This window comes from Microbacterium sp. 71-36 (genome assembly GCF_001898305.1).
GTDB lineage: Bacteria > Actinomycetota > Actinomycetes > Actinomycetales > Microbacteriaceae > Microbacterium.
On the sequence record NZ_MKTP01000008.1, the window covers coordinates 1390 to 58002 of the forward strand.

Sequence of the window (56613 nt, forward strand, 5' to 3'; positions counted from 1 at the left end):
CGGGCGGAGGCCCGCGCCCTGTCCGATCGGTACGCCCGCCCGGCGGATGACGACGTCCGGCTCTACACGCGGGCCCGGACGATCCTCGAGTCCGAGGCCGCCCGCGCGGACCTGTCGGTCCTCGATGTCGCCACGCGCATCGGCGTCGGCCGCCGTCGGCTGGAACGCCTGTTCCAGCGGCGCGGCGAGAGCCCGGCGGCGGTGCTCAGGGGCCACCGGCTCCGCCTCGCGCGCGACCTCCTGGCCGCCGACGGCGCCGCGGATCTGGCCGAGATCGCGGCCCGCTCCGGCTTCCCGTCGGCCCGGGCGCTGAAAGACGCCCTCGTGGCCGCGGGGGAGCGGCATCCCGGACCCTCCGGAGGAGTACGCTCGCAACGTCGCCGGGACTGATCCGGCGCGTCGTCGCGTCGCAGAGTCCGGGAGGAGACCGATGTCACTGACCCCTGTGCGCGGTGCCGCCACCATCGAAGAAGTCGCCGCCCGGGCGGGGGTCTCCCGCTCCACCGTGTCACGCGTCGTCAACGGCTCGACCTCCGTCTCGCCCTCGGCGCTCGAAGCGGTCCGCCGCGCGATCGAAGAGCTGCAGTACGTCCCCAACCGCGCCGCCCGCTCCCTCGCCAGCCGTCAGACGCGCGCGATCGCGCTCGTCATCCCCGAAGACACCGACCGGTTCTTCGGCGACCCGTTCTTCGGTTCGATCGTCGCCGGGATCTCGCAGGTCATCGGCGAGTCCGACTACGTGATGAACATGCTCATCGCGAGCGACGACGCCAGCGCCAAGGCCCTCGGATACCTCCGCGGAGGCAGTGTCGACGGCGCCATCGTCGCCTCGCACCACACCAGCGACACGTTCGTCGACCGCCTGGCCGACACCGTGCCCGTGGTCTTCGGCGGACGCCCCGCACGCGTGCGCCCCGCCGACCACTACGTCGACGTCGACAACGTGCGGGGCGCGCGGGATGCCACCCGCTACCTCCTCGAACGGGGCCACCGCCGCATCGCGACGGTCGCCGGTCCCGCCGACATGCCCGCGGGCATCGACCGGCTGCAGGGCTTCCGCGATGTGCTCGCCGAGGCGGACCTCGCGCCCGCGGCCGTCGAGGACGGCGAGTTCACCGAGGCCGGTGGCGCCGCCGCGATGCGGAGGATCCTGGCATCCGGGGATCTTCCCGAGGCGCTGTTCGTCGCGAGCGACCTCATGGCCCGGGGCGCCTACACCGCCTTGCGCGAGCAGGGGCACGAGCCGGGGCGCGACATCGCGATCATCGGGTTCGACGACTCGGCCGTCGCGACCTCGCTCGTTCCGGCACTGACCACCGTGCGGCAGCCCTCGCGCGACCAGGGGCGCCAGATGGCGACGATGCTGCTCGACGTGCTCGCGGGTCGGGCGACGGCGAACACCGCGATCCTGCCGACGGAGATCATCGAGCGCGCTTCCGCCTGACCCCGCCGATCCGATCAGGACCGGTCGGGCGAACGCCGCCGTCAGCCGATACTGTGAGCGCTATCGAGCGCGCGGGTACCCGAACCCGCGCCGGTGTCGAGAGGATCGACGATGCGTCGATGGAGAAGCGTTGCCGCCGCGGCCGCCCTGGTGGCCATCGCAGCCCTGGCCGGCTGCGTACCCGAACAGGCGACCCCCGTCGCGTCGGAATCCGCGACACCCACGGTCACCGTCGCGACCCCGACGCCGACCCCGACCCCCACCCCGTCAGAGACCCCGGCGAGCGCCGCAGCCAACATCCCGGCGTCCTGCGACGACCTGGGCACGGCGAGCAGCCGGGCCGAGACCGTCGGCGGGCTCACGGCGCAGCACGCCGACGGATTCGTCCGGCCCTCGCCTCCGAACGCCACCACGAAGCTGTCGTGCAACTGGATCCAAGAGGAAGCGGCAGCGGTCCTCATCATCGTCAGCACCGCCACCGACGCCGACGTCTCGACGGGCCTCCAGCAGCTGGCATCCGAGGGGTACCAGTGCCAGGCGGCGCAGGACTTCGGCGCGCAGTACTGCATGCGCCCCGGTGACGCGGCGACCAGCGAAGACGTCGTCGTCGCGCGCGACGACGTCTGGATCTACCTCGAGACCGTGAACGTCAACGCGCGGGCCTGGCTGTCCGACATCGCCGCGCAGATCTACGGCTGACGCTCACCGTCTCAGCGGTCGCGGGGGAGCGGCTGCTGGTACACGTCGGGGACGTCGTCGCCGTCGGCATCCACTTCTTCCTCCGCCGCGAGGTGCTTGTAGCGACGGTTGCGGACGAGCAGGACGCTGGCCGCCAGCACGGATGCCAGCAGCGACGCGACCATGATCGCGATCTTCGCGTCGTCGGTGTGCTCCGAACCCGCGGGGAAGCTGAGCTCCGCGATGAGCAGCGACACCGTGAAGCCGATGCCCGCGAGAAGGCCCACGCCCGCGAGGTCGATCCACTTCAGCGCCGGGTCGAGACGTATCTTCGTCACGAGCGTGAGGATGCGGACCCCGAGCAGGATGCCGAGCGGCTTGCCCAGCACGAGACCCGCGACGACGCCGATCGTGACGGGGTCCATGATGGCGCGGGCCAGGCCCTCGCCGCCGCCCACCGCGACTCCCGCGGCGAAGAACGCGAAGATCGGCACCGCGATACCTGCCGAGAGCGGACGGAACCGGTGTTCGAACTGCTCGGCGAGGTCCATGCCCCGGATCTCGGGCTTGCGCTTCGACGGGGCGACCGGGATCGTGAAGGCCAGGGCGACGCCGGCGATCGTCGCGTGTACGCCCGAGGCGTGCAGGAACGCCCAGGCCGCGAAGCCGATCGGCAGCAGCACCACCCACGCGGCCCACGCGTGCCGTGCGAACCACGCACGACCGAGATGCGCGATGGTGCCGTAGATCACGACGAGGACCGCGAAGACCGCCAGCGGGAGCAGTGAGATGTCGCTGGTGTAGAACAGCGCGATGATCGCGATCGCGATGAGGTCGTCGACCACCGCGAGGGTCAGAAGGAAGATCCGCAGGGGGCCGGGCAGGTGCGAACCGACGAGGGCGAGCACGGCGACGGCGAACGCGATGTCGGTCGCCGCGGGGATCGCCCAGCCGGCGAGCAGGCTCGGCTGCGACGACACCACGAGCACGTAGATCAGCGCGGGCATCGCGACGCCGGCTGCGGCAGCAGTGATCGGCACGATCGCCGTGCTGAAGCGCCGAAGGCTCCCCGCGACGATCTCGCGCTTGAGCTCGAGGCCCACCATGAAGAAGAAGATCGCGAGCAGCCCATCGGCGGCCCACGCGCCGACGCTCAGCTCGAGGTGCCACGGCTCGTACCCGAAGCGCAGGTCGCGCAGCGCGAAGTACGCGTCCGCGGCGGGGGAGTTCGCCCAGATGATCGCCGCGATCGCGGCGACGACGAGCAGCATCCCGCCGACCGACTCGCGGCGCAGCAGGGTGGTGACGCGGTGGACCTCGCGATAGCCCGGCCAGCTCGGTGCGCGCAGGGAAGTTTCGTTCATGGCATCCATTCGGGGTCGTCGACACGGTCGTCGACCAGACTTCCCGACACGCCTGTTCCAGTTTACCCGGGCTGCGCGAACGCCCGGTGCCGGGGTGTGCGGCGCCGGATCACGTGAAGTGGTCGAGCGCACCCGTGGTGGTCGACCACGACGGGTACGTTCGGCCAGATCACGTGAAGTGGCGGGACAGGGATGCCGCGGGGCGGGTCGCGGTGCGGCGGCGGCACGCTTGACGCGCGCGGATGCCACCCGCCCGGGGCGTCAGGACGGGTCGCCGCCCAGCGGGCCCACCGCGGGGATCGGACCGCCGTCGTCGGCGCCGGTCTTGCGTGCGCGGGCGATCGCGTTGCCGAGGTGGTAGATCACGAGCGCGGCGACCGCGCCGAGCACGATCGCGCCGAGCTGGAAGTCGCCCCACTGCATCGTGAACCCGGCGATCGCGAGCACCAGTGCGACCGCACCCGTGTACTGGTTGACGGGGCGCGAGAAGTCGACGCGGTTGTCGACCCAGATCTTGATGCCGATGATCCCGATGAGGCCGTACAGCGCGGTGGTGACACCGCCGAGCACGCCCGCGGGGATCGTGTTGAACACCGCCCCGACCTTCGGCGACAGGCTCAGCACGATCGCGGTGAGACCCGCGACCCAGTACACCGCCGTCGAGTACACGCGGGTCGCCGCCATGACGCCGATGTTCTCGCCGTACGTCGTCGTGCCCGAGCCGCCGAACGTTCCCGCGAGCGTCGTGGCGACGCCGTCCGCGATGAGCGCGCGTCCGGTGGAGCGGTTGGCCGTGGCATCCGTCATCGCCGCCACGCCCCGCACGTGCCCGACGTTCTCGGCCACGAGCACCAGCACGACGGGGAGGAACATCGCGATCACCGACCAGGTCTGCGGTGTCGTGAAATCGGCGAGGTGGAACTCCGGCAGGCCGATCCACGGCGCGGCCTCGACGGGCGCGAAGTCGATGAGCGTCTCGCCCGATGCGGCCTGGATCAGGACCGTCGCGACGTAGCCGACGATGACGCCGAGGAAGATCGAGATGCGCCCGAGGAATCCGCGGAACAGCACGCTGAACAGGATCACCGCGACGAGCGTGATCGTGCCGGGGAGCGGCTGCTTCTGGAAGTTCGACCACGCGACCGGCGCGAGGTTGAAGCCGATCAGCGCGACGATCGCGCCGGCGACCACCGGCGGCATGACCTTGTCGACCCAGCCGAGACCGGCGAACTGCACGACCACGCCGATGAGCGCGAGCAGGATGCCGACGGCGACGATGCCGGCGAGGGCGGAACCGGTGCCGCCGATCGCGGTCGCCGCGGTGACGGGCGCGATGAACGCGAACGACGACCCGAGGTAGCTGGGGAGCCGGTTGCGGGTGACGAGGAGGAACAGCAGCGTCCCGACGCCCGAGAACAGCAGCGTCGTCGACACCGGGAATCCGGTGAGCACCGGCACCAGGAACGTCGCGCCGAACATCGCGATGACGTGCTGCAGCCCGATCGCGATCGTCGCGCCCCAGTTGAGTCGTTCGCCCGGCGCGACGACCGCGCCCGGCGCGACGGTGCGTCCGTTCCCGTGCAGCTTCCAGCGGAACATGTGGTCTCCTCGCGGTGGGGATGGGGGATGGGTGCCGAAAACGTAGGCCTTTGTCGAGAACGCAACGTGTGGTCGTCTATCCGGTGCGGTTTCGGCGAACGGGTGCGGTCTCGCGGGCGGGTGCACCGCCGGGCGCGACGCGGGACGACGCCGGCGTCAGGACGTCAGGCGCGACAGCAGCTCGGCATAGCGGGCGCGGGTGCGCGTCACGATGTCGTCGGGCAGCGCGGGCGGCTCGCCCTGCTTGTCCCAGTTCGCGGCGAGCCAGTCGCGCACGATCTGCTTGTCGAAGCTCGCCATGCGCTCGGCGGGGGTCGAGCCGGCGCGCCAGGCCTCGGCATCCCAGTACCGCGACGAGTCCGACGTCAGCACTTCGTCGGCGAGCGTGAGAACGCCCTCGGCGTCGTAGCCGAACTCGAACTTCGTGTCGGCGAGGATCAGTCCGTGCCGCTCGGCGACCGCGGCGGCGCGGCGGTAGATCTCCAGCGACAGGTCGCGGAGCGCAGCCGCGGTCTCTTCGCCGACGAGTTCGACGGAGCGCTCGTACGTGATGTTCTCGTCGTGCTCGCCCATCGGCGCCTTGTACGCCGGGGTGTAGAGCGGCTCGGGAAGACGGTCGCCGTCCGTGAGACCGTCGGGGAGCGGGATGCCGCACACCGTGCGCGACGCCTGGTACTCGGCCCAGCCCGACCCGGTCAGGTAGCCGCGCACCACGCACTCGATCGGCTGCATGTCGAGCGACCGGACGAGCATGGCGCGTCCGCGGACGGCATCCGGGATCAGCTCGACGCTGTCGTCGCCCCGGAGCACGTGGTCGGCGGCGAGATGATTCGGGATGCCACGCCCCCCGTCGGAGCCGGCGAGAAGGTCGAACCACCACAGGCTCAGCGTCGTCAGCAGCACACCCTTGTCGGGGATGCCGGGGCTGAGCACGTGATCGAAGGCGCTGACCCGGTCGCTCGCGACGACGAGGAGATGCGCGGGGGAGGCCCCCTCGACGGTGTCGGCGGGGACGTACAGGTCGCGGACCTTGCCCGAATAGACGTGGCGCCAGCCGTCGAGGGCGAGGGGGGAAGCGGGGATCACCCGCTCATTATCGCGGGTCAGCTCGCCCGGCGACGGCCCGGAGGGCGCGGATTTTGTCACATCGAGGCGGTCCGCGCCCGCCCCCCTGCGTCGCGGGGCCACCCCGCTACGGTCGGAGGATGACCGAGGCGACCGACACCGAGGCATCCATCGATCCCCCCGCGGACCGCTCCCCGCGCACGTTGCAGAGGTGGGTGTTCTGGCCCGCGGCCGCCATCGCGCTGGTGTTCATCGCGTTCGCCCTGTTCTTCCCCGCCGCCGCCGAGGTCACGTTCGGCGCGGTGCAGACGGCGATCGTCTCGGCCTTCAACTGGTACTACGTGCTGATCGCGGCGTTCTTCGTCGTCTTCGCCCTGACGATGGGCTTCAGCCGGTTCGGCCGTATCAAGCTCGGGCGCGACGACGACGAACCGGAGTTCTCGACGCTGTCGTGGTTCTCGCTGCTCTTCGCCGCGGGCATGGGCATCGGGTTGGTGTTCTACGGCGTGAGCGAACCCCTCAGCCACTTCACCTCCCCGCGTCCGGGGGTGGAGGGGACGCCCACGCAGCTCGCGCAACAGGCGATGTCGCAGACGTTCCTGCACTGGGGCGTGCACGCCTGGTCGATCTACGTCGTGATCGGCCTCGCGCTCGCCTATGCCTTCCATCGTCGCCAGCGTCCGCGCACGATCCGGTGGGCGCTCGAACCGATCCTCGGCGCCCGGCTCGTGCAGGGCGGATGGGGCAACGCGGTCGACGTCGCGGCGCTCGTCGGCACTCTGTTCGGTGTGGCGACGTCGCTCGGTCTCGGCGTGATCCAGATCAGCGCGGGCCTGGAGTTCCTCGGCGTGGTATCCCCGTCGATCCTCAGCCAGGCGATCCTCATCGGCGTCATCACGACTTTCGTCCTGTTCTCGGTGCTCTCGGGCGTCGGTCGCGGGATGAAGTGGCTGTCGAACTTCAACCTGGTCCTCGCGGGCGTGCTGATGCTCTACCTGCTGTTCGCCGGTCCGACGGAGTTCTTGCTGCGCGACGCCGTGCAGTCCATCGGCAACTACATCCAGAACTTCGTGGGCCTGTCGTTCACCACGAGCGCCTACGCGGGCGACGCGGGCGTCGCGTGGCAGGGCGCGTGGACTGCCTTCTACTGGGGCTGGTGGATCTCGTGGGCGCCGTTCGTCGGCATCTTCATCGCCCGCATCTCGCGCGGACGGACCGTGCGCGAGTTCGTCACCGGCGTGATCCTGGTGCCCACGCTCGTCGGCATCCTGTGGTTCACCGTCCTCGGGGGCTCGGCGATCTACGCGGAACTCACCGATTCGGCGTCCTTCGTCGGGCCGGACGGCACGGTAGACGTCTCGACGGCGCTGTTCCAGATGCTCGAGACCGTGCCGGGGTCGGTGTTCCTCGTCGTCGGGTTCCTGCTTCTGATCGGCATCTTCTTCATCACGTCCGCCGACTCCGGCGCTCTCGTCATGAGCATGATCGCCACGGGTGGCGAGGAAGAGCCCCCGCGGTGGACCCGCGTGTTCTTCACCCTCGCGACCTCGGTGATCGCCTTCGCGCTGCTCATCGCGGGCGGACTCACCGCCCTGCAGGCGGCGGCCATCAGTATCGCGCTGCCGTTCAGTCTCGTGCTGCTCGCGATCTGCTGGGCCACCGTGGTCGCCTTCCGGCGCGAGCTGAAGGCGTACGACAGAGCGGAGCGAGCCCGGTTGCGCGATCAGATCGCCGAGCACTACGGGTTGGAGGTCGAGGAGGCCAATCGCCGCGGCATCTTCGGCCTCCCCGCCCGGTGGCGACGTCACCGCGCGGAGCACGACGCCCCGGTCGGCTGACGCCCCGATTCCTGGCATCCCGCGTCCCAGGCCCCGCTCCGGTTCGAGTCGCCAAGACACGCGGATACCGGGCGAACGCATCCGCGTGTCCTGGACACCGAACGTTCATTCATCTCGCGCGCCCTCTCGTGCCGTTCGTGCGATATAGTCCATGTGGACTAGTCGACACGGACCATGGAGGGTGGATGCCGGACATCACGCGACTCACCCCGCTCGCGGTCATGCTCCTCGCGACCCTGCGGGAGGGCGACATGCACCCGTACGAGCTGCTGCGTCTGCTGCGCGAGCGCAAGGACGACCGTCTCGTGCCGCTGCAGAAGGGCACGATCTACCACACGGTCGCGCGCCTCGAACGGGATGGTCTGCTCGCCGAGGTCGGCGTCGACCGCGACGGGAACCGCCCCGAACGCACCACCTACACGCTGCTCGAGGCGGGACGCCTCGCGGTCGAGGAGTGGGTGCGGGCCGAGCTGCCCCAGATCGAACGGCCGAGCGACTTCCGTGTCGCCCTGTCGGAGGCGCACAACCTCGAGCGCGACGAGGTCATCGCCCTGCTCGATCAGCGTCGCGCTCTGCTCGTCGCCTCCGTCGACGAGCACCACGCCGGCCTCGCGGACTCCGCGGAGCGCGGCACCCCCGAGCAATTCCTCGTCGAGCTGCAGCGGCAGTCCGCTCTGCTCGACGCCGAACTCGCATGGCAGGACGCCCTGCATGCGCGTCTCGCCGATCGCTCCCTCGCCTGGGGCGTCGCCGAGATCCCCGAACACATCACGTCGAAGCACCGCCTCGCGAAAGAAGCCCACGCATGACCGACTCCCGCGCCGCCTCCGCGGCATCCCCCCGAACCGGGGCGCACGGCACTCCCGCGCGCAGCCCGTGGCCCGCCCTCTGGGCGCTGGTCATCGGCTTCTTCATGATCCTCGTCGACACCACGATCGTCTCGGTCGCGAACCCCGCCATCAAAGCGGCCCTCGACCCGAGCACCAACAACCTCGACAACGTCGTATGGGTCACCAGCGCCTACCTGCTCACCTACGCGGTGCCGCTGCTGATCACCGGGCGCCTGGGCGACCGCTTCGGGCCGAAGAACGTCTACCTCACGGGTCTCGCGATCTTCACCCTCGCCTCGCTCGCCTGCGGCCTGGCTCCGACCCTCGAGGTGCTCATCATCGCCCGGGCGGTGCAGGGCCTGGGCGCAGCGCTCATGACCCCGCAGACGATGGCCGTGATCACCCGCACCTTCCCGCCGCAGAACCGCGGCGCGGCGATGGGTCTCTGGGGTGCCACGGCCGGCGTCGCCACCCTCGTCGGCCCGCTCGCCGGCGGACTGCTCGTCGACGGGCTGGGCTGGGAGTGGATCTTCTTCATCAACATCCCGGTCGGCGTGATCGGCTTCATCGCCGCGCTCATCCTCGTGCCGCAGCTGCCGCGCACCGCGCACAAGTTCGACATCCTCGGGGTCGTCCTCAGCGCCGTCGGTCTGTTCCTCATCGTGTTCGGCCTGCAGGAGGGCGAGCACTTCGACTGGGCTGCCTGGATCTGGGCGATGGTCGCCGCCGGCGTCGTCGTCATGGCGTTGTTCGTGTGGACGCAGGCCCGCAGCAAGGGCGAGCCCCTCGTGCCGCTCGACCTGTTCCGCGACCGCAACTTCTCGATCGCGAACATCGCCATCGCCGCCGTCGGCTTCACCGTCACGAGCATGGCGCTGCCGCAGATGTTCTACCTGCAGCTCGCGCGCGGTCTGACTCCCACCGAATCGGCGCTCCTGCTGGTCCCGCTCGCGATCCTGTCGGGCGTGCTCGCCCCGTTCGCCGGCAAGCTGCTCGACCGCACCGACCCGCGCTTCCTTCTCGTCCCGGGTCTGGTGCTGGTCGGCGGATCGCTCGGCATCTACACCGCGCTCATCCTGAACGACGCCCCGATCTGGGCCTTCCTCATCCCCTCGGCCCTCATGGGCATCGGAAACGCCGGTATGTGGGGTCCTCTCGCCACGACCGCGACGCGCAACCTGCCGCCACGGCAGGCGGGGGCCGGTGCCGGCATCTACAACACCACCCGCACCGTCGGGTCGGTGATCGGCTCGGCATCCATCGCGGCCTTCATGCAGGCCCGTCTCGAGGCGAACCTGCCCGGCGCCGCGGATGCCGGTGCGAGCTTCGGCTCCGGGGCGCTCCCGCCGCAGGTCGTCGGCCCGTTCTCGCAGGCGATGGGGCAGTCGCTGCTGCTGCCGATCATCGTCATCGCGGTGGGCCTGGTGGCCGTGCTGTTCATGCAGCGTCCGTCGATGATCCGCCCCCACGGCGCCCCGCGCGACGCGGCGCCCGCCGCGGGTGCGTCCGCGCAGGGTGCGTCCGCGCAGGGTGCCCCGGCCGTGCAGGGTGCCCCGGCCGCGCAGGGTGCGGCCGCGCAGGGGGCCCCGGCCGCGGCCGGCGAGTAGCCGCGCGGCGTTCACCTCGGCGATCTTGCGGGGCGCCCCGCGCGGCGTCAGGGCGTGATCGAGTCGACGAAGCGATGCGCCTCGTCGATGACCGCGGCCCACGTCTCCCCGGCGTCGGGCGAGATCTCGGCCCATTCCCGGAGCGGGCGCCCCCGCATGACCATCGGGGCCCCGACCCCGTCGGCGGTGAGTTCGCCGATGCGCTGCTCGGGAAGCTTCACGACCAGCGCCCCCTCGTGGGCGACGAACGCGAACACCTTCCCGCGGACGCGGACGCCCTCGGTGCCGAACATCCGACCCATGTCGACGTCGGGCAACGCGCACAGGCGCTCCGCGATCGGGTCGAAGATCGCGTGCGCCCGCGTCATGGCATCCCGGTCCACCATGCGCACACGGTAGTCGGATCCGGATGCCGGGGCGAGAGGCCGCGGAAGGTTCCGGGTCAGTCCTCGACCACGCGGGCGGCGATGTCGGTGCGGTACTGGCCGCCCTCGAGCCCGATCATGCCCAGTGCCTCGTAGGCCGCGGAGCGGGCCTCGCGGAACGTCGTGCCGAGGGCCACGACGTTGAGAACGCGGCCCCCGGTGGCGTGCAGCCGACCGTCGCGCAGGGCCGTGGCGGCGTGGGCGACGTGCACACCGTCGACCTCATCCGCCTCGTCGAGTCCGGTGAGCACGCGACCGGTGATCGGCGCCTCGGGGTAGCCCTCGCTCGCGAGCACGACCGTCACGGCGGTCGCCTCCGCGAACGCGGGGCGCGGCTGATCTTCCAGGGTGCCGGACGCGGCGGCCATGAGCAGCGTCGACAGCGGGTCGAGGAGGCGCGGAAGCACGACCTGCGTCTCGGGGTCGCCGAAGCGCGCGTTGAACTCGATGACCTTCACGCCCGCCTCGGTGAGGATGAGCCCGGCGTACAGCAGCCCGATGAACGGCGTGCCCTCGGCGTCCATCTGCCGGATCACGGGCTCGGCCACCTCGCGCGTGACCTGATCGACGAACTCCTCCTCGCCGCCGAAGCGTTCGAGCAGCCACGGGAGGGGGGAGTACGCCCCCATCCCGCCGGTGTTGGGCCCCTCGTCACCGTCGCGGAGGCGCTTGAAGTCCTGGGCGGGGCTGAGGGGGAGCACCCGGTCGCCGTCGCTGAGGAAGAAGAGCGAGACCTCGGGGCCGGCGAGGAACTCCTCGATGAGCACGGGACCGGTGGGCAGATACGCCTCGGCGTGGGCCAGGGCGGCGGCGCGGTCGGACGTGACGATGACGCCCTTGCCCGCGGCCAGGCCGTCGGCCTTGACCACGTGGGGGGCGCCCAGCTCGTCGAGGGCCGCCTCGACCCCCGCGAGATCACGGGCTCGCACGGCTCGCCCGGTCGGCACGCCCGCGGCATCCATGATCCGCTTCGCGTAGGTCTTCGACCCCTCCAGCTGTGCCGCGGCCTTGCCCGGACCGAACACCGGGATGCCGCGCTCGCGGAGCGCGTCGGCGACGCCCGCGACGAGCGGAGCCTCGGGGCCGATCACGACGAGGTCGATCGCTTCGGTGTTGGCGAACTCGGTGACGGCGACCGGATCGTTCGCATCGAGGTCGACGACGTGGGCGTCGCGGGCGATACCGGCGTTGCCCGGGGCGGCGTAGATCGCGTGCGAGACCTCCTCGGAGCGCAGGGCGAGGATGATGGCGTGCTCGCGCGCGCCCGAACCGAGGACCAGGATTCTCACGCCGCCAGCCTAGCGAGCGCCCCGGACACCGCCCGCCCGGCGTCCGGCCCCTCTCGTCGAGTGTCCGAGACACGCGGACACCGCGCCGCCCCATCGGCGTGTCTTGGACACTCAACCGACGCCCTCGCCGATCCGCCCCGCGGGTACCGTGGATGCCATGCCTCCCCGCCGTATCGAGACCGGAGACGGCCGCGCCGCGCTCGCCGCCGTCGCCGCGGGCGGTGCGCCCCGAACGGCGACCGCCACCGCGGTCCGATACCTGCTGCAGCTGCTGGTCGAGAAGGCGCCGGGCAATTCGGTGGAGATGCGCGTGCCGCCGTTCGGCGCCGTCCAGGTCATCGAAGGACCCCGGCACACGCGGGGCACACCGCCCAACGTCGTCGAGACCGACGCCGCCACCTGGATCGCCGTCGCCACGGGCGCCGAGAGCTGGGCGGATGCCGCGGCCGCGGGCCGGATCGTCGCCTCCGGCGTCCGCGCCGACCTCAGCGCGCTGCTGCCGCTGCGGCCGTGATCCGGCGGTGCCGCCGCAGTCCGCGCCGCCGGTGATCTCGACATCGCACCATCGGCGACCCGTCGGCTCCGCGGCGGTGGGACAATGTGAGCATGGCTGAGCAGCCCGCCCCCGAACGCAAGCCCCTCGTGCACGAGGAGATCGTCACGCTGCGTGTGCGGCGAGCCCCGAAGTACGGCGTGTTCTTGGCCGCCGGTGCGGTGCTCGGCATCCTGGCCGCCCTCATCCTCACGTTCGCGATCGACGGCTCCGATCTGAGCCCGTATACGAACGTCGTCTACTCGCAGCTGCAGGTCTTCGGATTCACCGCGCTCATCTGCATCGTCATCGGAGCGACCCTCGGGGCGATCGCGGCGCTCATCTTCGAGCGGGTCGTGGGCCGGAAGGTCCGCGACGTCGCCGTCGACCACGAACGCTACCGCTACTGACGGCGGTCGGTCACGCCAATTCGGCGATGATCGGGTGGATGGCGGCGTCGAAGGCGACGACGTCGCTGCGCAGGCCGTCGGTCACCGCGACGGTGAGCGAGCCGATCCACCACACGCCCCGCTGCGCGAGCGGAAGCACCTGCACGTTCAGCTCGAACGAGTGCGCACGTCGGCCGACCCGGCGTTCGTGCACCGCGATCGCACTGGCGTACGCGCGGTACGAGACGCCCGGTCGCGCCGCTCCCTCGGCCCCGTAGCGCGCGTGCGCCAGCCGGGCGAACTCCCGCGCGTCGGCGGCGTACGGGGCGATCGCCGCGCGCAGCGCCTCGGCCCGACCGACCGGGAGGGCGAGCAGGTCGTCGAACCCGTCGACCAGCTCGAGCGGGACGGGCGAGGGGTGCGCCAGCGGCTCGACGCTCATCGCCCAGTACTCCCGCCACTCCCGCTCGAGGAGCGCCTGCTCGGGGTCGGGACGTGCGGCGCCGTCGTACCCCGGAACCCGGCGCAGCGCGGGCAGTTCCTCCGGGGAACGGATGCCGCACACCTGACGGAGGTAGAGCGCGATGAGCACCGGGATCGCCGCGTCTTCGCGGATCACCCACTCCGGCTGGCCGCCCGTCATGGCGCCATTGTAGGGACGGGGGCGACCCGCCGGGGCGGGCCTTGCGTCCGGCGTCGCCCCCGCAGAGGAGGAGATTCGGCGAGGGGAGGACAGCAACCGGATGCGGCATCCTCCGCTCCCCGAATCTCCTCCCGTCACGCAACGCCCACCCCTCCTCCCCAGCGCTGCCATCCACAGGTTTCGGACGCGGCGCGCCCCGGGACGCGATCGGTCGGGCACTCTGGCGCCGTGAACCCCCGCATCTCCCTCCGCATCGACGAACTCGTCGTCCGCGTGCGCAGTCGGGGCGGTGTCGTCGCCTCTGCCGTACTCCACCGAGACGGAGTGTCTGCGGGCACGATCGCCGCGGCGGTGTCGGCGGGTGCCCTGGTCCGCCTTCGCCGGAGATGGGTCGCCGTTCCCGACGCGGATCCCTTCCTCGCCGCCGCCGCGCGAGCGGGAGTGACGTTGGCGTGCTCGACGGCGGCCGTCCGGCACGGCCTCTGGGTCTTGTCCACGGGCGCGATCCACGTCGCGGCGCCCCCGCACGCGGGCCGCATCTCCGTCGCGTCGGAGACTCGGGTCCACCGGTGTCGGCCCCTCGTCCCTCGGCATCCGGAGCATCTGGTGGACGACGTGGTCAACGTGCTCGGTGTCGTGAGCGGCTGCCTCCCCGACGAACAAGCGCTCGCGGTCTGGAACTCGGCGTTGAACAAGAAGCTGGTCACCCTCGAAGAGATGCGACGGTACCCGCTCACGAGCCGTGGACTCGACCTTGCGGCGCGGGCCACTCCGCTCGCGGATTCGGGGCTCGAGACTTTCCTCATCGAGCGTCTCCGGTGGCTCGGCGTGCGGCTGACCGCCCAGGCCTGGATACTCGAGCACCGCGTCGACCTCCTGATCGGCGAGAGGCTCGTCGTCCAAGCCGACGGGGGTCACCACGTCGGATCCCAGCGCGAGGCCGACGTCCGGCACGACACCCTTCTGGCGCTGAACGGCTACCACATGATCCGGGTGGGGTACCACCAGCTCATCGGCGATTGGCCGTCGGTGCAGCAGGCCATCATGTCCGCCATCGCCCAGGGTCTCCATCGAGCCCGCTGAGGCTCGCGGAGGAGGAGATTCGGGGAGGGGAGGATGCCGGATGTCGATGCCGTCCTCCCTTCGCCGAATCTCCTCCCCCGGGACCCAGGCGCCCCACCCCGCGATCGAGCGGCGACGCGGGGAGCGTGTCGGATCCTGCGGGTAGTCTGTTGCCGTGGCCTCCGCTCCCCACGAAAACCCCTATTCCGCTGCCGGCGTCGACACCGCCGCGGGCGACCTCGCCGTCGAACTGATGAAGTCGGCCGTGAAGCGCACGCACGGCCCCGAGGTGCTGGGCGGAGTGGGCGGCTTCGCCGGCCTCTTCGACGCCTCGGCGCTCCGCGACTACGCCCGCCCGCTGCTGGCGACCAGCACCGACGGCGTCGGCACGAAGGTCGCGATCGCGCAGGCCATCGACAAGCACGACACCATCGGCGAAGACCTCGTCGGCATGGTCGTCGACGACATCGTCGTGGTGGGGGCGCGTCCGCTCTTCATGACCGACTACATCGCGTGCGGCAAGGTCGTGCCGACGCGCATCGCCGACATCGTCGCCGGGATCGCGCGCGGCTGCGCGGCCACGGGCACCGCTCTGGTGGGCGGCGAGACCGCCGAGCACCCCGGTCTCCTCGGCATCGACGACTACGACGTCGCGGGGGCGGCGACGGGCGTCGTCGAGGCCGACCGCGTGCTCGGCGCCGATCGGGTGCGGGGCGGCGACGTCGTCCTGGCCCTCGCCTCGAGCGGCTTGCACTCCAACGGGTACTCGCTCGTCCGTCACATCGTCGCCGGCCGTGGCATCACGTACGGCTCCGCCTCCGCCGAGCTCGGCGGTACGTGGGGCGAGGCGCTGCTCGAACCCACGCGTCTGTACACCTCGCCGCTGCTGCGTCTGCTCGGCGATGCGGCGGTGGGCTCCGGCATCCACTCGCTCAGCCACGTCACGGGCGGAGGCATCGCCGCGAACCTCGCGCGCGTGCTGCCGCAGAACACCTGGGTCGACGTCGACCGCTCGACCTGGAGCCCGTCGCCGGTGTTCCGGGTGCTCGCCGACCTCGGCGGGCTCGAGCTGACCGCGACCGAGGGGACGTGGAACCTCGGCATCGGCTTCCTCGCGGTCGTCGCCCCCGAGGTCGCCGACGCGGCGATCGCGGCGCTGTCGGCCGACGGCATCGACACGTGGCAGGTCGGTGTGGTGCGCGACGACGCGCGCCCCGACGGAGAGTTCGAACAGGGCGCGAAGGGCGTCGACGGAGGCGCCGTGCGCCTGGTCGGCTCGTACGCGGATGCCGGTCACCCGGCGAACGGAGCGAAGTAACCCCCCATGTGCGGCATCGTCGGCATGGCCGGGCAGGGCCCGGTCAACCAGGAGATCTACGACGCGCTCCTGCTCCTCCAGCACCGCGGGCAGGATTCCACGGGCATGGCCACCGCCGAGTCCAGCGGGGTGTTCCACATCCACAAGGCCCGCGGCCAGGTGCGTGAGGCGTTCCGCACGCGCGACATGCGCGCGCTGCTCGGCGACATCGGTCTCGGCCACGTGCGGTACGCCACGAAGGGCACGGCCTCCAGCGAAGAAGAGGCGCAGCCCTTCTACGTCAACGCGCCCTACGGCATCGTCCTCGTGCACAACGGCAACCTCACGAACACGCGCGAGCTGACCAGCGAGCTGTTCCACAAGGACCGCCGGCACCTGAACACCAGCTCCGACACCGAACTCCTGGTGAACATCCTCGGTTCCGAACTGCAGTCCGAGATCTCCGGCCCCGACCTCGACCCGGCGCAGGTGTTCCGCGCCGTCGCCCGGGTGCACGAGCGCGTCGAGGGCTCGTACGCCACGATCGCCCTGATCGCGGGCTACGGTCTCCTCGCGTTCCGCGACCCGTTCGGCATCCGTCCCCTCATCCTCGGCAAGCGCCCGGCGGGTGGGGACGACGGCCGCGAGGAATGGGTCGTGGCCTCCGAGTCGCTCGTGCTCGAGAACGCCGGCTTCGAGATCGTCCGCGACGTCGAGCCCGGCGAGGCCGTCTTCATCACGCTCGACGGCACCCTCCACGCGCAGCAGTGCGCGCAGAACCCGACGCTCGCGCCGTGCTCGTTCGAGTACGTGTACCTCGCTCGCCCCGACTCCGTCATGAACGGCATCTCGGTGTACGAGGCGCGCCTGCGCATGGGCGAGCGCCTGGCCGACACGATCGCGAAGTACACCCCGCACGACTCGATCGATGTCGTCATGCCGATCCCCGACTCGTCGCGACCGGCGGCGATGCAGGTGGCGCGCAAGCTGGGCATCGAGTACCGCGAGGGCTTCTACAAGAACCGCTATGTCGGCCGCACCTTCATCATGCCCGGCCAGGCGATCCGCAAGAAGAGCGTGCGTCAGAAGCTCAACGCGATGTCGACCGAGTTCCAGGGCAAGAACGTCCTCCTCATCGACGACTCGATCGTGCGCGGCACGACCAGCCGCGAGATCATCCAGATGGCGCGGGATGCCGGTGCGAAGAGCGTCACGTTCGCGTCGGCGGCCCCGCCGGTCCGGTACCCGCACGTGTACGGCATCAACATGCCGTCGCGGCAGGAGCTCGTCGCGCACGGCCGCACGATCCCGCAGATCGCCGAGGAACTCGGCTGCGACTACCTCGTGTACCAGGAGGTCGACGACCTCAAGGCCGCGATCATGGAGGGCACCGACCTCGTCGACCTCGACATGAGCTGCTTCGACGGCCGCTACGTCACCGGCACGGTGTCGGACGAATACCTCGCCTGGGTCGAGGGCAGCCAGGAGTCTTGACCCCGCGCCGCAGCGGGACGGTCGTGTGGGCCGCGGCCGCGATCGTGCTGCTCGCGTTGACGCTGCGGATCGCCGTGGCTTCCCTGTCACCGCTGCTCACCGTGATCTCGCGCGACTTCGCGCTGCCGGCGGCGGTCGTCGGTCTCATCGGCATGGCGCCGCCGGCGGCCTTCGCGCTGTCGGCGGTCGTGACGCCCGTCATCGAACGTCGGGTGGGACTCGAGCGCCTCGTCCTGATCGCGGCGGTGGCCGCAGCGGCTGCGCTCGGCCTGCGGGCGGTGGCTGTGGATGCCTGGACGCTCCTCGCCGCGACCGCGGGGGTGTTCGCGGCGGTCGGTGTCGCCAACGTGCTCATCCCGGCGGTGGTGAAGAAGTACTTCCCCGCCCGCGTCGGGCTGATGACCACGGTGTACACGACGACGATGGCGGTGGCCACCTTCACTCCGCCGCTGGTGGCCGTACCGCTCGCGGGCGCGATCGGATGGCGCGGGTCGTTCGCGGTGTGGGCCTTCGTGGCGGTCGCGGCGGTCGTGCCCTGGGTGGTGACGAGCCTGCGGGCTCGGGCCGGCCGTGACGACATCGTCGAAGAGCCGCGTGCCTCGGTGCTCTCGCGCGTCATGCGGGTACCGCAGGCGTGGGCGCTGGTGATCACGTTCGCGGTGAACTCGTCCGTCGCCTACGGCATGTTCGCGTGGCTGCCGACGATCCTCATCGACACCGCCGGGGTCGATGCGGCCACCGCCGGGAGTCTGCTCGCCCTGTTCTCGTTCATGGGTCTGCCGGTGTCACTGGTGGTGCCGCTGCTCGTCGCCCGCTTGCGTCGGACCACCCCGTTCTACGTCCTCGCCGTCGCCAGCGGTCTCGTCGGGGTCGCGGGGCTGCTCTTCGCTCCGGGTGCCGCCACGGTGCTGTGGGTCGTCCTGATCGGGCTGCCGCCGCTGATGTTCCCGATGGTGCTGGTGCTGTTCGGCCTGCGCACCCGTTCGCACGAGACGGCGGTCGCGCTGAGCGGGTTCGTGCAGAGCCTCGGTTACGCCTTGGCGGCGCTGGTTCCGCTCGCGATCGGGGTCACCCACGAACTGACCGGCGGATGGGCCGCGGGACTGATCGTCCTGGGCGGGGTCATCGCGATCGTCGTGCCTGCGGCCATCGTCGTGGCGCGCTCGGAAACGATCGAGGAGGCGTGGGAACGCCGCCACGGTCGAGCGTGGTGACGAGGGCTAGGCCTTCTCGTCTTCGTACTCGTCGGCGTACTGGTCGGCCCACTTGTCGACGTACGCGTCTTCACCCGTTTCGGGTGCACCGAGTTCGCGCTCGAGAGCGGAGTAGTTCACCGAGTAGGTGTCGTACTTCAGCTCACGGGCGATCTTGGTGTTCTTCGCCTTCTGACGGCCACGCCCCATGCGAGACCCCCTCACGATCGACGTCGAGGGCCATGCTGTGGGCCCTGCGTATTGCGGTTCCGGACCGAGCCGGTAAGAGTAACAGCCAGGATATCACGGTGCTTTCCGCCCCCGCCTGCCGTCGGTCCGCGGGGGCCGCGCCGCTCGAGCAGAGGAGCCACGATGGCAGACGACAGCACCGCCCCGAAGCGGGCCGGCGTGGTGATCGCGGGTGTCGTCCCGGGGCAGTCCCCGCGGGTTCTGCGGGCCGCAGCGCGGCAGGCCGCGCTCGCCGGCGCGGATCTCGTGGTCGCTCATGTCGACACGACGCGGTTCGTCGCCTTCGAGGATCCCGACGGCTACGTGAGTCCCTCCACGGTCGATGTCGCGGGAGCGGCGGCCGCGGCTGCGCTCTCCGACGTGCAGGCCGCGGCGGACTCCGCGCTGGCCGACGCGCAGGTGTCGTGGACGGTGCGCCAGGTGATCGGCGACCCCGCCCTCGCCCTCATCCACCTCGCGGACGAGCTGGACGCGTCGCTCCTGGTGGTGGGTACCCGTAAGCGTGGACTCGGCGAGTCGTTGCGCGAGTTCCTCACCGGGTCGGTCGCCGCGCGGCTCACCCATCGACAGCGACGACCGGTGCTGGTCGTCCCGTTGGGTGAGCCGCTCGCGCCCGATGAGGACCTCGTCTGGGAGTGATCCTCAGCCGCGGACCGCGCGGGCGACGGCCTCCGAGGCCTGTTGCAGCGCGGACTCGATGGCATCCACGCCGGATGCCGTGAGTTCGCCGCCGCGCGCGACGTGCGAGCGCAGTTCGGAGCGGACCCGACCACGGAACTCGGTGATCGCGGCATCCGCACGATGCAGCTGCTCCCGGCTGAGGGCGCGCGGGTCGTGCGCGGGGCTCCGGTCGGCCTGCTCGCGTTCGTCGCGCGATGCGGCGGCGAGGTCGGCGCGGAGGCTGCGCATGGCATCCCGGACGCTCCCGCGGACCTCGTCGGCGATGAGGCGGACGCTGTCGGCCAGACCCGCCTGGATGCCCTCGAGGTCGCCTTCGCGCGCGGCGACCTCTGCGCGGCCGGCGTCGGTGATCTCGTAGACGGTCTTGCGTCCGTCGACCGTCTTGGTCACGAGCCCCTCTTCCTCGAGCTTCGCGAGCCGCGGGTAGATGGTGCCGGCCGAGGGCGAGTAGGTGCCGCCGGTGCGCTCGGTCAGGGCCTGCATGAGGTCGTAGCCGTGGCGCGGAGCTTCGGCGAGCAGGCTGAGGATGTAAAGGCGCAGGTCGCCGTGGGAGAAGACGGGGCTCATCACCATTCCTCCTCTCCGGCGAGTTCGTCGGGACGCAGCCCCGACACGCCGCGGCGGAGGACCGTGATCTCACCCGAGACGGTGTTCGCCCGCACGTCGACGAAGGACCCCGCGAGCGCGCCGGTCGATCCCGTGTAGTTGGTGGGGCCCGAGCCCGAGCGCACGCTGCCGTCGATCTGCACGCGTCCGCTGACGGAGCGCGCGACGTAGTTCGCGGGGAGGCCGCGGTCGAGGCGGATCGTCGCCGAGCCGCTGACGGAGTTCAGGCTGATCGACTGCACCGTCCCGGTGGAGTCCACGAGCAGGGCGCCCGCGACGGTGTCGATCGAGGCCTTCGTGACGGCGCCGGTCGCGGCGATGTCGCCGGAGACGCTGTTGGCGGTGAGGGCGCCCTGGAGCTCGCGCACCTGCACGTCGCCCGAGACGGCGTTGAGGCTGACGTCGCCCACGAGCCCGTCGACCATGATGTCGCCCGAGACCGTGTTGAGCTTGGCATCCGTCCGCAGGCCCGACACGAGCGCGCTGGCGCTGACGACGCCCAGCGTCAGGGCGACCGTGCGCGGGACGGCGACGCTCACCTCGGCCTTGGGACCGCCGGCGCCGAAGTTGCGGAACACTTCGAGGAAGTTGTCCCAGCGCAGCTGCGGGTGGTCGATTTCGAGCCGGCCGTCGACCATCTCGATGCGCAGGTCTTTGACCGTGACGCCGTGCACCTCGATGCGGGCGCCGGGGTCGTCGTGGGCGATGACGTCGACCTGGCCCCCGACGAGGCCGATCTTCAGTTCCCGCAGTCCGTCGACGTCGATGACGCGCGTCTCGCCCGGGTGGACGATCCATTTCTCCATGGCGATCCCCTAACTCAAGATATATCGCGTTACTTCGAGTATCACGATATATCGCGTCTGCGTCAAGAGGCGGCGTCCCTGGCATCCACTTCACGTGATCTGGTCGAGCGGACACGCTCTGGGCGGGCATGACGCGTGTACTCGGCCGGTTCACGTGAAGTGGCGCCCAGAACGCGGCACAACGCCCGGACGCGACCCGGACTCGCGCCCGCCCCGCAAACGACGGATGCCACGTCCTGGGGGAAGGACGTGGCATCCGGGGCGGGCGAACCCGCGGGGGGATGAGGAGGCTCGTGCACCCGAAACGCGAGCGCTCCTCTCGGGGGTTAAACCGGCTTGCGGCCGCTGATCAGGCGGAAGAGCAGCACGATCAGGGCGATGAGGCCGACGATGATGGCGACCCAGAGCAGGAAGCTCGCAGCCTGGCCCAGGCCGCTGAAGATCGCGATGACGATCGCGGCGATGATGATGATGATCAGGAAGATGTTCATGGGGGACTCCTTGCTGTGTCCGCTCACGCGGCAACCGGCGAGTGGTTGACCTCCACGTTCCCACCGCGTGCCGATCCGGGCCGGGGGGTTGACGTTTCTGGAAATTCGCTGTTAGCCGCCGCGGGGCGACGCGGAGCGGGAGGGTCGGCTCTGTCAAGCCTGCTCCGGGGCCGGGTGGGCGGGTCGTAGCGTCGGGGCATCCCACGGAAGGAGACGACCATGCCCCAGGGGCGAGGATCGAACAGCCTGAAAGACCCCGATCTCTACGAGGAGCTGCGGAAGCAGGGTGACTCGAAGGAGAAGGCCGCGCGCATCTCGAACGCCGCCGCCGCGCAGGGGCGGAGCGCGGTCGGCTCCCGCGGGGGACATGCGGAGGACTATGAGGACCGCACGGTCGACGAGCTGAAGAAGCGCGCGAAGGAACTGGGCATCACCGGGTACTCCGGCAAGAAGAAGGCGGAGCTGATCGACATGCTCCGCTCCCACTGACGGTGGCGCGTCTCGTCCGGGTCCGGCCCTATGAGGACCCCGGGTTCCGCCGTGTCCGGTCCGGCTCCGGATTCCGCTTCGTCGACCACACCGGCTCCGCCGTCCCCGAGCGCGAGGCGGAGCGCGCCCGGGGGCTCGTCATCCCACCCGCCTGGCGCGAGGTGTGGATCGCGAAGGAGCCGAACGCCCACATCCAGGCGGTCGGGACCGACGAGGCGGGGCGGCGGCAGTACACGTATCACGCGGATTGGTCGAAGGGGCGCGACAAGGGCAAGTTCGCCCGTGCTCTGCAGCTCGCCGAGGCCCTGCCGCGGGCACGTGCCCGCGTCACGCAGTCGCTGCGCCGGTCGGACGTCGATCGCGAGCGCGTGCTGGCGGTGTCGTTCCGTCTGCTCGACCAGGTCGCCCCGCGCGTGGGCAACGCCCGGTACTTCGTGACGAACGGCAGCCGTGGACTCACGACCCTCCAGCGGAGGGATGCCACGGTCGAGGGCGATCTCATCCGGTTGTCGTTCCCCGCGAAGAGCGGCAAGCGCGCGGAGCTGTCGCTCCAGGACGCCGAGGTCGCGGCCCTGATGTCGGAGCTCGCCACGGGGCGTTCCCGTGCCGCCCTGCTCAGCTACCGACGCGGACGTCGTCGCGTGCCCCTGACGCCGGGCGATGTGAACGCGTACGTGCGGGCGTTGACCGGCGGTCCGTTCAGCGCCAAGGACTTCCGGACTCTCCGTGGCACGATCCTGGCCGCGGAAGCGCTGGCGGAAGCCGGAGTCGCCCCGACGAAGAACGAGCGCAAGAAGGTCGAGCTCGCGGCGGTCCGCGCCGCGGCGGACGCGCTCGGCAACACCCCCGCCGTCGCGCGTTCCAGCTACATCGATCCGCGGGTGTTCTCCCTCTACCGGCGCGGCCGCACGATGGAGCTGGGGGGATCGAAGGATGCCGCGATCCGGCGCCTCATCCTGGGGGAGTGACTCAGGCCAGGGTCAGGAAGAGCTTCTCGAGGTCCTCGAGGGACAGGCGATCGTCGTCCTGCGCAGCGGCGTCGTCGTCGGTGAGGCAGGTCCGCATCGCCGTGCTCACGACCGCGAATCCCGCCCTGTCGATCGCCTTGCTGACCGCGGCCAGCTGCGTCACGACGGCGCGGCAGTCGCCCCCCGCCTCGATCGCCTCGATGACGGCGGTGAGCTGACCGCGCGCGCGCTTGAGGCGGTTGGCGGTTCTGCGGATTGTCTCGGCGTCGGTCTCGGTCACGAGCGGATCCCCTCGGTGGCGGTGGCGGTGGCGGTGCGGCCGGCGAGCCACGTGAGGTACCCGCCGTCGAGATTGCGGACGTCGTGCCCGGCCGCGGTGAGCAGCCGTGCGGCCGTGTGTCCACGCTGTCCGACCTGGCAGTGTACGACGAGGGGCCCGTCGGGGAGCGCGACGTCGCCCGCGCGGAGGGTGTCGAGCGGGATGCTGAGGGCGCCGGGGATGGCTCCCGCGGCGACTTCGGTCGGCGTGCGGACATCGATCACGGTCGCTCCGCCGGCGATCGCTGCGTCGAGTTCGTGCCACTGGATCGTGCGGGTCAGGCCGCCGCGGACGTTGTCGGCGACGTACCCGATCTGGTTGACCGCGTCCTTGGCCGACCCGAACGGCGGGGCATAGGCGAGTTCGAGGCGGGCGAGCCGTGAGGCGCGCACGCCGGTCTGCATCGCGAGGGACAACACGTCGATCCGACGGTCGACGCCGTGGCCGCCGACGATCTGGGCGCCCAGGATGCCGTCGTCCGCCGGGTCCACGAGGAGCTTCATCGCCATGCGTTCGGCGCCGGGGAAGTAGCCGGCGTGATCGGTGGGGTGCGTGTGCAGCACGCGGTGCGGTCGATTCTCGGCTCGCAGGCGCGCCTCGCCGGCCCCCACGCTGGCGATGACGAGATCGAAAACGCGGAGGATCGCCACGCCCGTTGCCGCGTCGGCGGGATCGACGGCATCCGCCCCGAGCGCGATGACGTCGGCGGCGGTGCGGCCGTGGCGGTTGGCGAGACCCGCCATCGTGACCAGCCCCGCTTCGCCCGAGACCGCATCGATCTTCTCCACGGCGTCGCCGACGGCGAGGATCCGCGGGTCGGAGGTGCGCTGCCACGGATCGACGGCGATGCCGCCCGTGGGTCCGAGCGTGAGCCCCGCGGCCGCGGCCAGTGCCGTGTCGGGGCGGGTTCCCCGCGCGTCGATCACCACCTCGGCGTCGATCCGCGCGCCGGAGGCCAGGGCGACGCCGGTGGAGGTCACTCGGGAGATCTCATCGGAGAGGTGCAGGTCGACGTCGTGCTGCCGCAGCTCTTCGATCAGGGGCCCGGCCATCTCGGCGTCCAGCGGACGGAAGGGGTGCGCTCCGCGGTGCACGAGCGAGACCCGGATGCCGCGGCGCGTGAGGTTCTCGACGGCTTCGAGGCCGATGAATCCACCGCCGGCCACCACGGCGCGCGTCGCGCCCGCATCGAGCCGGGAGACGATGCGGTCGACGTCGTCGACCGTGCGGAGGGTGAGGACGGGGACCGCGTCGTCGTCGGCGGGCGGCGGATCGACGGGCACGGACCCCGGCGAAAGGATGAGGTGGTCGTAGACGAGCGTCTCGACGACGTCGGTGTCGAGGTCGCGCACGTGTGCCGCGTGGGCGGCCGCGTCGATGCGGACGACCTCGTGTCGCACGCGGACGTCGAGCGCGAACCGGCTGCGCAGGCTGTCGGGCGTCTGCACGAGGAGTGCGGATCGATCGGCGATCTCGCCGCCGACGTAGTACGGCAGGCCGCAGTTCGCGAAGCTCACGTACGGGCCGCGCTCCACGACGACGATCTCGTGGTCGTCGTCGAGTCGGCGAAGGCGCGTCGCGGCGGACGTCCCGCCCGCGACGCCGCCGACGATGACGGTGCGGGGCACGGTCACCGTCCGAACAGACGCGCCCACAGCCCGCCGCTCTCCGCGCGTTCATGGCCCGGGCAGCGGTCGGCGCGGGGCACCCCGGCCATGACCATGTCGATGTGCTGGCCGCATCCGGCCCAGGTGGTCTTTCCGCAGGTGCGGCAGGTGACGGCTCGACACATGTCGTTCTCCTTCTTTCGTCGCACCCACCCTAACAGATACCCCCGGGGGTATTCATCACGGGATGTGCGTCGGCGGGCGTAGGGTGTCGTCCGTGGTGTCCTGGCGCGATCTCGTCTCGGTGGCCGTCGGCGGCGCGATCGGCACCGCGGTGCGCGCCGGCCTCACCCTGGCGCTCTCGGCCGACCTCGGCCCCGCACTCGTTCCGCTCATCAACGTCGTGGGGGCGTTCGCGATCGGCATCCTGTTCGGGATCCGCGCCCGGATGCCGATGTCCACCCGCGCTCAGCGGGCGCAGCTGTTCTTCGGGACGGGTGTCCTCGGCGGCTTCACGACGTACAGCGCGCTCGCGGTGGAGTCCGCCGATCTGTCGCTGCTGTGGTGGGGGGCGGTGACCGTGGTGGTGGGGACGTTCGCCGCGTGGGTCGGCGTGCTGATCGGGCGGGGTGGGCGCCGCCGCGTCTGACGCCATCGCGCCCGCGCTTGTGGGGGTTCATCGATTTTGGTACAAATGTGCCATTAAGTGAGGCGCGCCGCTTCACGTCCTCGACCCGGAGGCTCAACGATGACCGCCGCCCCCCGAATCGTCACGCTCGGAGCACACGTGCTCGACACGATCGTCCAGCCCGTGGACGAGATCCCTCCGGGGCAGGGCTCCCTGCTCGTGGACGAGATCGTGATGTCCGCCGCCGGCCCCGCCGGCGGGACCGCCCTCGTCCTCGCCAAGCTCGGCGCTCGCGTGATCACGAGCGGCGCCGTCGGCGACGACGTCGCGGGACGGGTCCTCCGCGGCCTGCTGCGTGATGCCGGGATCGATGTCACCCACCTGCGCACCGACGACCTGCCCACCTCGGCATCCGTCCTTCCCATCCGCTCCGACGGGTCGCGACCCGCGCTGCACGTCGTCGGGGCCAACGCGCTCGCCGCCGACGTCGTGCCCTGGGACGAGCTGACCGCCGCCGACCACGTACACGTCGGTGCGCCCGAGCTCCTCGGGCCCGAGAACGTCATCGAGATCCTCGACCACGCGCGCGCGAACGGCGCGACGACGTCGCTCGACTTCCTCATCGGCGGGGAGCAGGCCTTCTACGCTCTGATCGAACCGCTGCTGCCGTACACCGACTACGTGCTGCCGAACGCCGAACAGGCCCTGGGCTGGACCGGCGCCGCCGACCTGCACGCGGCCGCCCGGGCGATGGCGGAAGCCGGCGCCGGAGTCGTCGCGATCACCAACGGCGGCGACGACATCGTCGTCGTGGAGGGGGCGGAGCTGCACGAGATCCCGATCGTCCCCGCCGAACCCGTGGACACCAGCGGCGGCGGCGACGCGTTCTCGGCCGGCTTCGTCTTCGCGAAGCTGCGCGGCCAGACCTCGGGCGAGGCCGCGCGGTTCGGTTCGGCCGTGGCGGCACAGGTGGTGGCGGGTGTGGGCACCGACCACGGCACCTACGACGCGGCATCCATCGACGCGGTTCTGGGGCAGGCGGCCCGATGACGGATGCCGACGCGATCCGCGCCGCGATCGCCGACGCCTGCCGCGCCCTCGCCGCGGACGGGCTGGTGAAGGGGACCGCGGGCAACGTCAGCGCGCGGGTCGACGGCGGGGTCGCGATCACCGCGACCGGCGTCGTGTTCGCCGAGGCGACCGCCGACGACGTGTCCGTGGTCGATGGCGACGGGCGGGTCGTGGCCGGCTCGCTCGCACCGAGCTCCGAGCTCGGGCTGCACCTCGCGGCGTACGCCGACGAGGCCGTGGGAGCCGTCGTCCACACGCACGCCCCCGGGGCCATCGCGGTGTCGCTCGTGTCCGACCGCCTCCCCTGCATCCACTACCAACAGCTGACCCTGGGCGGCGAGATCGAGGTCGTCCCCTTCGCCGTCTTCGGTTCGGCGGAGTTGGCCGAGACCACCGGCGACGCGCTGGCGAGTGCGAACGCGGCGATCCTCGCCCACCACGGCGCCGTCACGACCGGCCGCGACCTGGCCGACGCCGTCTCGAACACCACGCTGCTCGAGTGGGCGTGCGACATCTACCTGCGAGCGCGCGCGGCCGGCGACCCCGCCGAGCTCAGCCCCGCGCAGCAGGCCGACGTGGTGGCCACCGCCGTCGCGACCGCCTACGGCCAGAAGCGGACGGTGTGAGATGGATGCCATGACCACCGCGACGTTCGACTCGCTCAGCCCGCTCGACGGGACCGTCGTCCGCACGTTCCCCGTCCACGACGCCGATGACGTGGCCACGTCTGTCGCCCGCGCCCGCCGTGCCGCGCGCGACTGGCGGTCGCTCGGATTCGCCGGACGCCGCCGCGCGCTCGCGGCGTGGCGCCGTGACATCGTGGCGCACCTCGACGACCTCATCGCCGTCGTGCGCGCCGAGACCGGGAAGCCCGCCGGCGACGCCCGGCTCGAGATCATGCTCGCGCTCGACCATCTGGCGTGGGCGGCGTCCCATGCGCGGCGGGTGCTGCGCTGGCGGGCGGTGTTCCCCGGGCCGCTCATGCTCAACCAGTCCGCGAGCCTCGGGTACGTGCCGTACGGCGTCATCGGGGTGATCGGCCCGTGGAACTACCCCGTGTTCACCCCGATGGGGTCGCTCGCCTACGCACTGGCGGCGGGGAACGCCGTGGTGTTCAAGCCCAGTGAGTACACGCCCGCGGTGGGCACGTGGTTGCGGGACTCGTTCGTCCGCGCGGGAGGTCCCGCCGGGGTCTTCGAGGTGGTCACCGGGCTCGGCGCCACCGGGGCGGCCCTGTGCCGCGCGGGCGTCGACAAGGTCGCGTTCACCGGATCCACGGCGACCGGCAAAGCCGTGATGGCCGCGTGCGCCGAGTCGCTCACACCGGTCGTGATCGAAGCCGGCGGCAAGGACGCGCTCCTCGTCGATGAGGACGCCGACCTGGATGCCGCGGCCGAGGCGGCCGTCTGGGGCGCGTACTCGAACGCGGGGCAGACGTGCATCGGCATCGAGCGCGTCTACGCGCACACGCGCGTCTACGACCGCTTCGTCGAGAAGGTCGCGGAACGGACGGCGGAGTTGCGCGCCGGGGTCGATGACGCCGCGCGGCTCGGGCCGATGACGATGCCGCGGCAGGGGGACGTCGTCCGCGCGCACGTCGCCGATGCGCTCGCCCACGGGGGGACGCTCCGCGTCGGCACGGCCCCGGGCGGCGGCTCCACGCTGCAGCCGGTGCTGCTCGTCGGCGTCGGCGAGGAGTCGACCGCGGTCCGCGAAGAGACGTTCGGGCCGACCCTCGTCGTGAACCGCGTGGCATCCATGGAGGAGGCCGTCGACCGGGCCAACGCGGTGCGCTACGGGCTGTCCGGCTCGGTGTTCTCGCGTCGCCGCGGGCGCGAACTGGCTGCGCGACTGCGCGGGGGGATGGTCGCGATCAACTCCGTCATCGCCTTCGCCGCCGTCCCGGCGCTGCCGTTCGGGGGCGTGGGCGACTCCGGTTTCGGGCGGATCCACGGTGCCGACGGGCTCCGGGAGTTCGCCTACGCCCGGGCGATCACGCGGCAACGGTTCCCGTTGCTGACCCTCACGACGATGCGGCGGACGCCCGGCGTCGACCGGATCGTGGAGCGGATCATCCGGGCGCTGTACGGCTGAGTCGCGCGCTCACCGGACCGAGCGCACCCGCATCACCGTCGCGGCGCCGAGGAGGCCGATGGCGCCGCTCGCGAGGAACAGGCCCGCGAAGCCGCCGAACAGCACGACCGCTCCGGCGCCGAGCAGCGGACCGAACGCCTGCGGGCCGGCGAGGGCGATGTTCATGATGCCGACGTCCTTGCCGCGCGTCTCCGCGGAGGGCAGCACCTGCGTGGCGAGGGCCTGATCCACCGCGAAGAAGCAGCCCTGACCGAGCCCGAGCAGCACCGCGCCGACGATCGCGGTCGACTCCGCCGGTGCCACGGCGAGGAGCAGCGCGGCGACGGCCTGCGCCGCCCCCGAGGCCAGGACGAACACCCGCCGCCGTCCAAGCACGTCGCTGAGCTTCCCGAAACCGATGGAGGCCACGATCGTGACCACCATGTAGATCACCGTCGTGAAGACGAGGAACTCGGTCGGGTCGGGCAGGTGCAGCGCGAACGTGAAGAAGTACAGCAGCATCGTCGTCGCGATGGCGTTGCTGAGGTTGATCAGCACGCGGCTGGCGACCGTCCACGCGAAGTCGGGGTGACGTCGCGGGTCGACCCAGATCGACGACAGCACCGCACCGATCGTGAGGGGGCCGAGCAGCGCGGCCTCGGCGGGCGTGAGCGGGATGTCGCGCAGTCGGAGCAGGAACGGGACGGCGAGCACCACCGCGCACACGGCGAGGGCGAGGTAGCCGGAGGCGGTGGTCGTGAACACGGCCGTGACGAGCACCATCCCGAGCAGGATGCCGAGCGCGTTGGGGGCCGAGATCCAGCCGGACACGAGTCCGCGCTGCCCGGCGGGCACGCGGTCGGCCATCACGGCGGTGAGCGCGGCGGAGGCCATGCAGAACCCCAGCATCGTGAGCGTCCACATCGCCACGGTGCCGATCGTCTCGGTCTGGATGCCGAGGAGGCTCAGGCCGACCCCCACGCACAGCACACCGGCGAGGATCCAGGGGCGTCGACGCCCGAACCGGGAGCGCGTGCGGTCGCTCAGTGCGCCGACGATCGGGTAGGCCACCACCACGACCGTGCCGGCCACGGCACTGACGACGCCGTACGCCACGAGCGAGGCCAGCCAGTCCTCGCTGCGGTGCTGGTCGGCGATCTGCAGCGGCAGGAGCACCTGCACGGGGACGAGCTGCGCCATCCACAGGCCCAGCCACACCCCGGCGAAGGCGGCGATCCAACCGGCGCGGACCGGCCGTGTCGGCTCGGCGTACGCGCTGAGCTCGTGCGGGCGGGGCTCGGCGGTCACGCGCGGTTCCCCACTCGGGAGGCGACGGTGCGGACGGCCCAGGCGCCGGCATCCGCCACGGCCTCGCGGGCGTCCCGCAGGGCGCCGCACGCATTGAAGAACCCGTGGATCTGGCCCGTGTGGACGACGAGCGAGGTGGGCACCCCGGCGTCCTCCAGCCGGTGGGCGTACGCGACGCCCTCGTCGCGGAGGACGTCGAAGCCGGACACGGCGACGTACGCGGGGGCCACCCCGGCGAGGTCGTCGGTGAGGAGCGGCGACACGAGGGGGTCGTCGGCGCTGCCCCCGCCGCGGAGGTAGTGCGCGGCGTACCAGTCCATCTGCGCCTCCGTGAGGAAGAACCCGTCGCGGAACAACTCGTACGACCGGGCCTTCCGGGACAGGTCGGTGACCGGGCAGAACAGGATCTGGAAGGCCGGCGCCCCGTCGGGATCGTCCCGCGCCACGATCGCGACGAGGGCCGCGAGGTTGCCGCCCGCGCTCTCGCCGCCGACGCCCACGGCATCGGGGGTTCCCCCGAGCTCGGCCGCGTGGTCCCGGACCCAGCGGAATGCGTCGACGCTGTCGTGCAGGGCGGCGGGGAACGGGTCCTCGGGCGCCAGACGGTAGTCGATCGAGACGACCGTCATCCCGGTGGTCTTCGCGAGCGTGCGGCACGCGGCATCCCCGCTGTCGAGAGATCCCAGTACCCAGCCCCCGCCGTGGAAGTAGACCAGGACACCGGATGCCGTGCGGTCGGTGCGGGAGCGGTACACCCGGCCCGGGACGCTTCCCTCCCGCGTGGGGATCGTGATCTCGCGGCGCTCGGCGAGGCGGGTGGAACTGGCGAAGGTCCATGCCTCGAGCTCGATGTGTGCCCGGGCCTCGTCGAGCGGCAGGTCCTCGAAGTGGGCGCCGGGGGAGGAGTTCATCACCTTCAGCGAGGTCTGCACGGCCGGGTGCAGCACGTTGCCGTCGATGACGACCGCCGGGCCGTTCGCCGCGCGCAGGAGTCGCGGCGGCAGGGACCCGAGCGCACGTGCCCCGATGCGGAGCAGGTGGTCCTGGGGGCGTGGATGGATCATCGAGCGAACCCTTCTGTCGAGCGCGACGCTGCGTTCGACTATCGGGTCACTTTATTGCACAGGAGTACAGGTTTCTGTGTCGAGAATGTGAATTCCGCCGCGAAGATGCCGCGGCGCACACTCATACCTGTACATTTGTGCCAATTATTTGGTCGGGTTGCTCGCGTCGCCGAGAGAGGACGTCGCGGCGAGCGTCACGAAACCGACCAGGGCCGCGCGCAGCGCGTGCGCCAACGACTGGTACTGGACTTCTTCGGAACGGGCGATGCGATGCAGGGCGAAGCCGTCGATCAGGGCGACGACCGCGGACGCGGCGTGCGGATCGGTCACGCCGTTGGTGCGCAGCACGCCCGCGGCCAGGGCCCGCGTCTCGTCGAGGATGCGCTCTACGTGAACGCGCAGAGCCGGATGCCGCGAGGCGAACAGGTAGATCTCGAACTGGGCGACCGTGTAGTCCTCCGACTGCTGACGGACGATCTCGACGAACTCGTCGATCGCCGCACCCGGGCCGCTCGCCCCGCTCTCCAGCAGTGTCCGGAACTGCTGCAGGCGCTCGAGTTCGGCGTCCATGGCGTGTGCGACGGCCTCGCCGATCATGTCGTCGAGCGAGTCGAAGAAGTACGTCGTCGACGAGTGGGGGACGCCCGCGGCGGCGGCGACGGAGCGGTGCGTCACCCCGGCGATACCGCGCTCGGCGATGATCGCCAGGGTCGCGTCCAACAGCAGCTCGCGGCGCGCTCGGCCCCGCGCGCGCATCGACCGATTCCCCGTCTCGCTCACAGAGTCCTCCTCGCCGCCCCGCACGGTCGGCATCGCACCAGGAACGGAGTAAGCCTATGACCGCCCCCGTGACTCCACCGGACGCGACCGACGTCGACGTCGTCGTCGTCGGCGCCGGACTGTCCGGTCTCGCCGCCGCACGTCGGCTGCGGCAGTACGGCCTGACGGTCGCCGTGTTCGAGGCCTCGGCCCGCGTGGGAGGGCGCGTCGCGTCGGCGTCGGTCGACGGCGTCCACGTCGACCTCGGCGGGACGTTCGTCGGGCCGGGGCAGGACCGCATCCTCGCGCTCGCCGAGGAGATGGGGGTGTCGCGCTACGTCACGTACGGCGCGGGCGAGAACGTCATCCGCTGGCGCGGGCAGCACAAGCGCTATCGCGGAACCGTCCCCTCCATCGGCGCGGGGATCGTCGACGTCGGCCGCATCCAGCTCATGATCGACCGCCTCGCCCGCACGATCCCGCCGGGAGCCCCGGCCTCCGCGCCGCAGGCCGCTCAGCTCGACGCCGAGAGCCTCGGCTCGTGGCTGCGGCGCTCGCACGCGACCTCGGCATCGCGCGACCTCATCGCGATCGCCGCGCGCACCACGTGGGGCTGCGAGCCCGACGAGATCTCGCTCCTGCACGCGCTGCACTACATCCACCAGGCCGGGGGACTCTCCTCGATGCTCGACACGGAGGGCGGCGCGCAGGAGGAGCACTTCGTCGAGGGGTCCCACGCGATCGCCGTCCGCATCGCGGGCGAGCTGGGGGATGCCGTCCGCCTCGGCGCCCCGGTCCGACGGATCGAGGTCCGGGGCGACCGGGTGCTCGTGAGCACCGCCGACGAGACGGTCACCGCGGGGTCCGTCATCGTCGCCGTGCCGCCGGCGCTCCGGGACCGCATCGCCTTCGCCCCCGCCCTGCCCCCGCGGCACGCGCAGCTGGCGCAGCGGTGGCCCGCCGGCATCCTGTCGAAGGCCTACGCCGTGTACGAGAGGCCGTTCTGGCGGGATCGGCAGCTGTCGGGGCAGGGACTCTCCGACACCGGGCCGGTGTTCATCACCTTCGACGCGAGCCCGCCCGACGCGGGTGGTCCGGGCGTGCTGCTCGGGTTCGTCGGCGGCGTGTACGCCCGCGAATGGGATGATCTGCCCGAACCGGAACGGCGCGCGCGTGTGCTGTCGTCGTTCGCCGATCTGTTCGGACCGAAGGCCTTGGATGCCGTGGGCTACATCGACCAGCGCTGGGGCGCCGAGACGTGGGTCGGGGGCGGCCCGACCGCCGCCCCGGGCCCCGGCGTCGTCGTGCCGTACGCGGGTGCGCTCGCCGCCCCCGTGGGCCGGATCCTCTGGGCCGGGACCGAGACCGCCGACCGCTGGACCGGCTTCATGGACGGCGCGGTGCGTGCCGGCGAACGCGCCGCCCTCCAGGCCCGCACCCTGCTCCGCACCGCTTCGCCCGACCACACGACGACGGGAGTCACCCCATGACCTGGCGCCGCACCTACACCCACCTCACCACCGCGTCCGCCGACGCGGTGTGGAAGCGCTGGACCACGCCCGAGGACTGGGCGGTCGACGACCCCGACCTGAAGGCGGCGACGTTCCCCGTGCCCGTCCGCGTCGGCACGGTCGGTCGGGTGGTCAACCACGGCACGCCGCCGCAGAGGATCACCTTCACGGACATCCAGCCGGGGGTCGCGATGAACTTCCGGATCGGGTTGCCGGGGGCGACGCTGTCGTTCCCGCACCGGATGACGCCGACGCCGCGCGGTCTCTCGGTGACCCACGGTGTGGAGATCACCGGTCCGCTCGCGCGGGTGTTCGGGGCGCTCGTCGGGCGGTCGATCGCGGCGGGGCTCCCCGCTGTCGTGCGGCTCGTGACGACGAACGCGCTCGCCGACGACGCCGCGGCCCACGGGGGCTGACCGGCGTGTCGTTCCTCATGGCGGTGACCCGGGCCGCGATGTGGGTCAGCTCGGCGGGCATCCGTCGTGACCTGGCGCGCCCCGACTACCTCGAGACCCTCGACCCCGATCGGTCCCCGGCTGCGCCGCCCGCGCGGCTTCGGCGGACGGGGCGCGTGATCACGACCGTCCGCCAGGGTCTGCCGGTCATCCGCTACGAACCGGCGACCCGCGCGCCCGGTCTCGAGGTGATGTATCTGCCCGGCGGGGGGCTGGTGAACCCCGCGGTGCCCGAGCACTGGTGGATCGTCGAACGGCTCGCGCGGGCGACCGGCGCCGCGATCACGGTGGTGAACTACCCCCTCGCACCCGAGAGCGACGTCTCCCGGACGAGCGCGTTCGTGGATGCCGAGTACGACCGTCTCGCGGCCCGTCCGGGCCTGTCGCGGCTGATCGTGGCGGGGGACTCGGCGGGCGGGACCGTGGCGCTCGGGCTCGCGGGCCGCGCCATCGGCGAGCGGCGGCGGCCGGACGGGCTCGTGCTGTTCTCGCCGTGGGTCGACCTCGCGCTGGAGAACCCCGCGATCGTCCGTCGAGCGCGTCGTGACCCTTCGCTGCGTGCCGCGGGGCTGCGGGCCGGGGCGGACGCGTGGGCCGCGGGCCGTACCCTGACGGACGCCGCCGTGAACCCGGCGGCCGGCGAGGTCTCCGACCTTCCCCCGACGCTGATCTTCCAGGGCGCGCACGACATCTTCTTCGACGACGTCGTGGCCTTCGCGGACCGCGCGCGGGCGGCGGGGGCGCCGGTGCGTCTGCAGACCGCCTCGGCCGGCTTCCACGTCTACGTCGGCGCGTTCTGGACCCCCGAGGCGCGGGAGGCGTACCGCCGCGTCGGTGCGTTCTCACGCGACCCGGTTGCCGTGGTGAAGTAACGGTACATTTGTGCAAGAATTACCGCGGGACGACGACGTCCCGCTCAGGAGGAGAAATGGCCGCACGCTACGACCTCGCCAAGGTCAAGCTCGGAAAACTGATGACCGACCCGGAGGCCGAGGCGATCATCCTCGATGTCATCCCCGACCTGAAGAAGAGTCCGACCTACCTCGTCGCGCGGACGCTCACGGCGAGCGCCGCCCTGCAGCTCGCGGCGGCGCAGCTCGGGGCCGACACGGCCGCGGAGCTGCGCCGTCGTGTCGAGGCGCTCGAGGCCTGAGGCCGGGTCGGCACGCGGCCGGAGCGCGTAGATTGAGGGCGTGACGCCCCTGGTCTTCCTGGCGGTGGTCGTGGCCGGTGGGCTCGGTGCGGCCGCCCGCTTCGTCCTCGATGTCGTCGTGCGCCGCCGGACCGGCGATCGGTTCCCCTGGGGGATCCTGGTGGTGAACCTCACGGGAGCGTTCGCGCTCGGTCTCGTCACCCCGCTCGTGGTGGACGAGGCGTGGCGATGGATCGTCGGCACCGGATTCCTGGGCGGATACACGACGTTCAGCGCGGTGGCGGTGACCACGGCGCTCCTCGCGGAGGAGGGGCGCACGCGCGCGGCCACGTCGTACGCGGTCGCCTCCTTCGCCGGATCGGTCCTCGCCGCCGCGCTGGGTCTCGCCCTCGGTCACGCCCTCTGAGCGGGCTTCGGCGGCCGGATGCCGTGGGATACTGGCCCTCGATACAGTCCTGTATCGAGTCGGTCGACCCGAAAGGCCCCGCGTGTCGTATCTGGCCGTCCTGAGCCTCCGCAACAGAGCGCTCATCGCGCTCATCACGATCGTCGCCGCGGTGTTCGGCGGGCTCGCGCTGACGAACCTCAAGCAGGAGCTGATCCCCTCGATCGAGTTCCCGCAGCTCGCGGTCGTCACGACCTACCCGGGTGCTTCGCCCGAGGTCGTCGAGGCCGACGTGTCGACGCCGATCGAAGGCGCGATCCGCGGCGTCGAGGGCCTGGAATCCACGACGGCCACGAGCACGACCAACTCCTCGATCGTCTCGGCATCCTTCACCTACGGCACCGATCTGGCCGCCGCGCAGCAGAAGATCCTCGCGGCGATCGCCCGGATCAAGGACCAGCTGCCCGACTCGGCCGACACGACCGTGGCATCCGCGAGCATCGACGACTTCCCCGTCATCCAACTCGCCGTCACCGGCTACTCCGACGCGCAGACCATCCAGTCGACGCTGGAATCGGTCGTGGTGCCGGCGCTCGAGGACGTGAAGGGCGTGAACGCCGCGCAGGTGGTCGGCGGCACCGGCCAGCGCGTCACGATCACGCCCGACCCGACGCGCCTGGGCGAACGCGGGTTCAGCCAGCAGGCGATCAACGACGCACTCGAGGCGAACGGAGTGCTGTTCCCCGGCGGATCCGTGAGCGAGGGCGACCAGACCCTGACGGTCCAGACCGGCGCGAAGCTCACCAGCGTCGACGAGATCACCGCGCTCCCGCTCGTCCCCACCGACGCCGCCCAGGCGGCCGCCGGGCAGACGACGATCGGCGACGTCGCCACCGTCGCGCAGCAGTCCGACCCGGTCACGACCCTGTCGCGGGTCAACGGCGAGCCCGCGCTCACGATCGCGGTCACGAAGCTCCCGGCCGCCAACACCGTCGACGTCTCGAAGGCCGTGCTGGCGGCGATCCCCGACCTCGAATCCTCCCTCAACGGCGCCACCTTCACGGTCGTCTTCGATCAGGCTCCGTTCGTGGAGCAGTCGATCGAGGCGCTCGCGCAGGAGGGCCTGCTCGGACTCGTCTTCGCCGTCATCATCATCCTCATCTTCCTGATGTCGGTGCGCTCGACGCTCGTCACGGCCATCTCGATCCCCACCAGCGTCCTCGTGACCTTCGTCGGGCTCCAGGCGTTCGGCTATTCGCTCAACGTCCTCACCCTCGGCGCCCTCACGATCGCGATCGGGCGCGTCGTCGACGACTCCATCGTCGTCATCGAGAACATCAAGCGGCACTACGTCGGCGACGCCGAGAAGATCCCCACGATCATCCGCGCCGTGCGCGAGGTCGCGGCCGCCATCACGGCGTCCACGATCACCTCCGTCGCCGTCTTCCTCCCCATCGCGTTCGTCGGCGACGTGACCGGCGAACTGTTCCGTCCGTTCGCGCTCACCGTGACGATCGCGATGACCGCGTCGCTCCTGGTGTCCTTGACGATCGTGCCCGTGCTCGCCTCGTGGTTCCTCAAGCCGGGGAAGGTGATCCGGGATGCCGAGGGCAACCCGGTCGATCCCGAGTCGCCGACGGCGCCGCCCTCGCGTCTGCAGAAGGCGTACGTCCCGATCCTCAGCTGGACCCTCCGGCACTCCTGGGTCACACTCGGGCTCGCGGTCCTCGTGCTCGCCGGCACCGTGGCATCCGTCCCCCTCCTCAAGACCGACTTCCTGGGCGACTCGGGGCAGAACACGTTCACGGTGACCCAGAAGATCGGTTCGGCGCCGAGCCTCACCGCCGAGGACGCCGCCGCTCAGAAGGTGGAGGCCGTGCTGCGCGACATCCCCGGCGTCGAGACCGTGCAGACCTCCATCGGGTCCAGCGGCTCCGCGCTGCGCGACGCGTTCTCCGGCGGCGGATCGGGCATCACCTACTCGATCACGTCGGAGGCCGGGGTCGACCAGGTCGACCTCCGTGAGCGTGTCCGCACCGCCGTGTCCGACATCGCCGACGCGGGCGACATCGAGGTCAGCGCCCAGGGCAGCGGCTTCGGCTCGACCGACATCACCGTCGACGTGACCGCCGCCGACGCCGACGGTCTCCAGCAGGCCACCGACGCGGTGGTCGCGGGGCTCCAGGGGCGCGACGGCATCGGGCAGGTGTCCAGCAGCCTGTCGGCCTCGTTGCCGTTCGTCTCCGTCCGCGTGGACCGGGATGCCGCCGCCGAGCGCGGACTCTCGGAGCGCACCGTGGGGGCGCTCGTCTCGGGTGCGATGCAGCCGCGCCAGGCGGGCACCGTCGAGATCGACGGGCGCGGGCTCAGCGTGTACATCGCCTCGGACGACCCGCCCACCACGATCGACACGCTCAAGGCGCTCGAGATCCCCACCGCGCGCGGTGCCGTGCGACTCGACGAGATCGCGACGGTCGAGACGAGCCAGACGCCTCCGACCATCACCACGTCGCGGGGCCTGCGCACGGCCACGGTGACCGTCACCCCGACGACCGACAACCTCAGCAGCTCCTCGGCGAGCGTGCGCGACGCCCTGGCGGACGTGTCGCTCCCCGACGGCGCCACCGCGAAGCTCGGCGGTGTCGTGACCAACCAGCAGGACGCCTTCGGGCAGCTCGGTCTCGCGCTGCTGGCGGCGATCCTCATCGTCTACGTCGTCATGGTCGCGACCTTCAAGTCGCTGCGTCAGCCGCTCGAGCTGCTCGTGTCCGTGCCCTTCGCCGCCACGGGCGCGATCCTCATGCTGGCGATCACGGGCGTTCCGCTCGGAGTGGCCGGCATGATCGGCGCCCTGATGCTCGTCGGCATCGTCGTCACGAACGCCATCGTCCTGATCGACCTGGTGAATCAGTATCGCGCGCGCGGACTCAGCGTCTTCGAGGCCACCGTCGTGGGCGGCTCACGCCGACTGCGTCCGATCCTGATGACCGCGCTCGCGGCGATCTTCGCGCTCGTGCCGATGGCGTTGGGCATCACCGGACACGGGGGCTTCATCTCGCAGCCGCTGGCCGTCGTGGTGATCGGCGGACTCGTGTCGTCGACGTTCCTGACGCTGCTCGTGCTGCCGACGCTGTACAACCTCGTCGAGGGAGCGCGGGAGCGGCGGGTCGCGCGCCGCGCGGCGACATCGACGCCGAACGCCGGCGTGGCGGAGCCCACGACGGGCGAGCACCCGCTGAGCCGGCGACAGCTGCGCGAGGGCCACTGACGATCGCCGGACGGCGTCGCGCGAGGCTCGGACGCGCCCGACCGGTACCGGTGAGCGCCGTGCGCGTGCGACGCGACGGCCGCGACGCGAGAGTCGCCACGGCCACGTCGGTGCGCGTCGGCAGGGGTCGCGGTGCGGCGGCGGCGGCCGTCTCGTCGGCGGGCGTGACGGCGCTGCGCGCCGCGACTCCGCTGAGGCAGTGGGTGAACACGCCCGACCACGCGAACATGGCGCTGAAGGCGATGACCTCGAACAGGGCGAGGTTGATCGTCGCCGTCACGAACAGCCAGGCGCCGGCGAACAGGAACACGAACACCACGGACGTCGAGATCACGAGGCGCTTCGGGAGTCGGTGCAGCAGGAACGGCGAGGTGAGCAGGAGCGCCGCGAAACCGAGGACCATCATCCCGGCGACCTTGTCGTGCAGGTCCTTGTCGGTGTTGAGCGGGACGCATCCGACGAGGGCGAGATTCACACCGATCACGGTGAGGAAGAACGCCGCGGCCGTCGGCGCCCCGCGGCGCCCCGCGCGTCGGCCGAGCCGGCGGAGATCCCGTCGGACGCGGACGGCGTAGACGACGACCAGTGATCCGCCGACCTTGAGGGTCGTGTTGAAGAAGGCGGCCGAGAGGTCGTGGAACGTGCCGAGCTGGCTGAAGTGCAGCTGCCACCAGAGCGGGTCGCTCGTGGTGAGGATCGACGCCAGGATGCCGCCGACGAGAACGACGAGCACGAGCCCGGCGAGATGCATGGTGGGGATCTCGTCGAATCGACGGGTCAGGCGCCGCGCCCAGACGGGGATCGTGGCAGAAGGGGTGGGACGGACCGCGATGCTCATGTCGGGCACTTTCGTCGTGGACGGATCGGGTGTCCCCCCACACCGCGAGACCCCCAGCCCCCGTCGGCTCATTCGGGTATTCCACCGAGGGAACGATGGTCCTCGGTCTCCCCGGCGGCGACGGAATCCGTCAAGGGAATGGTAACTTTCCCCGCGGCCTCATAGGAAAGGTCTTGCCTGCCAATTCCCCAGATCGTATGCGAAATTCGTTGTCCCCCATTTGGGGGACAAGAGCCTCATTCGCGGTAAGAAACGCCCCATTCGCGACGCATTTCTCCGCGCGGCGGGAGGGACACGAGGTCCACTCCGGACGCGAAAGAATTCGACGGTGCGGTCATCGGTTCGATCGCGACTGCCAGAGCGTTCCCCGGGTAGCGGTCGGTGGTGAAGACCTGCACCCACGCGAAGCCCGCGTCCTGCCAGAGTTCCACCGCGCGCCCGTCGGGTGCCGTGAGGGTGTGGCGTGCCCGCCCCTCGGCATCCCGTTCGAGGCCGCGATAAGCGTTGTCGAGGGTCACATCGCCGAGGCGGCGACCCGCGCGGAGGTCGGTGGCCTCGTCGACCGGAACCTCGTCGATCGGGAGCTTCCGGTCGTCCAGGACGAGTGTCGTCGTCCCCGTCGATCGCACGACGAGCTCTTCGGTGGGGACCCCGCCGATCTGCAGGTACGGATGGACGCCGAGCGCCACCGGAGCGGTGTCGGCACCGACGTTCTCGATGTGGTGCTCCACGTGCAGGCCGTCGGGAAGGAGGGTGTAGGTGACGCGCGTGCGCAGGTGGAAGGGTAGCCCGTCTGCGGTACGACGTCGGCGGTGAGCACGACGCGTTCGTCGGTCTGCTCGGCGGCGGTGTAGGAACCGAAGCGGAGGAGACCGTGGCTGGCGTTGCCGAACGCCGGCTCGCTGATCGCGAGCTGCCGCTCCACGCCGCCGAAGGCGTACTTGCCGTCGCGGATGCGATTGGGCCACGGGACCAGGACGACCCCGGATGCCGCCGGCGTCGGGACGTCGTCGGCGTAGCGCGGAACGAGGTCGACGCCGTCGACGGTGAGGGCGCGCAGCGCCGCGCCCACCTGCGCGATCTCGGCGGAGGAGCGGGGGCCGCGGAGGTGGAAGCGGTGGCCGGTGGGGTCAGCGGTCATGGGGCGGCCTTTCGAGGACGGGGCGGGCGTTGCAACCAGGGTCGCAGGAGTCGCGTCACCCACGGAAGCACCGCGTACGTCATCACCGGCGTCAGCAGCACCGTCGTGCACAGCACACGCAGCGGCAGCGGGATCTCGGCGAAGCCCGGGACGAAACCGAGCAGCCAGCTGGCCAGCAGGTTCGTGGGGAAGAAGCCGACCCAGATGGTGACGGCCTGCTTCCACCGCGGGGGAGCGGCGGGCACCGGCTGCTGCACGGGCGAGGTCGTGGCATCCACGGCATCCAGGACCGAGCCGAACGGAGCGTCGAACCATCCCTCGATGCCCGTCCGGCGCTCGACGCGCTCCTCCCGCGCGAACGGGCGGCCCGAGTCGAGCCACCACTGCCGCTGCGACGAGGTCTCCCACCCTTCGAGCGTCGTGATGTCGCGGAAGCGGTACAGCATGTACCAGAGGTCGCTGTCTTCGCCCGCGCGCACCCACCCCGAGCCGAGGAAGCCCGGGAAGGCGGTCGCGAGGTCGGTGCCGGCCTGCATCCAGGAGGTCGCTTCGGCGATGCGCGTCGGGTCGATGCGCCGCTCGATCGCCACCGTGATGGGGTGGGCGTCGGTTTCTGCCATGGTTCCATCTTCGGTCACCGCGGAGGCGTCGTCGGGAACAGGAGATCGGTCGGAAACAGGATGCCGAGGGCCCAGGACGCCCTGTTCCGGGACGACATCCTGTTGTCGGAGCGTCGGCACGACGGGACATGGATGCCATTCCCAGGCGCCACCTGTAACGTTGTCAGGTCGGCTCTAGACACCGCATCGTATGCGGATGGGTTTGTGAGTCTCAGGGGCCGATGGACAGGACGCGATCGCGGCCTCGACCATCTCCAGTGAATGGCCCCCGGCCGACGACAGTCCGGGTAATCGCACCGCCACGCGCGGTGTCGCTGTTTCGCGCGAACAGAACCCAGGAAGTCACCCATGCCCAAGAACAAGAAGCCCGCCGGCGGTCGCGCCGCGAAGAACTTCGAGCCCCGCTACGGCGCCAAGACCTCGTTCCAGGACCGCAAGCGCCGCCCCGGCACCGAGGCGCCCGCCAAGCCCGGCAGCAAGAGCCCCTCCCACCGCGGCTACCGCGCCCCCGAGGCCGAGGCCGCCCCCGCCAAGCGCCGGTGGACGGCGCAGGACCGCGTGGGTCGCGACGAAGCCCGTGGCATCCAGAACCAGGCCCGTGGCGACGAGCGTCCCGCGCGTTCGTTCGATCGGAACGACCGGCCCGCGCGTTCGTTCGATCGGAACGACCGCCCTGCGCGTTCGTTCGATCGTTCGGACCGTCCGGCGCGCGACGATCGTCCCGCTCGGTCGTTCGACCGGAACGATCGTCCTGCTCGTTCGTTCGACCGTTCGGACCGCCCCGCGCGTTCGTTCGACGACCGCCCCGCGCGGTCCTTCGACCGTCGTGACGACCGTCCGGCGCGTGATGACCGTCCGGCTCGTTCGTTCGACCGGAACGACCGCCCCGCGCGGTCCTTCGACCGTCGTGACGACCGTCCGGCGCGTGACGATCGTCCCGCTCGTTCGTTCGACCGGAACGACCGTCCGGCCCGTTCGTTCGACCGTTCGGACCGCCCCGCGCGTTCGTTCGACGACCGCCCCGCGCGGTCCTTCCACCGTCGTGACGACCGGCCGGCCCGTGACGACCGCCCGGCTCGTTCGTTCGACCGGAACGACCGGCCCGCGCGGTCGTTCGACCGTGACGACCGTCCCCGCCGTTCGTTCGAGGACCGTCCCGCGCGTTCGTTCGACCGCAGTGACCGTCCCGCCCGTGACGAGCGCCCCGCGCGTCCGTTCGAGCGCAGTGACCGTCCGCGTCGCACCGACGGTCCGAGCCGGAGCGATTGGAACGCCACTCCGAAGCGCTCGGCCGAGCACGAGCAGCGCGTCGACGTCGTGCACGAGCGTCTCCAGGCCGAGGCCGTGGACGCCGCGACCGTGACCGGCGCGGGCTTCGCCGACCTGGGGCTGGGCGACAACATCGTCCGCGCCCTCGCCGGTCTGGGCGCCGCCAGCCCGTTCCCGATCCAGGCCGCCACCGTCGCCCCCATCCTCGAGGGCCGCGACGTCCTCGCCCGCGGCCGCACCGGCTCGGGCAAGACCATCGCCTTCGGCGCCCCGCTCGTCGAGAGCATCCTGCGCGCGCAGGCGGGAAAGCGCCGTGAGTTCGGCCGCGCCCCGAAGGCGCTCATCCTGGCGCCGACGCGCGAGCTGGCCCTTCAGATCGATCGCACCGTTCAGGTCATCGCCCGCAGCGTCGGCCTCTTCACCACGCAGGTCTACGGCGGTGTGCCGCAGGCGCGCCAGGTGGGCGCGCTGAAGAAGGGCGTCGACATCGTCATCGGCACGCCGGGCCGTATCGAAGACCTGCTCAACCAGGGCAAGCTCGATCTGTCCGAGGTGCAGGTCGCAGTCCTCGACGAGGCCGACCACATGTGCGAGCTCGGTTTCCTCGAGCCGGTGCAGCGCATCCTCCGCGCGACCGCAGAGGGCAGCCAGAAGCTCCTCTTCTCGGCCACGCTCGACCGTGAGGTCGCGGCCCTTGTCGACGAGTTCCTCGTCGAGCCGGCCGTGTACGAGGTCGCCGGCGAAGACCAGGACTCGAGCACGATCGAGCACCGCGTCCTCGTCATCGAGCACCGCGACAAGGCGCAGATCCTCGATTCGCTCGTCGACCGCGAGGGGAAGACGCTCGTCTTCGCCCGCACTCGCGCGTACGCCGAGATGCTCGCCGAACAGTTCGATGAGGCCGGTATCGCCGCGGTCGCGCTGCACGGTGACCTCAACCAGCAGAAGCGCACCCGCAACCTCGAGAAGCTCACCTCGGGTCGCGTGAACGTCCTCGTCGCCACCGACGTCGCCGCGCGTGGCATCCATGTCGACGACATCGATCTGGTCATCCAGGCGGACGCCCCCGACGAGTACAAGACGTACCTGCACCGCTCGGGCCGCACCGGTCGCGCCGGTCGTCGGGGCACGGTGGTGACGCTCATCACGCGTCAGCGCCGCCGCCGCATGACCGAGCTGCTGGACCGCGCCGAGATCGAGGCGCCGTTCGAGGAGACGCAGCTCGGTGACGACGTCATCGAGGAGCTGGCGGGTCGTCAGCTCTCCGACGTCACGTCCTGAGCCTCGACCCGAGAGCCCCGTCCGCCGTGTGCGGGCGGGCCTCTCGCGTTCTCAGAACAGGGTGGGTTCGCTCGCCGGAGCGACAGAGGGGCGAGCGGATGCCGCGGACGCGGTCGTCCGCACCGGTCCGAGCCGCGGTGTCGTGGTGGTGCGGGCCGCGAGCCCGGGCTGCGGTCTGCCGCGCGGGTGGTCGTCCTCGTCCCACCCGTCGAGGCGGTGCATCCGCAGCAGCGGCTGCACGCGTTTGCCCAGCCAGCGCCGGTACGCCTGGGGCGCCTGGGTCGACACCCCGGGGTAGAGGCCGCGGTACGACGACACGAGCTCGGGATGCTCGCGTTCGAGCCACTGCAGAAACCACTCCTTGGCGCCGGGTCGAAGGTGCAGCGCGCCGTAGACCACCCGTGCGGCGCCGGCGGCCCGGATCCTCCCGAGGGCGTGGTCGAGCGCGGCGACCGAGTCGGTGAGGTGCGGGAGGATCGGCATGAGGAAGACGGTCACCCGGAACCCCGCCTCGGTGGCGGCGCGGACGGTGTCGAGCCGGGCCTCCGCGCTGGGCGTGCCGGGTTCGAGCGAGCGCTGCATCGCGTCGTCGAAGACCGCGATCGACATCGCCAGCGTGACCCGCACCTCTTTCGCGGCGTCCGTCAGTATCGGCAGGTCACGGCGCAGCAGCGTGCCCTTGGTGAGGATCGAGAACGGCGTGCGGTTCTCGGCGAGGGCGCCGATGATGTCGGGCATCAGCCGGTAGCGGCCCTCGGCCCGTTGGTACGGATCGGTGTTGGTGCCGAGCATCACGGGCTCCCTCGCCCATGACCCCCGGCGCAGTTCGCCGCGCAGCACGTCGGCGACGTTGACCTTCACCACGATCTGCGAATCGAAGTCGGCTCCCGAGTCGAGGTCGAGGTACTCGTGCGTCTTGCGAGCGAAGCAGTTGTGACTGATGACGCCGTTCGCGATGAAGTCGCCCGTGCCGGTGGTGATGTCGACCATGTCGATCTCGTAACCCAGATCGTCCACCGCGACGACGCGGAGGTCGGCACTGGTCTTGACGGCCGTTCCGACGATGTCGAGCTTGCGTGTCAGCGCGGGACGCGCGATGCGGAAGAACCGCTGACGCGCAGCCAGGCCGCCTCGGAGGCGCACCGCGCAGACGTCGGTGTTCGGTCTGGTCTCGCGCACCGCGTCGAACCCGAAGTGGGCGAAGCCTTCTTCGATGAGGTCGAGCAACTCCCTGTTCGCGTTCGAGATTCGAAGGATGCCGCGCGAGCAGGATCCCTCCGCGTCGAAAATGCCGCCGAGAAACCCCGCGTACCATTCGGACGACCTGTGCTTCGGGACGGCGATGTGCTCCTCGAGGCGCGCGATATCGGCAGCTCGGGCGGTATGGATTGCCGTCATCGGCCGATTGCCCACCGGCACGGCGAAGGGGCGCTGATCGGTTCGGATGTCACGGTCCTCGAGATACGTGCGTGTCAGCGCCAACGGCTCCCTGTCCGCGAGCGCGAGACGGAATCTGTGGATGTCGCGAACCCGCTGCCCGTCGTCGTAAGTGCGGTGGAAGATCATGCCATCGCCACGGACCATGCCTGTGAGGTACCCCTGCTTGCGGTCTTCGCTTTCCATGGCGTCCGTCAGAGGGGCACCGAGCCCGAACCCCTGAAGGCGGTTCGACGGGGTCAGGTAGGGGCGCTGCTCCGCTCCCTGCATCGCGCCGCGGACGAACTTCCACCCTCGCTCGGTGAGGAATCGATGGTCCGCGCTCGCGATGATCTCCGTGCCGTCTGCCAGCGCCACCCGGAAGGCTCGCTTTCGCGTCGGCCACTTCGCTTCGACGACCGTGCGCCTGAATCGGCGGTACGCGCCGTGTCGCTCGGTCCCGACGATCTCGTCGCCGACCTTCACCTCGGCGAGAGGCTTGTGCCTTCCGTCCGCCATCATGATGAGCGTTTCCGGAGAGAGGCAGTAGGCGCACGAATGACTGCATCCCCGGTAGGGGTTCACGGTCCAGTCGAAGGGCATGGCGGAGGCGCCGGGGACGCGGTTGAGCGCGGTCTTGGCGAGTACTTCATGGAACGTCATGCCGGCGAACTCGGGTGTCGTCACCGACCGGACCAGGCCGTCCATCCGTTCCATGCCGGGAAGCGCGGCCGTGTCGTCGACGCCGAGCTTCTGTCCCTGCCATCTCATCGCACCATGGGAACATGTGTTCGAAGAAATGGCAAGCTCGTTCATCTTCACATAGAAGAAAAAGACTCCTTCGCGCCCAGCAGCATACGGGTCAGCGCCTCCCCCGACGACAGGAGGTCCTCGAGGGACGCGGCCAGATCGTCGTCGGTCGGAGCGTCGTCGCCGCGGAGCGCCGCACGCAGGACCGCACGACGCATCACCTCCTTCGCGAACGAGCCGGTCGTGCCTTCTGCTCGCTCGGCTGCGGCGTCGAGGGCTTCGGGGGAGAAGCGGAGGCTGCTGCCGTAGTGCTGGAACAGGCGCCGCCGCGCGGCGACGTCCGGGAGGGGGATCTCGACGCCGAGGTCGACGCGGCCGGGGCGGGCGGCCAGGGCCTCCTCGAGGATCTGCACGTGGTTCGTGGTCATGACGAAGGCGATGTCGGCATCCGGCTCCAAGCCGTCGAGGGCGTCGAGGACGTCGAACAGGACCGGCTGTGGGGAGTAGGCGCGATCGGCGGCGACGAGGTCGATGTCTTCGAGCACGACCAGCGCGGGGGCGAACGTGCGCGCGATCTCCGCGGCAGCCGTGACGAAGCGCACGCTCGACCCGGTCAGCACCACGGCCGTGGTGCCCGCGGTGCGCGACAGCAGGTGGCGTACCGTCAGGGTCTTGCCCGTGCCGGGCGGCCCGTAGAGGAGGACGCCCCGCTTGAGATGCTGACCGGCGGCGCGGAGCGCGTCGCGATGGTCGCCGATTCCCACGACGTGATCGACGATCCTCTGCAGCACGCCGTCGCCGAGCACGACCTCCTCGGCGTCGACGGTCGGGCGTGCGAGGAATGTCGCCCCCGCCTCCGACCCGTATTCGGTCGGCACGAACGACAGCACGTGGCCGCGGAGGACGCTCCGCTCGACCATGAGGCGACGGATCTCGTCGAGGGCGGCACCCGTGGCATCCGGGTCCGCTCCGAAGAGCTCGAGCTGCGCGGTCGGAGGCATGACGTTCCTCGCGCTGGATCGCTGCACGACGGCGAGGGGATGACCGTCGAACGTGAACAGGCGCACCCCGAACGCGACGACGCGCCGCTCCGCCCCGGGCCCGACCGCGCGCGTCTCGTACGAGATGGGGCCGGGCGCGAAGCGGGCGTAGGAAGCGGACAGGAGATCGGATGCCGAGAGGTGCCATCGCTGGTCGCCGCCCGTGACACCGATCACCCGGCCCTCGCCGAGCGCGCTCAGCTCGTCGAGCGCGATGTCCGCGTCGACGTAGCGATGCAGGGGGAGCGACTCGGTCGTGACCGGAACCGTCGTGGCATCCACGCCCAGGTGGGCCGAGATGACCTCGGCGAGCTCGCTCTGGCGATGCGCGGCGTCCTCGGCGGCCAGCCGGTGCACGTGCTCCAGGTAGCGGTGCGCGGTGCGCAGGATGTCGCGGTCCTCGTCGTCGATCATGGATGCCCCCCGGTTCGGTCACAACGCTCCCCAGCCTGCCCGCACGGGTGGGGAGAGGCAACCGCGGATGTCGTCGGACGCCGAGCGCCCCCTCGACCGAGGCGGACGACCGAGTCAGAATGGATCGAGTGACGTCCTTCGATCCCGAGCTCTCGCCTCGCCGCGCCGCGCGCGCCGAAGCGGAGCGACGGGCGACGGCGGCGGTCGCCGTGGTGCCTCCGACCGAACCGTCGCCGACACGACGTCTTCGGCGGGAGGATGCGGCGAGTCCGCGCCGCGGCCCGGTGCACTGGGCGTCCCGCCCTCGTCGGGTCCGTCGGCGGCTCGCGGCGCTCGCGTTGGGACTGACGGTCGTCGTCGCGGGAGCGCTCGCCGTCGGCATCGCAACAGCGGGGGGCGCCTCGACGCCGCTGGCTGCTCCGGAGGCGGCGGCGAGGGTCGGGCCGCCGCCGGTGCCGGCCGAGGGACTGCCGGTCCCGGTGCTCGCCGAGGCGCCGGCGCCGAAGAGCCCCTGCGACGACCCGTCGTTCACCTCCGTCCTCGCGACGGGCGACGACACCGCGACGATCGCCGCGATCGGCGGGGCGGCGGCGTTCCGGGCCGCCGTGGCATCCGGCATCGCCCCGTGCATCTCGTTGTCGGACCCGAACCGCGAATGGGTCGTGGTGAACAAGAAGCGTCCGTTCGATCCCGCCGACTACCGGCCCGGCGACATCGTGATGCCCGACGATGTGCGGGCGCTCAAGGAGTCGGGTCTGCGCCGGACCGCGGCGGACGCTCTGACGGCGCTCGTGCGCGGAGCGGCGGATGCCGGGGCCGGTGAGATCGGGTATCTCAGCGCCTTCCGCTCCTACGAGAACCAGCAGTCGACGTACGCGGACCGCGTGTCGGTCAGCGGGGTGGAAGAGGCCGATCGCGAGAGCGCGCGTGCCGGGTTCAGCGAGCACCAGTCGGGGCTGGCGGTCGACATCGTGCCGTGCGACCGTTCCTGCGGGACGCTCGACGACGTCGCCGCATCGAGTCAGGGCGCGTGGGTGCGCGACCACGCGTGGGAGTACGGCTACATCACCCGGTACGACGTGGGGCGCATCGATGTCACCGGCTACGAACCCGAGGCCTGGCACCTGCGGTACATCGGTCCTGAGCTGGCGAAGGCCTACCACGAGGGCGGCTTCACGACACTCGAGGAGTTCTTCGGACTCCCGGCGGCTCCGACGTACTGATCCGCGTCAGGCCACCACGAACACCGCCGCCGACAGCAGCCAGAACGCGAGCACGAAGACGGTGTCCCGCCGCCGCCACGGGACGACACGGCGTTCGGTGCGGTCGGCATGCGCGCCGAAGGCGCGGGCGTCCATCGCCAGGGCCACCCGCTCCGCGTGGCGGATCGCCCCCGCCAGGAGCGGGACGACCGTGCGGATCCACCGCGTCGGCGCGAAGCCCCCGACGCCCCGCACGCGGTGCGCCTGGCGGATGACCTCGAGCTCTCGACCGAACCTCGGAACGAACCGGATCGCCGCGAGAGCGGCGTACCCGATTCGGTAGGGCACGCGCAGGTGCTGGACGAGCGCGCGGACGAGATCGGTGCCGCCGGTGGTGAGGCCGCCGAGGAACGCGAGGGTCATGATCGCCGCGAGGCGCAGACCGGTCGCGAACCCGACGGAGAGCGCCGCGTCGGTCAGCGCCCAGTCCCCGATGCGCACCACCGGGTGGCCGCCGATCGACGGATCGACCCACACCGCGAATCCCAGGCCGACGACGACCACGGCGAGCGGCACCACCGCGCCGAGCAGGACGAAGAGCCGTGCCGAGAGCGGCGCGCCGCACACGAGCAGCACGTACGCGACGACGAGGAACGTCCCGGGGGTCGCGAGATCGCGCACGAAGACCAGCGCGATCATCGCGGGAAGCGCCGCAGCGATCTTCGCGAGCGGGTCGAGCCGGAGCAGGAACGCGGTCCGGGCCGGTGCGAGGGGGACGGCGGTCACGACCGACCTCCGGGCAGGTCGCGGAGGCGACGGAGCGACGCCAGCTCGGGATGCCGGTGCAGACCGGCGAACGCGCGGCGCAGAGGCGGAACGCGCAGACCCGTCCGGTCCCGGAGCGCCGCGTCGGCGAAGACGGCATCGGCGGAGCCGTCGGCGGCGAGGCGCCCGGCATCCATGACGATCACCCGGTCCGCGTGCTCGGCCACGAGCTGCGGGTCGTGCGTGACCACGACGATGGTCGTCCCCTCGGCGCGGAGGTCGTCGAGCATCGCCATCATCTCGTCGGCGCGAGCGCGGTCCTGCCCGTACGTCGGTTCGTCCAGGACGAGGAGCCGCGCTCCGCCGACCAGCGCCGTGCCCACGGAGAGCCGTCGCTTCTGGCCGCCGGAGAGCAGGAACGGGTGAGTGTCGGCGCGGTCGGCGAGGCCGAACCGGTCGAGCATCTCGTCGACGCGGGCGCGCACCTCGGCCTCGGGCAGCCGCCGTCGCCGCAAGCCGTGGGCGATCTCGTCGAAGACCGTCGTCGTGACGAACTGGTGCTCGGGGTTCTGGAACACGAATCCGACATGACGCGACAGCTGCCGCGGGGGCAGGCGCCGCACGTCGTGCCCGTCCACTCGCACGGTGCCCCGCGGAGGCGTCCGCACGCCGGAGATCGCCTGGACGAGGGTCGTCTTGCCGGCGCCGTTGGGGCCGACGACGGCGACGAACTCGCCTGCCCGCACGTCGAGATCGACGTCCTGCAGCACGGTCGTGCGGCCCCGCGTCACCGTGAGCCCCCGGACCGCGACGATCGACTCGCCCACCGGGCGCTCCAGGATCGGGCGGGGGAGGGATGCCGGGACCGGCGGCAGCCCCTCCAGCGACGCCCGCAGTTCTTCGGGCGTCAGCGGCAGCCGTGGGAGCGCGTACCCCGCGCGACGCAGGCGCAGCGCCGCGAGCGTCGCTGTGGGCAGCCAGACCCCGAGGTCGTGGAGTTCGGCCGCCCGATCGCGCAGGACCTCGTCCACCGTGCCGTCTGCCACGACGCGCCCGTCTCCGTCGAGCGCGACCACGCGGTCGACCAGTTCCACCGCTGCGTCGAGATCGTGCTCGATCAGCACGATCGCCCGGTCTCCCTCGGCGACGACCTCGCGCAGCGCCGCGTAGACCTCCGCGACGCCGGCCGGATCGAGGCTCGCGGTGGGCTCGTCGAGGACGAGCAGGGGGGAGGCCATCGCGAGCGCGCACGCGATCGCGAGGCGTTGCCGGCCCCCGCCGGAGAGCACGTCGGGGGAATCGTCGCGCCGTTCCCAGAGACCCACCCGGCGGAGGGCGGCCTCGGCCCGGGCGAGGACCTCGGGCACGGGGAGTCGCAGGTTCTCGGGGCCGAAACAGACCTCGTCGAGCACGCTGCCGGTGATGAGCTGGGCGTCGGGGTCCTGGAAGACCATCGCGACGGTCTGCGCGAGCTCGGCGACCGGGGTGGTCGCGGCATCCGCTCCGTCCACGGCCACTGTGCCCGTGACCTCGCCCGGGACCGCGTGCGGGAGCAGTCCGTTCAGGGTGAGTGCCAGCGTCGACTTGCCCGACCCGCTCGGACCCAACAGGAGCACCACCTCGCCGGGGTGCACCTCGAAGCTCACGTCCGCGGGCGTCGGGCGGTCGGCCTCGAGATGCGTGACGGCCACGTTCCGCAGGCACAGCAGGGCGGGGACGCCCGCGCGGGGCGCCGTGGCTGTGGGGTGCGGGTGGGCGGTCACGGGTGTCCTTCGGCGAGGTCCCCAGTCTAGTTAGGTGCGCCTTACCCGCGCCGCTCGGCGTCTCGACGTCGAGGCGACGGCATCCCGCGCGCTCTGGACGGCCCGATTGCGCGAACGGTACATTCGAGGTCTTCCTCCGCCCGAACGGACGATCTCGTGACCGGTCTCTCCCGCCGTCAGTTCCTGCACGCCACCGCCGCCGCTGCCGCCGCGACGGGGCTCGGTTTCGACGTCCTCGCGCCGCAGCTCGCGCGCGCGGCCACGCCGCCGGCCGGCATCCCCTCGACGCTCCTGCAGACGATCCGGCAGGGCTCGCTCCTGTCGGGGAAGTACCGCACGCTCACCACCGGTCCCGGCGAGCCGTATCTGCCGCGCATCGACGTGCTGCGGCGCTCGCCGTCGCCCGCGCGCGCGACCGCCCGCCGCTCGCTGCTGTACCTCGGGCACCTGTCCGACCTGCACGTCATCGAGGCGCAGTCGCCGGGGCGCATCGAGCCGATGATCGTGCAGGCCCACGCGGCGTGGGGGTCGGCCTTCCATCCGCAGGATCCGCTCAGCCCGCACGCCACGGCGGCGATGGTGCAGGCCTTCTCGGACGCCCGGTACAGCCCGCTCACGGGCGCGCCGATGAGCGCGGCGATCGTCACCGGCGACAGTGCCGACATGCACTCGCACCTCGAGCTGCGCTGGTACATCGACCTCATGGACGGCCTGGCGGTCGACCCGGCCACGGGCGGACCGACGTGGCAGGGCGTGCAGGCCTGGAGCGAGGCGACGTGGGCGTACCGTCCCGGAGACCCGAGCGGCGGCGACTTCGGCGACTACGGCTTCCCGCGCCTCCCCGACCTGCTCGCGCAGGCGATCGCGCAGCCCGTGAAATCGGTCGGCCTGCCCGCGCCCTGGTACGCCGTCTACGGCAATCACGACACGCTCCTCCTCGGAACCTTCGACATCAGCCCGCAGCTCCGAGCGCTCGCGGTCGGCGCCCGGAAGTCGTACACCCTGGATGCCACGGCATCCACCGCCCTCGAAGGGTGGGCCGCGGGCACCAGCGTCCTCGCACAGGTGCTGGGGGCGCTGGGACTGGCATCCGGGGGGCCGGGGTTCAAGGAGGTCACGGCCAACCCCGAGCGGTACCTGTTCGAGCAGCGCGACTTCATGGCCGAGCACTTCCGGACCGAGCCGACGCCCGGGCCCGTCGGCCACGGCTTCACGGCCCACAACCTCACGTCGGGAGAGACGTGGTGGCAGGCCGACCTCAGCCCGCGGATCCGGGCGTTCGGGCTCGACACGTGCAACGCCGTCGCCGGTCCCGACGGTGCGGTGCCCGAGTCCCAGATGCAGTGGCTGCGCGCGCAGCTCGAGATCGCGCAGCGCGACCAGGTGCTGGCGCTGATCTTCAGCCACCACAACAGCCTCACGCTCGAGAACCGCGCCACCCGTCCGGGGACCGACGAGAAGCTGTACGGCGCCGAGGAGTTCGTCGCGATGCTGCTGGAGTTCCCGGTCGTCGTGGGGTGGCTGAACGGCCATACGCACCTCAACCAGATCCTCGCCCACACGAACACGAAGAGCGGGTTCTGGGAGATCACGACCGCGTCGTGCATCGACTTCCCGCAGCAGCAGCAGGTGGTCGAGATCGTCGACAACCGCGACGGGACGCTGTCGCTGTTCACCACCGTGCTCGACCACGCCTCGCCCGCCGTGCCGGGGAACTCGGGCTCGGTCGCCGACCTGGCGAGCCGGAGCCGGGAGCTCGCCGCCAACGACTGGGCCGAGACGCCGCTCATGCGGCGCGGATCCCCGCTCGACCGCAACACTGAGCTGCTCCTGCCCGCGCCGTTCGATCTGTCGGTGATCACCGACGCCCAGCTCGAGGCGCAGCACGTCACCGAGCGCGCGCGGATCCTCGCGTACGAGAAGGAGCGGGGGCTGTGAGGCGCGCGCTCCTCGCCCTGCCTCTGCTCGCAGCTCTCACCCTGACCGGCTGCTCGCAGATCGCCGCGATCGCTCCCGTCGGCGGGAATCACCTGACGGAGGTGCGGTTCGCGACCATCGACGTCCTGCAGCAGAAGGGCATCGCACTCGAGGCCGTACCCACCTGTACCCGTTCGGACGAGGGGGCGATCGCGTGCACCGGGACGACCGCCGCGGGCGAAGCCGTCACCGCCGCCTCGCCGTCGACCGACCCCGACAGTTTCCGCGTCACCGTGGGCTCCGACACGGTGTTCACCGGCAGCGTCAGCGACGTGATCGACCGGGCCGCGGGGGTCACCCCGTGAAGCGCGTGCTCCTGATCGCCGCGGTCGTGGTGGTGAACGCCGTGGTCCAAGCCCTGTGCGTCGTGCCGGGGGCGACGCCCGCGGTCGCGCCCGGCTTCCTCGGCCTGCTCGCGGTCTCCGTGGTGGCCCTCGTCGCCGCGGCGACCGCGGTCGTCGCGGTCGTGGGCGGTCCCGGCGCACGGTGGCGGCGCGCGCTCGCCGCGGTGGTCGTCGCGCTCGTGATCGTGGGGACGCTCGCGGTGCTGTCGTCGACGACGCTCCTCCCCGCGCTCCTCGTCGCCTTCGTGTTCGCCTCTCCCGCCGGCACCCCGGATGCCACGGCGTGGAGCGGTCCGCGGGCTTTCGCGTGGCATCCGGTCCGGGCGATCCTGCTCGCCGTGGCGACGTCGGTCGCGCTGATCGTCCTCGCCGTGGCCGCCCTGCTGTTCGGGTTCCTGGTCACCGGCGGGCTCGGGTCGTTCCTGACGTGGGTCGTCGTCGGGGCGCTCACCGCTCTCCTGGCGCGGGCGTGGGCGCGGCTGGCGGTGCGGCCGCGTCGGTCCGTCTAGCGCCGCGACAGTCCGCGCGCGACGCCCGCGCCGCGCAGACCCGCGCCGATCGCGATACCCACGGCCGTCCAGATGACGGGACCGAGCACACCGATCACGAGATAGGTGATCTGCGCCCACGGGGCGAGCGCGCCGATGTCGGCGGCGAACCACACGGCCGCGGCCACGAGCAGACCGATGATCACGGCCGACACGAAGAAGCGGGCCGCGGCCCACACGCGGTAGCGGGTGAGGGCGGCGACGGCCTCCTGGATGCCGCCGAAGAGGATCGCCGTGCCGAGGAAGCGGAAGGTCCACTGCGGCGCCATGGCGCTGGCGACGAGCGCCGCGAGTACGTGCGTGAGAAGCGCCACCCAGGCCCGGCGGACGACCTGCTGCGCGATGATCCCGGGGAGGACGTGCGACCCGAGCACCAGACCGTACGCCCAGGGCGCGGTGGCCAGCACGACGAGCGTCAGCCAGCCCGCGGCGCCGCCGAGGATGCCGGTGCCCACGCCGATCGCAGCGCAGACGAGGAGCACGCGGGTGGACAGACGGGATGCCGACGACACGGGGTCAGCGTATCGGCCCGACGGCATCCGGTTCTCGGACGCCGTCCAAAAGAAAACGTTGGTGATGAATTTGCCGTGAGTTATGTTTGTGCGACGCGCGCCGAAGAAGTCGCGCACATCGCTCAATTCATCCCCCCGTTTGGAGCGCACTATGGGTCGTACCCTGCGTTCGGCCGCGGTCATCGCATTGGCCGGGCTGTTCACCGCTGCCGGAGTCACCTCCGTGCAGGCTGCTGTCGTGGACGAGGGGGTGACACCCCCCACACCCATCGAATCCGCCACCGGCCGGTACATCGTCGTGCTCGACGAGGCCCCGGTCGCGACCTACGACGGCGGCGAGGCCGGCCTTCGCGCCACGAAGTCCGACGATGCGCGTCTCGACACCGGTTCGGACGCGGTCCGCGAGTACTCGGCCTTCCTCGAGCAGCGTCAGCAGGACGTCGCCGCCGAGGCCGGAGTGGATGCCGACTACTCGTACACGCTGGCCGTGAACGGCTTCAGCGCGGCGATGGACCCGAACCAGGCGGCGAAGCTCGCGGCCACGAAGGGCGTGCAGAAAGTCGTCCCCGACGAGATCCGCCACCCCGCGGCCGTGCCGTCGACCGAGTTCCTCGGTCTCGAGGGCGACGGCGGCGTGTGGCAGAAGGTCGGCGGGATCGACGCGGCCGGTGAGGGTGTCGTCGTCGGTGTCATCGACACCGGCATCGCGCCCGAGAACCCGTCGTTCGCGGGCGACCCGCTCGGTACGACTGCGGGCGACGAGCCGTACCTCGACGGCAACGACGTCGTGTACCGCAAGGCCGACGGCACCGACTTCCGGTCGCCGCGCGTCGCCACCGGCGACGGCTGGTCGGTCGACGACTACTCCACGAAGCTCGTGGGTGCGCGCTACTTCGACCAGGGTGCCGCCGCGACCGGTTTCACGTTCGAGGCCGACTACCGCTCTCCGCGCGACGGCGACGCGCACGGTTCGCACACCGCGAGCACCGCCGCCGGCAACAACGGCGTCGATGCCAGCGTCGAGGGCATCGACTTCGGCGCGATCTCGGGCGTCGCCCCGGCGGCCAAGGTCGCCGCCTACAAGGCGTGCTACTCGGGCCCCGATCCGCTGGTCACCACCGACGACGTCTGCGCGCTGAGCGACCTGCTCGGGGCGATCAACGCCGCCGTGGCCGACGGCGTCGACGTGATCAACTACTCCATCGGCGGTGGGGCGGCCACGACCACCCTCGCCCTCGAGGACGCGGCGTTCTTCAACGCCGCCGCCGCGGGTGTCTTCGTCGCCGTCTCGGCGGGCAACTCCGGACCCGACGCCTCGACCGCCGACCACGCGTCGCCCTGGTACACCACCGTCGCGGCCTCCACGATCCCCACCTACGAGGGCACCGTGAAGCTGCCGAACGGCTTCCAGGCCGCGGGCGCGTCGGTGTCCGTGCGCGCGGGCGAGGACGTCACCGGTCCCGTGGTGTACGCGGGTGACATCGCGGCATCCGGAGCCGACCCGGCCGACGCGGCCCTGTGCCTGCTCGGATCGCTCGACGCGGCGCAGGCCGCGGGCAAGATCGTCGTCTGCGACCGCGGGCAGAACGCCCGCATCGAGAAGTCGCAAGCCGTGAAGGAGGCGGGCGGGATCGGCATGATCCTCGTCAACGTCACCCCCGCCTCGGTCGACAACGACTTCCACTCCGTGCCGACCGTGCACATCGACGCGCGGTACCGCGACGACCTGCTCGCCTACGTGCAGGGGACCCCGGATGCCACGGCCACGCTGATCGGCGAGAACGTGACGGGTGTCGAGACGCCGACGCCGCAGGTCGCCGGCTTCTCGAGCCGCGGACCGATGCTCGCCGACGGCAGCGACGTGCTGAAGCCCGACATCTCGGCTCCCGGTGTGGCGATCCTCGCCGCCGCCGCGAACGCCGAGGGCGCGGCTCCCACGTTCGAGTTCCTCTCCGGCACGTCGATGTCGTCGCCGCACATCGCCGGTCTCGCCGCGCTGTACCTCGGGGAGCGGCCTCTGGCCACGCCCGCCGAGGTGAAGTCGGCCATGATGACGACCGCGTACGACACCGTGGACGTCGACGGCGCCCCGG

53 protein-coding genes and 2 pseudogenes (1 of these 55 only partly in view) are annotated in these 56613 nt (G+C 71.4%); 31 read left to right on the plus strand and 24 right to left on the minus strand.

Going from position 1 to position 56613, the window contains the following annotated elements; translation table 11 throughout:
- The 3 genes from BGO45_RS15590 to BGO45_RS15600 form a co-directional block, all read left to right on the plus strand.
- A partial coding sequence (locus BGO45_RS15590; protein ID WP_292695948.1) for a helix-turn-helix domain-containing protein occupies positions 1 to 390 on the plus strand: 390 nt, incomplete at its 5' end.
- Positions 391 to 430: 40 nt separating this feature from the next.
- Entirely contained in the window at positions 431 to 1444 is a 1014-nt protein-coding gene (locus BGO45_RS15595) for a LacI family DNA-binding transcriptional regulator (protein WP_292695950.1), read from the plus strand.
- A 111-nt stretch (positions 1445 to 1555) separates the two neighbouring features.
- Positions 1556 to 2143 (plus strand): hypothetical protein, encoded by a 588-nt coding sequence (locus BGO45_RS15600; RefSeq protein ID WP_292695953.1) that lies wholly within the window; start codon positions 1556 to 1558, stop codon positions 2141 to 2143.
- An 11-nt stretch (positions 2144 to 2154) separates the two neighbouring features.
- Here the strand turns inward: BGO45_RS15600 and nhaA are convergent, their stop codons facing one another.
- The 3 genes from nhaA to BGO45_RS15615 all read right to left on the minus strand — a co-directional run bounded on the left by nhaA (position 2155) and on the right by BGO45_RS15615 (position 6171).
- Positions 2155 to 3486, minus strand: a complete 1332-nt coding sequence (gene nhaA, locus BGO45_RS15605; protein ID WP_292695955.1) for a Na+/H+ antiporter NhaA — start codon at positions 3484 to 3486, stop codon at positions 2155 to 2157.
- Positions 3487 to 3747: 261 nt separating this feature from the next.
- Entirely contained in the window at positions 3748 to 5085 is a 1338-nt protein-coding gene (locus BGO45_RS15610) for a solute carrier family 23 protein (protein WP_292695956.1), read from the minus strand.
- 156 nt (positions 5086 to 5241) lie between these two features.
- Complete coding sequence (locus BGO45_RS15615; protein ID WP_292695958.1) at positions 5242 to 6171, minus strand: phosphoribosylaminoimidazolesuccinocarboxamide synthase; 930 nt, start codon at positions 6169 to 6171, stop codon at positions 5242 to 5244.
- A 119-nt stretch (positions 6172 to 6290) separates the two neighbouring features.
- On the opposite strand from BGO45_RS15615, the gene BGO45_RS15620 reads away from it, so the two are divergent.
- The 3 genes from BGO45_RS15620 (at position 6291) to BGO45_RS15630 (ending at position 10425) form a co-directional block, all read left to right on the plus strand.
- Positions 6291 to 7988 carry a BCCT family transporter gene (locus tag BGO45_RS15620; RefSeq protein ID WP_292695960.1) on the plus strand — a complete coding sequence of 566 codons (1698 nt, stop codon included), beginning with the start codon at positions 6291 to 6293 and terminating at the stop codon, positions 7986 to 7988.
- A gap of 185 nt (positions 7989 to 8173) precedes the next feature.
- On the plus strand, positions 8174 to 8797 hold the full coding sequence (locus BGO45_RS15625; RefSeq protein WP_292695962.1) for a PadR family transcriptional regulator: 624 nt from the start codon (positions 8174 to 8176) through the stop codon (positions 8795 to 8797).
- On the plus strand, positions 8794 to 10425 hold the full coding sequence (locus BGO45_RS15630) for a DHA2 family efflux MFS transporter permease subunit (protein WP_292695964.1): 1632 nt from the start codon (positions 8794 to 8796) through the stop codon (positions 10423 to 10425). The genes BGO45_RS15625 and BGO45_RS15630 overlap by 4 nt, the downstream gene beginning before the upstream one ends.
- A gap of 47 nt (positions 10426 to 10472) precedes the next feature.
- Here BGO45_RS15630 and BGO45_RS15635 read toward each other — a convergent pair whose 3' ends face one another.
- A complete protein-coding gene (locus BGO45_RS15635) occupies positions 10473 to 10811 on the minus strand; it encodes a TfoX/Sxy family protein (RefSeq protein WP_292695967.1) in 339 nt (112 codons plus the stop codon).
- Between the two features lie 56 nt (positions 10812 to 10867).
- Positions 10868 to 12139, minus strand: a complete 1272-nt coding sequence (gene purD / locus BGO45_RS15640; RefSeq protein ID WP_292695969.1) for a phosphoribosylamine--glycine ligase — start codon at positions 12137 to 12139, stop codon at positions 10868 to 10870.
- A 157-nt stretch (positions 12140 to 12296) separates the two neighbouring features.
- On the opposite strand from purD, the gene BGO45_RS15645 reads away from it, so the two are divergent.
- Positions 12297 to 12653 (plus strand): sterol carrier family protein, encoded by a 357-nt coding sequence (locus BGO45_RS15645; RefSeq protein ID WP_076492174.1) that lies wholly within the window; start codon positions 12297 to 12299, stop codon positions 12651 to 12653.
- Between the two features lie 92 nt (positions 12654 to 12745).
- Positions 12746 to 13081 carry a potassium transporter Trk gene (locus BGO45_RS15650; RefSeq protein WP_076492171.1) on the plus strand — a complete coding sequence of 112 codons (336 nt, stop codon included), beginning with the start codon at positions 12746 to 12748 and terminating at the stop codon, positions 13079 to 13081.
- Between the two features lie 10 nt (positions 13082 to 13091).
- Here the strand turns inward: BGO45_RS15650 and BGO45_RS15655 are convergent, their stop codons facing one another.
- Positions 13092 to 13703, minus strand: a complete 612-nt coding sequence (locus BGO45_RS15655; protein ID WP_292695974.1) for a zinc-binding alcohol dehydrogenase — start codon at positions 13701 to 13703, stop codon at positions 13092 to 13094.
- Between the two features lie 228 nt (positions 13704 to 13931).
- Here BGO45_RS15655 and BGO45_RS15660 point away from each other — a divergent pair, with 228 nt between their 5' ends.
- The 4 genes from BGO45_RS15660 (at position 13932) to BGO45_RS15675 (ending at position 18770) form a co-directional block, all read left to right on the plus strand.
- Entirely contained in the window at positions 13932 to 14786 is an 855-nt protein-coding gene (locus tag BGO45_RS15660) for an endonuclease domain-containing protein (protein WP_292695976.1), read from the plus strand.
- 154 nt (positions 14787 to 14940) lie between these two features.
- Positions 14941 to 16083, plus strand: a complete 1143-nt coding sequence (gene purM / locus BGO45_RS15665; RefSeq protein WP_076492165.1) for a phosphoribosylformylglycinamidine cyclo-ligase — start codon at positions 14941 to 14943, stop codon at positions 16081 to 16083.
- 6 nt (positions 16084 to 16089) lie between these two features.
- Complete coding sequence (purF, locus tag BGO45_RS15670) at positions 16090 to 17556, plus strand: amidophosphoribosyltransferase (protein WP_292695981.1); 1467 nt, start codon at positions 16090 to 16092, stop codon at positions 17554 to 17556.
- The gene (locus BGO45_RS15675; RefSeq protein WP_292695984.1) at positions 17553 to 18770 is read left to right on the plus strand and encodes a CynX/NimT family MFS transporter; all 1218 of its coding nucleotides are present in this window, start codon (positions 17553 to 17555) and stop codon (positions 18768 to 18770) included. The genes purF and BGO45_RS15675 overlap by 4 nt, the downstream gene beginning before the upstream one ends.
- Before the next feature lie 6 nt (positions 18771 to 18776).
- On the opposite strand, the gene BGO45_RS15680 is transcribed toward BGO45_RS15675, so the two are convergent.
- On the minus strand, positions 18777 to 18959 hold the full coding sequence (locus BGO45_RS15680) for a DUF3073 domain-containing protein (protein WP_076492157.1): 183 nt from the start codon (positions 18957 to 18959) through the stop codon (positions 18777 to 18779).
- A 162-nt stretch (positions 18960 to 19121) separates the two neighbouring features.
- Here BGO45_RS15680 and BGO45_RS15685 point away from each other — a divergent pair, with 162 nt between their 5' ends.
- On the plus strand, positions 19122 to 19637 hold the full coding sequence (locus BGO45_RS15685) for a universal stress protein (protein ID WP_292695988.1): 516 nt from the start codon (positions 19122 to 19124) through the stop codon (positions 19635 to 19637).
- Between the two features lie 3 nt (positions 19638 to 19640).
- On the opposite strand, the gene BGO45_RS15690 is transcribed toward BGO45_RS15685, so the two are convergent.
- The 3 genes from BGO45_RS15690 to BGO45_RS15700 form a co-directional block, all read right to left on the minus strand.
- Complete coding sequence (locus BGO45_RS15690) at positions 19641 to 20246, minus strand: PadR family transcriptional regulator (RefSeq protein ID WP_292695991.1); 606 nt, start codon at positions 20244 to 20246, stop codon at positions 19641 to 19643.
- Complete coding sequence (locus tag BGO45_RS15695; RefSeq protein WP_076492147.1) at positions 20246 to 21097, minus strand: DUF4097 family beta strand repeat-containing protein; 852 nt, start codon at positions 21095 to 21097, stop codon at positions 20246 to 20248. Before BGO45_RS15695 ends, BGO45_RS15690 begins: the two co-directional genes overlap by 1 nt.
- Positions 21098 to 21417: 320 nt before the next feature.
- Positions 21418 to 21582: a hypothetical protein gene (locus BGO45_RS15700; protein ID WP_292695993.1), complete on the minus strand. Its 165-nt coding sequence runs from the start codon at positions 21580 to 21582 to the stop codon at positions 21418 to 21420.
- Positions 21583 to 21801: 219 nt separating this feature from the next.
- Between BGO45_RS15700 and BGO45_RS15705 the strand changes: the two genes are divergently transcribed.
- Together BGO45_RS15705 and BGO45_RS15710 are read left to right on the plus strand one after the other, a co-directional pair.
- The gene (locus BGO45_RS15705; RefSeq protein ID WP_292695996.1) at positions 21802 to 22071 is read left to right on the plus strand and encodes a Rho termination factor N-terminal domain-containing protein; all 270 of its coding nucleotides are present in this window, start codon (positions 21802 to 21804) and stop codon (positions 22069 to 22071) included.
- A 2-nt stretch (positions 22072 to 22073) separates the two neighbouring features.
- A complete protein-coding gene (locus BGO45_RS15710; protein ID WP_292695999.1) occupies positions 22074 to 23039 on the plus strand; it encodes a DNA topoisomerase IB in 966 nt (321 codons plus the stop codon).
- A 1-nt stretch (position 23040) separates the two neighbouring features.
- Here the strand turns inward: BGO45_RS15710 and BGO45_RS15715 are convergent, their stop codons facing one another.
- Genes BGO45_RS15715 through BGO45_RS15725 form a run of 3 tightly spaced genes read right to left on the minus strand, consistent with a single transcriptional unit; the run spans position 23041 to position 25150 of the window.
- On the minus strand, positions 23041 to 23319 hold the full coding sequence (locus tag BGO45_RS15715; protein ID WP_076492142.1) for a metal-sensitive transcriptional regulator: 279 nt from the start codon (positions 23317 to 23319) through the stop codon (positions 23041 to 23043).
- Positions 23316 to 24992 carry an FAD-dependent oxidoreductase gene (locus BGO45_RS15720; RefSeq protein ID WP_292696004.1) on the minus strand — a complete coding sequence of 559 codons (1677 nt, stop codon included), beginning with the start codon at positions 24990 to 24992 and terminating at the stop codon, positions 23316 to 23318. Before BGO45_RS15720 ends, BGO45_RS15715 begins: the two co-directional genes overlap by 4 nt.
- Positions 24989 to 25150 (minus strand): hypothetical protein, encoded by a 162-nt coding sequence (locus BGO45_RS15725; RefSeq protein ID WP_292696007.1) that lies wholly within the window; start codon positions 25148 to 25150, stop codon positions 24989 to 24991. Before BGO45_RS15725 ends, BGO45_RS15720 begins: the two co-directional genes overlap by 4 nt.
- A 92-nt stretch (positions 25151 to 25242) precedes the next feature.
- Between BGO45_RS15725 and BGO45_RS15730 the strand changes: the two genes are divergently transcribed.
- The 4 genes from BGO45_RS15730 to BGO45_RS15745 all read left to right on the plus strand — a co-directional run bounded on the left by BGO45_RS15730 (position 25243) and on the right by BGO45_RS15745 (position 28758).
- The gene (locus BGO45_RS15730) at positions 25243 to 25614 is read left to right on the plus strand and encodes a CrcB family protein (protein ID WP_254845559.1); all 372 of its coding nucleotides are present in this window, start codon (positions 25243 to 25245) and stop codon (positions 25612 to 25614) included.
- 99 nt (positions 25615 to 25713) lie between these two features.
- Entirely contained in the window at positions 25714 to 26643 is a 930-nt protein-coding gene (locus BGO45_RS15735; protein WP_292696010.1) for a carbohydrate kinase family protein, read from the plus strand.
- Positions 26640 to 27290, plus strand: a complete 651-nt coding sequence (locus BGO45_RS15740) for a class II aldolase/adducin family protein (RefSeq protein ID WP_292696012.1) — start codon at positions 26640 to 26642, stop codon at positions 27288 to 27290. Before BGO45_RS15735 ends, BGO45_RS15740 begins: the two co-directional genes overlap by 4 nt.
- 1 nt (position 27291) lies before the next feature.
- The gene (locus BGO45_RS15745) at positions 27292 to 28758 is read left to right on the plus strand and encodes an aldehyde dehydrogenase family protein (protein WP_292696015.1); all 1467 of its coding nucleotides are present in this window, start codon (positions 27292 to 27294) and stop codon (positions 28756 to 28758) included.
- A 9-nt stretch (positions 28759 to 28767) separates the two neighbouring features.
- Here the strand turns inward: BGO45_RS15745 and BGO45_RS15750 are convergent, their stop codons facing one another.
- The 3 genes from BGO45_RS15750 to BGO45_RS15760 all read right to left on the minus strand — a co-directional run bounded on the left by BGO45_RS15750 (position 28768) and on the right by BGO45_RS15760 (position 31889).
- Positions 28768 to 30045: an MFS transporter gene (locus BGO45_RS15750; protein WP_292696017.1), complete on the minus strand. Its 1278-nt coding sequence runs from the start codon at positions 30043 to 30045 to the stop codon at positions 28768 to 28770.
- A complete protein-coding gene (locus BGO45_RS15755; protein ID WP_292696020.1) occupies positions 30042 to 31109 on the minus strand; it encodes an alpha/beta hydrolase in 1068 nt (355 codons plus the stop codon). The genes BGO45_RS15750 and BGO45_RS15755 overlap by 4 nt, the downstream gene beginning before the upstream one ends.
- Positions 31110 to 31253: 144 nt before the next feature.
- Complete coding sequence (locus BGO45_RS15760) at positions 31254 to 31889, minus strand: TetR/AcrR family transcriptional regulator (RefSeq protein ID WP_292696023.1); 636 nt, start codon at positions 31887 to 31889, stop codon at positions 31254 to 31256.
- 56 nt (positions 31890 to 31945) lie between these two features.
- On the opposite strand from BGO45_RS15760, the gene BGO45_RS15765 reads away from it, so the two are divergent.
- The 6 genes from BGO45_RS15765 (at position 31946) to BGO45_RS15790 (ending at position 38640) form a co-directional block, all read left to right on the plus strand.
- Positions 31946 to 33358 carry a flavin monoamine oxidase family protein gene (locus BGO45_RS15765; RefSeq protein ID WP_292696026.1) on the plus strand — a complete coding sequence of 471 codons (1413 nt, stop codon included), beginning with the start codon at positions 31946 to 31948 and terminating at the stop codon, positions 33356 to 33358.
- Entirely contained in the window at positions 33355 to 33795 is a 441-nt protein-coding gene (locus BGO45_RS15770; RefSeq protein WP_292696029.1) for a hypothetical protein, read from the plus strand. The genes BGO45_RS15765 and BGO45_RS15770 overlap by 4 nt, the downstream gene beginning before the upstream one ends.
- A 5-nt stretch (positions 33796 to 33800) precedes the next feature.
- Positions 33801 to 34706, plus strand: coding sequence for an alpha/beta hydrolase fold domain-containing protein (locus BGO45_RS15775; RefSeq protein ID WP_292696031.1), 906 nt, complete (start codon positions 33801 to 33803; stop codon positions 34704 to 34706).
- A gap of 56 nt (positions 34707 to 34762) precedes the next feature.
- Positions 34763 to 34987, plus strand: a complete 225-nt coding sequence (locus BGO45_RS15780; protein WP_076492128.1) for a hypothetical protein — start codon at positions 34763 to 34765, stop codon at positions 34985 to 34987.
- Positions 34988 to 35027: 40 nt separating this feature from the next.
- Positions 35028 to 35393: a fluoride efflux transporter CrcB gene (crcB, locus tag BGO45_RS15785; RefSeq protein WP_292696034.1), complete on the plus strand. Its 366-nt coding sequence runs from the start codon at positions 35028 to 35030 to the stop codon at positions 35391 to 35393.
- Between the two features lie 82 nt (positions 35394 to 35475).
- Complete coding sequence (locus tag BGO45_RS15790; protein ID WP_292696037.1) at positions 35476 to 38640, plus strand: efflux RND transporter permease subunit; 3165 nt, start codon at positions 35476 to 35478, stop codon at positions 38638 to 38640.
- A 217-nt stretch (positions 38641 to 38857) separates the two neighbouring features.
- On the opposite strand, the pseudogene BGO45_RS15795 reads toward BGO45_RS15790, so the two are convergent.
- The 3 genes and pseudogenes from BGO45_RS15795 to BGO45_RS15810 all read right to left on the minus strand — a co-directional run.
- A pseudogene (locus BGO45_RS15795) lies at positions 38858 to 39550 on the minus strand (DUF998 domain-containing protein); the annotation flags it as partial.
- Positions 39551 to 39714: 164 nt separating this feature from the next.
- Positions 39715 to 40619 (minus strand): annotated as a pseudogene (locus BGO45_RS16870) (aldose 1-epimerase family protein).
- Positions 40616 to 41239, minus strand: coding sequence for an antibiotic biosynthesis monooxygenase (locus tag BGO45_RS15810; protein WP_076492118.1), 624 nt, complete (start codon positions 41237 to 41239; stop codon positions 40616 to 40618). The pseudogene BGO45_RS16870 and the gene BGO45_RS15810 overlap by 4 nt, the downstream one beginning before the upstream one ends.
- 348 nt (positions 41240 to 41587) lie before the next feature.
- Here BGO45_RS15810 and BGO45_RS15815 point away from each other — a divergent pair, with 348 nt between their 5' ends.
- The gene (locus BGO45_RS15815; protein WP_292696040.1) at positions 41588 to 43789 is read left to right on the plus strand and encodes a DEAD/DEAH box helicase; all 2202 of its coding nucleotides are present in this window, start codon (positions 41588 to 41590) and stop codon (positions 43787 to 43789) included.
- A gap of 51 nt (positions 43790 to 43840) precedes the next feature.
- Here the strand turns inward: BGO45_RS15815 and BGO45_RS15820 are convergent, their stop codons facing one another.
- On the minus strand, positions 43841 to 45976 hold the full coding sequence (locus tag BGO45_RS15820) for an intein-containing Rv2578c family radical SAM protein (RefSeq protein ID WP_292696043.1): 2136 nt from the start codon (positions 45974 to 45976) through the stop codon (positions 43841 to 43843).
- A gap of 47 nt (positions 45977 to 46023) precedes the next feature.
- Positions 46024 to 47409: an AAA family ATPase gene (locus tag BGO45_RS15825; protein WP_292696045.1), complete on the minus strand. Its 1386-nt coding sequence runs from the start codon at positions 47407 to 47409 to the stop codon at positions 46024 to 46026.
- Between the two features lie 128 nt (positions 47410 to 47537).
- On the opposite strand from BGO45_RS15825, the gene BGO45_RS15830 reads away from it, so the two are divergent.
- A complete protein-coding gene (locus BGO45_RS15830) occupies positions 47538 to 48632 on the plus strand; it encodes a M15 family metallopeptidase (protein WP_292696047.1) in 1095 nt (364 codons plus the stop codon).
- 6 nt (positions 48633 to 48638) lie between these two features.
- On the opposite strand, the gene BGO45_RS15835 is transcribed toward BGO45_RS15830, so the two are convergent.
- Positions 48639 to 49397 carry an energy-coupling factor transporter transmembrane protein EcfT gene (locus BGO45_RS15835; RefSeq protein WP_292696049.1) on the minus strand — a complete coding sequence of 253 codons (759 nt, stop codon included), beginning with the start codon at positions 49395 to 49397 and terminating at the stop codon, positions 48639 to 48641.
- Positions 49394 to 51139, minus strand: a complete 1746-nt coding sequence (locus tag BGO45_RS15840) for an ABC transporter ATP-binding protein (protein ID WP_292696052.1) — start codon at positions 51137 to 51139, stop codon at positions 49394 to 49396. The genes BGO45_RS15835 and BGO45_RS15840 overlap by 4 nt, the downstream gene beginning before the upstream one ends.
- 156 nt (positions 51140 to 51295) lie before the next feature.
- On the opposite strand from BGO45_RS15840, the gene BGO45_RS15845 reads away from it, so the two are divergent.
- From BGO45_RS15845 to BGO45_RS15855, 3 genes are read left to right on the plus strand one after another with little or no spacing between them, the layout of a single operon-like run.
- On the plus strand, positions 51296 to 53077 hold the full coding sequence (locus tag BGO45_RS15845; RefSeq protein ID WP_292696054.1) for a TIGR03767 family metallophosphoesterase: 1782 nt from the start codon (positions 51296 to 51298) through the stop codon (positions 53075 to 53077).
- Positions 53074 to 53421, plus strand: coding sequence for a hypothetical protein (locus BGO45_RS15850; protein WP_292696056.1), 348 nt, complete (start codon positions 53074 to 53076; stop codon positions 53419 to 53421). The genes BGO45_RS15845 and BGO45_RS15850 overlap by 4 nt, the downstream gene beginning before the upstream one ends.
- Positions 53418 to 53969, plus strand: coding sequence for a hypothetical protein (locus BGO45_RS15855; protein ID WP_292696058.1), 552 nt, complete (start codon positions 53418 to 53420; stop codon positions 53967 to 53969). Before BGO45_RS15850 ends, BGO45_RS15855 begins: the two co-directional genes overlap by 4 nt.
- Here BGO45_RS15855 and BGO45_RS15860 read toward each other — a convergent pair.
- Entirely contained in the window at positions 53966 to 54520 is a 555-nt protein-coding gene (locus BGO45_RS15860; RefSeq protein ID WP_292696060.1) for an ECF transporter S component, read from the minus strand. The genes BGO45_RS15855 and BGO45_RS15860 overlap by 4 nt on opposite strands.
- 151 nt (positions 54521 to 54671) lie before the next feature.
- On the opposite strand from BGO45_RS15860, the gene BGO45_RS15865 reads away from it, so the two are divergent.
- On the plus strand, positions 54672 to 56613 hold the 5' portion of the coding sequence (locus BGO45_RS15865) for a S8 family serine peptidase (RefSeq protein ID WP_292696063.1). The gene runs 1631 nt beyond the window's last position; only the first 1942 of its 3573 coding nucleotides appear in the window; it begins with the start codon at positions 54672 to 54674; the stop codon falls past the right edge of the window.

Excerpts from the sequence above, each read along its gene's own strand:
- BGO45_RS15595 (WP_292695950.1), top strand. The coding sequence starts at position 431 with ATGTCACTGACCCCTGTGCGCGGTGCCGCCACCATCGAAGAAGTCGCC.
- BGO45_RS15600 (WP_292695953.1), top strand. The coding sequence starts at position 1,556 with ATGCGTCGATGGAGAAGCGTTGCCGCCGCGGCCGCCCTGGTGGCCATC.
- nhaA (WP_292695955.1), bottom strand. The coding sequence starts at position 3,486 with ATGAACGAAACTTCCCTGCGCGCACCGAGCTGGCCGGGCTATCGCGAG.
- BGO45_RS15610 (WP_292695956.1), bottom strand. The coding sequence starts at position 5,085 with ATGTTCCGCTGGAAGCTGCACGGGAACGGACGCACCGTCGCGCCGGGC.
- BGO45_RS15620 (WP_292695960.1), top strand. The coding sequence starts at position 6,291 with ATGACCGAGGCGACCGACACCGAGGCATCCATCGATCCCCCCGCGGAC.
- BGO45_RS15625 (WP_292695962.1), top strand. The coding sequence starts at position 8,174 with ATGCCGGACATCACGCGACTCACCCCGCTCGCGGTCATGCTCCTCGCG.
- BGO45_RS15630 (WP_292695964.1), top strand. The coding sequence starts at position 8,794 with ATGACCGACTCCCGCGCCGCCTCCGCGGCATCCCCCCGAACCGGGGCG.
- BGO45_RS15635 (WP_292695967.1), bottom strand. The coding sequence starts at position 10,811 with ATGGTGGACCGGGATGCCATGACGCGGGCGCACGCGATCTTCGACCCG.
- BGO45_RS15645 (WP_076492174.1), top strand. The coding sequence starts at position 12,297 with ATGCCTCCCCGCCGTATCGAGACCGGAGACGGCCGCGCCGCGCTCGCC.
- BGO45_RS15650 (WP_076492171.1), top strand. The coding sequence starts at position 12,746 with ATGGCTGAGCAGCCCGCCCCCGAACGCAAGCCCCTCGTGCACGAGGAG.
- BGO45_RS15655 (WP_292695974.1), bottom strand. The coding sequence starts at position 13,703 with ATGACGGGCGGCCAGCCGGAGTGGGTGATCCGCGAAGACGCGGCGATC.
- purF (WP_292695981.1), top strand. The coding sequence starts at position 16,090 with ATGTGCGGCATCGTCGGCATGGCCGGGCAGGGCCCGGTCAACCAGGAG.
- BGO45_RS15680 (WP_076492157.1), bottom strand. The coding sequence starts at position 18,959 with ATGGGGCGTGGCCGTCAGAAGGCGAAGAACACCAAGATCGCCCGTGAG.
- BGO45_RS15685 (WP_292695988.1), top strand. The coding sequence starts at position 19,122 with ATGGCAGACGACAGCACCGCCCCGAAGCGGGCCGGCGTGGTGATCGCG.
- BGO45_RS15690 (WP_292695991.1), bottom strand. The coding sequence starts at position 20,246 with ATGAGCCCCGTCTTCTCCCACGGCGACCTGCGCCTTTACATCCTCAGC.
- BGO45_RS15700 (WP_292695993.1), bottom strand. The coding sequence starts at position 21,582 with ATGAACATCTTCCTGATCATCATCATCATCGCCGCGATCGTCATCGCG.
- BGO45_RS15705 (WP_292695996.1), top strand. The coding sequence starts at position 21,802 with ATGCCCCAGGGGCGAGGATCGAACAGCCTGAAAGACCCCGATCTCTAC.
- BGO45_RS15725 (WP_292696007.1), bottom strand. The coding sequence starts at position 25,150 with ATGTGTCGAGCCGTCACCTGCCGCACCTGCGGAAAGACCACCTGGGCC.
- BGO45_RS15735 (WP_292696010.1), top strand. The coding sequence starts at position 25,714 with ATGACCGCCGCCCCCCGAATCGTCACGCTCGGAGCACACGTGCTCGAC.
- BGO45_RS15740 (WP_292696012.1), top strand. The coding sequence starts at position 26,640 with ATGACGGATGCCGACGCGATCCGCGCCGCGATCGCCGACGCCTGCCGC.
- BGO45_RS15745 (WP_292696015.1), top strand. The coding sequence starts at position 27,292 with ATGGATGCCATGACCACCGCGACGTTCGACTCGCTCAGCCCGCTCGAC.
- BGO45_RS15755 (WP_292696020.1), bottom strand. The coding sequence starts at position 31,109 with ATGATCCATCCACGCCCCCAGGACCACCTGCTCCGCATCGGGGCACGT.
- BGO45_RS15765 (WP_292696026.1), top strand. The coding sequence starts at position 31,946 with ATGACCGCCCCCGTGACTCCACCGGACGCGACCGACGTCGACGTCGTC.
- BGO45_RS15770 (WP_292696029.1), top strand. The coding sequence starts at position 33,355 with ATGACCTGGCGCCGCACCTACACCCACCTCACCACCGCGTCCGCCGAC.
- BGO45_RS15780 (WP_076492128.1), top strand. The coding sequence starts at position 34,763 with ATGGCCGCACGCTACGACCTCGCCAAGGTCAAGCTCGGAAAACTGATG.
- BGO45_RS15810 (WP_076492118.1), bottom strand. The coding sequence starts at position 41,239 with ATGGCAGAAACCGACGCCCACCCCATCACGGTGGCGATCGAGCGGCGC.
- BGO45_RS15815 (WP_292696040.1), top strand. The coding sequence starts at position 41,588 with ATGCCCAAGAACAAGAAGCCCGCCGGCGGTCGCGCCGCGAAGAACTTC.
- BGO45_RS15820 (WP_292696043.1), bottom strand. The coding sequence starts at position 45,976 with ATGAGATGGCAGGGACAGAAGCTCGGCGTCGACGACACGGCCGCGCTT.
- BGO45_RS15825 (WP_292696045.1), bottom strand. The coding sequence starts at position 47,409 with ATGATCGACGACGAGGACCGCGACATCCTGCGCACCGCGCACCGCTAC.